The organism is Micromonospora sp. NPDC050795, from assembly GCF_044456785.1.
Taxonomy (GTDB): Bacteria; Actinomycetota; Actinomycetes; order Mycobacteriales; family Micromonosporaceae; genus Micromonospora.
In genome coordinates this window covers 1-56,774 of sequence record NZ_JBITGE010000020.1, presented here as the reverse complement: position 1 = coordinate 56,774, position 56,774 = coordinate 1, and the positions used below count along the sequence as shown (strand labels likewise).

Here is a 56,774-nt window from a genome sequence, read left to right as displayed (position 1 = left end):
GGCCTGTACCCGGGTGACCGGTACGTCGACTGGGTGGCCTACGACCCGTACAACTTCCACGTCTGCAACGGCAGCACGGTGTGGAAGAGCCCGAGCACGACGGTCGGTGGCTTCTACCGGTGGCTGGACGACAACGGCATCGGTGCGGGCAAGCCCCGGATGCTCGCCGAGTTCGGCACCAACTTCAACTCCGCCGACCTGGGCGCCAAGCAGCGGTGGTTCCAGGAGTTCCCGGCGGCGCTGAAGGAGCACCCGAAGATCAAGGCGGCCATCTACTTCAACTCGGCCGGCATGACCAGCCGCACGTCGACCTGCGACATGACGATGAACCACGACGCCGCGGCGGTGGCCGGCTTCGCGAAGGCCGGCCAGGACCCCTACCTGCGGCAACCCACCGGAGGTAACCGCTGACGTTCGAAATGCGCTGACCGGACGACGTTCGCCGGGGGTCGCACAACCGATCCTCCGGCGTTCTGTCGGCTTGCGGATTCATGCACCGCCCAATCGGCGGATTTTGTTTACCAGGCTGGACGAGGCACGCTACCTCGGGTTCTCATCCAATCTGGAGGCGCAGCGTGCCCAAACTCTCGCACTTGTGGCGTTTTGCAGGACGACGTCGTACTCGGGCGGGGATGGTCGCGTTGGCGATCATCGCCGCAGCTCTGGGCGTGCCCACGACCGCGTCGGCCGCTGTGGTACCGGTCCCGGCCACGGCGACGCTGGTGTCGGCGAACCCCGCAGACACGACCCCGCACGCCCGAGACGGTGAGACCCGTGCCTTCGCGCAGGTGGGCAACACGGTCTTCGTCGGCGGTAGCTTCACCCAGCTCCGGCAGACCGCGAGTTCCGCGTGGGTGACGCAGCGCTACCTCTTCGCGTACGACCGGACGTCCGGCACCATGTCGACCACCTTCCTGCCGGTGCTCGACGGCGCGGTCAACACGCTCCTCGCCGGCCCTGGCGGCACGCTGATCGTCGGCGGCACCTTCAAGAACGTCAACGGCGTCTCCCGGAAGAACCTGGTGGCGCTCAACCCGTCGACCGGCGCGATCGTCGACAGCTGGGTCGGGCGTTCCGACGGCGGCACCGTCCGTGACCTGGCGCTGCACGGCAACTGGCTGTACGTGGCCGGCGCGTTCAACTGGCTCAACGGCACCGCGCACTCCGGTCTGGGCCGGCTCAACGCGACCACCGGCGCGATCGACCCGAGCTTCAGCATCGACGCCACTGTGGGGCGGCACGGCACCACGTCGTACGTCTGGACCATCGACGTCGCGCCGGACGGCGGCACCCTGGTCGTCGGCGGCAACTTCACGCTTGTCAACGACCTGCCGCGCAACCAGATGGCGTTGGTGGACGTCTCCGGGACTCCCACGCTGCTCGACTGGAGCACCGACAAGTTCGTCGCGCCGTGCGCCGCGCCGACGACCTTCGTGCACTACGTGCAGGACGTGAAGTTCGGTGGCGACGGCAGCTGGTTCGTGGTCGGCACCAACGGCGGCGCCGGCTGGCCGGCCGCGTACTGCGACGCCCTGGTCCGCTTCGAGACCGCCGCGCGGGGCAGCGGCCTGCTCGCGACCTGGATCGACTTCACCGGCAACGACACCATCACCTCGGTCGAGGTCGCGGACAACGTCATCTACCTGGGCGGGCACTTCCGTTGGCTGAACAACCCGAACGCCAGCGACAACGCGGGCTCGGGCGCGATCGACCGGCTCGGCATCGCCGCCGTCACTCCGGCGACCGGCATGCCGGTGAACTGGAACCCGCGCCGTAGCGGCAGCGCCTCGATGCCGTCGGGCACCAGCAGCTGGGGTTCGTCGGTGCCGGTGCTCTGGCGCGGCTCGGACGGCCTCTACTTCGGGCACAACTCCGATGGCATGGGCGAGGAGTACCACGGCCGGCTCGGTATGTTCCCGCTCGCCGGCGGACGCACCTTCACCCCGAAGAACCCGCCGTCGGCCACCACCGGCAACCTCTACCTCGGCACCGCCTCGGGCACCGTGGCGAAGGTGCCGTTCAACGGCACCGAGCTGGGCACCGCGACCAGCGTCAGCCAGCCCACGTACACGTCGGCCGGCGCGACGTGGCGGGTGGACGACCGGATCTACTGGTCGCACACGGTGGCCGGCACGCCCACCGGCAGTCGGATCGACATCTCGCTCTTCAACGGTGGCGCGATCGGCTCGCCGTGGGAGGCGTCCGGCTACAACGACTGGTACAACCCGGCGTTGCTGACCGGTGCGTTCTTCCTCGACGGCCGGCTCTACTACACCCGTACCGGGGCGAACAACCTCTACTACCGGTACTTCGAGATCGACGGCAACTACCTGGGTGCCACCGAGTTCACGCTGCCGACCACGGGCGTGACCTGGTCCTCGGTGCGGGGCATGGCCTGGGTGGGCGGCCGGATCGTCTACGGCTCCACCGACGGCGCGCTGCGGAGCGTTCCGTTCGACCCGACGGCCGCGCCGACGGCGGTGGTCAACGGCACCACGGCGACGGTCATCAGCAGCGCAACGCCCGAGTTGTCCTGGTCTACCCCATCGACATTCTTCTCCGTACAGTAAGGGTCAACCGTTCGTAACGGAGCATCGGTAGATTGTTCACGTTGGGCCGGTGGCGGGTACCCACCGCCGCCGGCGCGCGACGGTGGGGGAGGGTCGTTGCTCGGCGCCGGTGGCATCCGAACGAGACGCGCGGTGCGTCTGGTCTTCGCGGTCAAACGCGGCTGGTATCAGCTCCGTTACCGACGGTTGACGCTCGGTCGAGACGTGGAGATCCGTGGCCGGATCCGGTTGCGGCGCGGTGTGCGGGTGACCATCGGTGACCGCACCCGGTTGAACAAGCTCGTCCGCTTCGCCGGCCCCGGCGAGGTACGCGTCGGCGCGGACTGTCTGCTCAACGCCACCTGGATCGGCACCTGGACGTCGGTGACGGTGGGGGACCGGTGCCTCCTGTCGGACTGCGAGCTGCTCGACAACGACTTCCACAACCTGCCCCCCGAGCAGCGGCACGCACCGCCCGGCCCGCTCACCCGTGCTCCGATCGTTCTCGAGGACAACGTCTGGGTCGGTGCGCACGCCCTGGTCCTGAAGGGCGTACGGGTCGGCCGGGACAGCGTCGTCGGCGCGGCGACCGTGGTCCGCACGGACGTACCGCCCGGCGTCGTGGTCGTCGGCAATCCTCAACAGACGGTGAAGAAGTTCCATGACTGATGCAGCGCCCGCCCCCTGGCCCACGGACGGCCCGTCCTCCGGCACCTCACGTGCCGTGACACTGACCGACCTGCTGCGGGTGCCAATGCACCGGTTGCGGTTGGTCGCGGCGGTCGCCATGGTCGGCCTGCTCGCCGCGCTCGGCTACGTGCTGCTGGTGCCAGCGGCGCTGTCCGCGAGCGCGGTGGTCGCGGTCCGGCCGGTCGTGACGGACGCCTTCACCCCCAGCGGCGCGGGCGCCGACCGCGCGGTCAACATGAACGTGGAGAGCGGCATCGCCACCGGCACCGAGGTGGTGCAGCGGCTCGCCGAATCGGCCGGCGGCGACCCGCGCGACATCCGTGACGCGCTCGAGGTCGAGGTCCCCACCGGTGGGCAGATCCTGCGCTTCACCTACCAGGCGCGCGAGGCACACCAGGCCGTGCAGAGCGCCAACAGGGCCGCCGAGGCGTACCTGAGCGTGCGCCGGACCATGTACGAGCAGCAGCGCGCCGAGATGCTGCGCTCCTACGACGCCAGCATCACCAAGGTCGCCGCCCAGCAGACCGCGTTGCAGAAACGGGCGAACACCGCCAAGGACACCGCCGCCGGTGACGCGCTGGTGGCCGAACTGGCCGGAATCAACAACCAGCTCACCCAGCTCAACGCCGCCCGTACCGAGATCGCCGCGGTCGACGTCAACCCCGGGTGGGTCACCCAGACCGCCGAGAAGGCGCTGGTCACCTCCGCCGGGCACCGGCCGCTCTACCTGGTCGCAGGCCTGCTCGGTGGCGCGCTGGTCGGCATCGTCCTGGCGTACCTCTGGGAGTCGACCGACCGGCGGGTCCGCTCGGTCGCCGACGGCCGGGAGGCCTCCGGCCTGCCGCTGCTCGGCACGGTGCGCCGGCCGGCGTTCCGGGGCAGCCCCCGGGCGGTCGACGCGGACATCCGGTACGTGGCGATGGCGGTCGCCGAGCGGGTCCGGCAGCCGGCCCGGGTGGCCCTGGTCACCGCCCGCGAGGACGCCACCCCGCTCACCGCCGGGCTCGCCGTGGCGCTCGCCGTCGACGGCCGGGAGGTCTTCGTCGCCGACGACAGCGGACGGATCGAGCGGCTACGGGCCACCGTCCTCGCCGACCGGGGGCGACTGCCCATCGACCCGTCCCGGCCGCTGGTGCCCAAGCCCCGGCCGGCCGGCAGCACACCGGCCGCCGGTGCCACCACGGAGAGCACGCCCGCCCGCCGGCCCTCCCCGCACCCGCCCGGCGCCCGCCCGTCCACCGACCCCGACGCCACCCTGACGCTGCCGAGGGTGGCGTCCGCCCGCCCGGAGAACAGTCGCGTCGTCACCCCCGACGAGGTTGTCGTGGGTATGGGCAGTGTTCGGTTCGGCACCTGGCGGCAGGGCGCGGACCACGGCCTGGTTCTGTTCAACGCCCCGCCGGCCGAGTCCGACGAGCGTGGCGTGGCCGTCGCCCGCCAGGGCAGCGCGGTGGTGGTCGTGGAGCGCGACCGCACCCGGCAGAGCGACCTGCGACGCCTGGTGGAGCGGCTGCGCGCCGCCGGGGTCACCCCGCTGGGCTTCGTGCTCACCCGAAACGGCCGGGCCTGAGCGTGTCGGTGACCCGCGCCCCGGCGACCGAACCACCACCCGGAGGCGCTCCGCAGGAGCCCGCGCCGGTGCCGCGATCCGCGCCGCCGCACCTGCCGCTCTGGCCGCTGTCGATGATGTTCGGCCTGGTGCCGCTCTGGTGGCTGCTCGGTGCGTTCTACCTCGGCTGGCCGCTGCTGGGCGCGCTGCTGCTCGCGTTGCTGCTGACCCGGGGGCGCGTGCCGCTGCCGCCGGCGGTCGGCATCTGGCTTCTCTTCCTCGCCATCGTGGTGGTCAGCGCCACCCAGTTGTCGTCGCCCGCCTCGCTGCTCACGTTCGCCCTGCGGCTGGCCTTCTACCTGACCGCGCTGGTGGTCGGCGTCTACGTCTACGCGGCCGCCCGGGAACGCGCCAACCTGGTGGCGGTGCTCACCCCGCTCTGCGCGTTCTGGTTCGGGCTGCTGGCGCTGGGCTGGCTCGGGGTGCTCGTGCCCCGGCTGGCCATGACGACCCCGATGGAGGTGCTGCTGCCCGGCGGGGTGGCCGGCACCCCGTTCATCCAGGACATGGTGCACCTCACCACGGCTGAATACAGCGCCCGATCGCTCAACCCGATCTATCGGCCGGCCGCGCCGTTCGCGTACACCAACAACTACGGCAGCGCGTACGCGATGACCCTGCCCTGCGTGGTGGCCTTTGCGATGCTGCACCGGCAGGGGCTGCTGCGCTGGGCGTTGCTGGCGTCGCTGCCGCTGTCGCTGGCGCCGGCCTTCCTCACCCTCAACCGGGCGATGTTCCTCAGCCTCGGCGCCGGGCTGGCGGTGCTCGGGGTACGGGCCAGCCTGCGCGGCAACGTCCGGGTGGCCGCCTCCATCGTCGGGGTCGTGGTGATCGGCGGGTTGGCCACCCTGTTCATCCCGATCACCGAGCTGATCAGCAGGCGGGTCGACTCCAGCGACACGAACGCCGACCGGCTCTCGCTCTACACCGAGGTGATCCGCCGGGTGCAGGAGTCGCCCTGGTTGGGTTACGGGGCTCCGGTGAACGTCGACACGGTGTCGGCGGCCGCGCCGATCGGCACCCAGGGGCAGTTGTGGATGGTGCTGTTCAGCCACGGCGTACCCGCGCTCATCTGTTTCCTGGCGTGGTTCGTCGCCGCGGCGGTGATCTGCGCGCGGGCGACGTCGGCGGCCGGGCAGTGGCTGGCGGTGGTGCCGGTGGTCTGCCTCGTGCAGGTGCCGTTCTACGGCATGGCGAACCAGAACCTGGCGGTCGCGTTCTTCGCTGTGGCCTTCGCGATGGCGCTGACCGAACGTGAACGGCTGACCCGGCTGGCCGGGTCGTCGCCGACGCCCGCGCGGACCACGCCGGTGCCCGCGTGACCGCCGCGACCCGACCGTCGGCCGGTGCCGACGAGGGCCAACCCACGTCCACCCCCGCCGAGGATCAGGCCGCGCCGTCGCCCGCCGAGGACACCGGCTCGGCCGAGACCCGCCGCAGCGCGCGCAGCGGCGTGGCCGGGCTGCTCGGCGCGGCCACCAGTGGCCTGTTCGGGTTCGTGCTGGCGGTCGTGATCACCCGCGGCTACGGCCCGGCCGGCGCGGGAGCGTTCTTCGCCGCGATCGGGGTCGTCACAGTGGCCACCGCGATCTGCACGCTCGGCGCGGAGACCGGTCTGATGTGGGCTCTGCCCCGACGCACCGCCGGCGTGCGCGGCGACGCCGCCCGGGTGCTCCCGGTGGCGCTGATCCCGCCGCTGTTGACCGGGCTGCTGGTCGCCGGCGTGGGCGTGCTGGCCGCCGACGCCCTCGCGCCCCGGCTGCTGCGCGGCTCCGGCGCGAGCGGCGATGCTCTGCTCACCGTCACGTTCGCCGCGGTGCCGGTGGTGGTCGCCATGACCCTGCTGCTGGCCACGCTGCGCTGCGTGCGGCCCATCCGGGCGTACGTCGGGGTGCAGTTCCTGCTGCTGCCGGTCGCCCGCCCGGTGCTGGTCGGCGCGGCCGCGTTGGCCGGTGGTGGCCTGCTCGCCGGCATGACCGGCTGGTTGGTGCCGGCGGCGTTGGCGTTGCTGGCCTGTCTCACCCTCGTCGCCGGCCCGCTCGGGCTGGGCCGGGGCGCGACGCTGCGTCCCCACCGCGCCGACTGGTCCACGTTCTGGCGCTTCGCGTTGCCCCGGGCTGCCTCGGCGGCCATCGACGCCGGCAGCATGTGGGTGGGCGTGCTGCTCACCTCGGTGCTGGCCGGGCCGGCGGACGCCGGTGTCTTCGGCGCCGTCGGCCGGTACGTGCTGGCCGGTCAACTGGCCATGCAGGGGCTGCGGGTGGCGGTGTCGCCGCAGCTGTCCCGGCTGCTCGGGCGGGGTGAGCGGGCCGCGGCGGCGGCCGTGCACCGGCAGTTGACCACCTGGGGGCTGGTGTTGTCCTGGCCGGTGTACCTGCTGCTGGCGGTCTTCGCGCTGGCCTTCCTCCAACTGTTCGGGCCGGAGTTCACCGCCGGTGTGCCGGCGATGACGGTGCTGGCGCTGGCGATGCTCGTCAACACCGGAGTGGGCAACGTGCAGAGCCTGCTCCTGATGGGCGGGCGCAGCGGGCTGCACCTGGTCGCCACCGTTGCCGGGTTGACGGTGACCGTCTCGCTGGGTCTCTGGCTGATTCCCCGCTACGGCGCGACGGGCGCGGCGGTGGCCTGGGCGGCCGGCATCGCCACCGAGAACCTCACCGCCGCCGGGTTCGCCCGGTCGGTGGTTCGGGAGCCGCTGTTCGACGCCGCGATGGTGCGTGCCGCGGCGGCCACGATCGCCGGTGTGGGCCTGGCCGCCGGGGCCGGCGTGCTGGTGGGCGGTCGCGGCCTGCCCGGCCTCGCGGTGGCGCTGGCGGTGCTGCTGACCGGCTGCGTCGGCATGTTGACGTTGCCCCGGGTGCGCGCCGGCATCCGGGGGACCATGAGGCAGATCCGTGGAGGGGACAACACGGCCGCGGCCGCCGAACCCACCTCGGCATCGACGAGAGGCAGGTGAGGTTCGTCGTGGTATCCATCCGTGACCGGGTCAAGCAGTTGGTCCCGACCCAGGTGACCACCCGGGTGAGGGAGTCGCTCGTCGACTACGGCGTTCGGACCAGCGACCGCCGGCCGCTGCCGGACTTCCTGATCATCGGGACCAAACGGGGTGGCACCACCTCCCTGTGGAACTACCTCATCCAGCACCCGTTGGTGCCCCGGCTCTTTCCCGCCTGGAACACCAAGTCAGCGCACTACTTGGAGGAGCACTGGGGCCGCGGCGAAGCCTGGTACCGCTCGCACTTCCCGACCGAGCGGCAGCGCGAGGCCCTGGCCAAGCGGCACGGCGGTCCGGTCCGGGTCGGTGAGGCCGCCCCGTTGTACATGTTCCACCCGCTCGCCGCGGAGCGGGTCTCCGCGCTGATGCCGTCGGTGAAGCTCATCGTGCTGCTGCGGGACCCGGTGGAGCGGGCGTACTCGCACTGGAAGGAACGCCGCACCCACGGCATCGAACCACTGGACTTCGCCGCCGCCCTCGCCGCCGAGCCGGAACGCACGGCGGGGGAGCGGGAGCGGTTGATCGCCGAGCCGGAGTCGTTCAGCGAGCCGTACGACTGGTACACGTACCGGGCCCGGGGGCGTTACCTGGAGCACCTGGAGCCGTGGCTGGAGCGCTTCGACTCCGGGCAGATCCTCTTCCTGCCCAGCGAGGACCTGTACCGCGACTCGCGGGCGACCTACCGACGGACCCTGGACTTCCTCGGTCTGCCGGCGTACGACCTGCCCAACTTCAAGGTCTACAACGATCGGCGCTCGGCACCGTTGGAGCCGAGCGTGCGCGCCGAGCTGACCGACTACTACCGGCCGTACAACGACGCGTTGCGGCAACGGCTCGGGCTGGACCTCGACTGGGCGGACCGGGCGGCGTGACGACAGGGGTGGGCCCGGCCACCGACCCGCGTTCGCGGGTGGACGGCCTGGGTTGGGTGAGCCGCGCGGTCTTCCCGGACGACCGGGTCGGCCTGACCGTGGCCGGTGACACGCCGGCCGGTCACCAGACGGTGGCGCGGTACGCGGTGGTGCCGTCCGTCGCCCGGGCCCGGTTCCTGGTGCCGTTGGGCGCCCCTCGGGCCGGGGCGGCGTCCCTGTTGGCGTACAACGCTCTGCGGCCACCGAAGGTGCGCGCGCTGCGGGCGGTGCTCGGCGGGCTGGCCCGGTTCGGTCGGGCGGGGCTCGCGCCGTTTCCCACCTTGACCGTCTCGGTGCCGGCCGGGGTGCCGGCGACGGAGCTGTTGCTGAGCGAGCGGCTCTCCGCCGACCTGGGTGACACGCCGCTGCTGGCCGCGTTCGGGGTCCGCCCACCCGATCCGAACGGCAAGCCCACCCTGCAACTCTTCAGTGCCGACGGGAGTCCGCGCGGCTACGCGAAGATCGGCTGGAACGACGCGACCCGCGCGCTGGTCAGCGCGGAGGCGGCGGCGCTGCGGGCGTTGCGCGAGGTGGCCGGCGTCGCCGATCATCCGACGCCGCCGCGGCTGCTCACCGAGACGTCGTGGGCGGGTCAGGTGGTCGCGGTGATCGAGCCGCTGCCCCCGGCGGTACGCGGGGTGCCGGTGGACGACCCGCCCCGGATCGCGGCGCTGCTCGCGGTCGCTCGGCGGGGCGGCCCGGCGGGTACACCTCGACCGCTGGCCGACTCGACCTTCCTGCGCCGGCTGGCCGATCAGGCCGGCCGGGCCGCCGCGACCGAGCCGGCCGGTGCGCGGGCGGTCGCCGCGGTCTCGGCGCTGGCCCGCCGGCATGGCGACACCAGCGTCGAGTTCGGTCACTGGCACGGTGACTGGGTGCCGTGGAACCTGGGCTGGCACGCCGGCCGGTTGGTCGCCTGGGACTGGGAGCACAGCGGGCCGGACGTGCCGGTCGGCTTCGACCTGGCGCACGACGCGTTCCAGCGGGCCCTCGTGCTGCGCGGGGAGCCGGCCGACGCCGCCGCCTCGGCTGTGGACGGACACCTGAGCCGGTACGGCGAGCGACTCGGCCTCGACGCCGCGCAGCGCCGGCTCGTCGCCGACACGTACCTGGTGGAGATGTGGTTGCGGACGTGGCGGCTGGCCGATGCGGGCGCGGGCTGGAACGCCGCCCTGCATCCCGCACTCTTGGACGTCATCGAGAAAAGACATAGCGGCTGATCTGGAGGAATCGCGGCGGCGACGGTGCGCCGCAGAGTGACGACATAAACGCAGGTGGTGATGACGATCGATGGACCTCGGACGTTCGGTGCACCGCACCGCCCGCTGTGGAGATCGTCGGCTCGGCCGGTCGCGCTATTCAACGACCGGGAATCGTGTGATCTGCTTCTGCCTGGCGTGAACTGAAATTCCAAGCGAACTTGTGGGGAGTCGCGTGGACACGAACAACGACGACAGTGGGGCACCGGTGCTGCTGCTGGTCGGCTCCAGCGGTGGCCATCTGGCCCAACTACTGGCCCTGCGGCCCTGGTACGAACAGTGGCGGCGCTGCTGGGTCACCTTCGACACCCCGGAGGCGGTGTCGCTGCTGGATGGCGAGGACCTGGTGCCGGCGCACCACCCGACCACCCGCAACGTGCCGAACCTGCTGCGCAACGCGCTGCTGGCCTGGCGGGTGCTGCGGGCCCGGCGGGTCGCCGCCGTGATCACCACAGGTGCCGGGGTGGCGGTGCCGTTCGTGGTGCTGGCCCGGCTGCGGCGCATCCCGACCGTCTACATCGAGGTGTACGACCGGATCGACACCCCGACGTTGACCGCTCGGCTCTGCCGGCCGTTCCTGTCCGCGATGCTCGTGCAGTGGGACGAGCAGCGCCGGCAGTACCCCGAGGCGACAGTCGTCGGGACGCTGCTGTGACCGGGGAGACGGGCACCGCCCGGCGTCCGCAACCCCGACCGGGCACCGAGGCGGCCCGCCTGCCGCGCCAGCGCGACAGCTCAGCGGTCGCCCAGCTCCGACTGCTGGTCGCGGTGGGCACCGACAAGCACCCCTTCGACCGGCTCGTCGACTGGTTGGCGCAGTGGCACGCGCAGGCTGCCGGCCCGATCGGGTTGACCATGCAGCACGGGCACACGGCCGCGCCCCAGCTCAGCGGCGCGGTGCCGTTCCTCGGCCACGACGCGTTGCAACAGGCGATGATCGACGCGGATCTGGTGGTCTGCCACGGTGGCCCGGCGACCATCCTGGAGGCCCGCCGGCACGGCCACCTGCCCATCGTGGTGCCCCGCGACCCGGCTCGCGGTGAGCACGTCGACAACCACCAGCTCCTCTTCGCCCGCCGGCTCGGCGCCGCCGGGCTGGTGGCGCTCTGCGAGACCCGGGAGGCCCTGCACGACGCGTTGGCCGCCGGGCTGGCCGACCCGTCCCGGTACGCGGTGGCCGCCGACCCGGAGGCACACGAGGCGCGACGGGCGGCGGTGGCCCGGGTCGGGCAGATCGTCGACGACCTGGTGGCCCGTTCGACCCCGCGCCCACCCCGGTGGCGGGCCTGGTCCCGGCCGCGCCCGGGTACGGAGGAGATTCGATGACCCAGCAGCCGACCGTCAGCGTCGTGGTGCCCACCCGGGACCGCCCCGAGCTGCTGCGGGCCGCGGTGCGCGCGATCCTGGCACAGGAGCACCCGGCCCTGATCGAGGTCGTCGTGGTGTTCGACCAGTCCGTGCCGGACGAGTCGCTGACCGAGCTGGGGAGCGGCCCGGCCCGCGTGGTGCGGGTGATCCGCAACGCCCGTACCCCCGGGTTGGCCGGTGCGCGCAACAGCGGCACCCTCGCCGCCGAGGGGGAGCTTGTCGCGTTCTGCGACGACGATGACGAGTGGCTGCCCGGCAAACTGGCCGCCCAGGTCGAGGCGCTGGCCGGCGACCCGGCGGCCGAGTTCGTCTGCTGCGGCATCCGGGTCACCTACGACGGGCACACCGTCGACCGGGTGCTCGACAAGGACCGGATCACCCTCGATGACCTGCTCCGCGATCGGATGACGGAGCTGCACCCGTCGACCTTCCTGATCCGCGCCACCGCCTTGCGCGACGGGTTCGGGCTGGTCGACGAGGAGATCCCGGGCAGCTACGCGGAGGACTACGAGTTCCTGCTGCGGGCCGCGCGCAGCGCGCCGCTGATCAACCTGCGGACGCCGTCGGTGCTGGTCCGCTGGCACAAGCGCTCGTACTTCGCGCAGCGGTGGGACACCATCTCCGAGGCGTTGCAGTGGTTGCTCCAGCGCTACCCGGAGTTCGCCACTCAACCGGCCGGCGAGGCCCGTGTCGCCGGGCAGATCGCGTTCGCCCAGGCCGCCTCCGGCGACCGCCGGGGCGCGCTGCGCTGGGCCCGGCGCACCCTGCGGAGCAACCCCCGCGAGCCGCGCGCCTACCTGGCCCTCGCCGTCGCAGGTCGGGTGGTCCGGGCCGACGCGGTGCTGCGCACCCTGCACAAGCGCGGTCGGGGGATCTGAGCCACCGTCGCGCGTCGCGCGTCGCGTCGCACTGGCGGGTGCAGAGCAAAGGCCGTCCGGTGGTTGCGTCGCGGGTTGTCACGGCGGCGGGTGCAGAGCACAGGATGTCCTGTTCAGCGGGCGGCGGCGTCCGCTGGGCGGGACGCCCCGGGGAGCGCGCCGCGTCGGTGGCCCGCCGTGACAGACTGACCGCTGTGTTGCGCTGGCTGACTGCAGGTGAATCGCACGGTCCCGCCCTCGTCGCGATGTTGGAGGGGGTGCCGGCCGGCATCGAGGTGACCACCACCGAGATCGCCGACGAACTGGCCCGTCGACGGCTGGGCTACGGGCGGGGTGCCCGGATGTCGTTCGAGCGGGACGAGGTCGAGCTGCTCGGCGGCCTGCGGCACGGCGTGACCCTGGGCAGCCCGGTGGCGATCCGGGTCGGCAACTCCGAGTGGCCGAAGTGGCAGACCGTGATGGCCGCCGACCCGGTCGACCCCGACGAGCTGGCCCGGCAGGCCCGCAACGCCCCGCTGACCCGCCCCCGGCCGGGCCACGCCGACCTGGCCGGCATGCAGAAGTACGGCCACACCGACGCCCGGCCGATCCTGGAGCGCGCCAGCGCACGGGAGACCGCCGCCCGGGTGGCTGTCGGCACGGTGGCCAAGGCGCTGATCCGTCAGGCGCTCGGCATCGAGATCGTCTCGCACGTCGTCGAGCTGGGCCCGGTGGCCGCGAAGCCTGGGCTGCGTCCCACGCCGTCCGACGCCGCGCGGATCGACGCCGACCCGCTGCGCTGCCTCGACCCGGAGGCCAGCGCCCTGATGGTCGCCGAGGTCGATGCCGCGAAGAAGGCGGCCGACACCCTCGGCGGCGTGGTCGAGGTGCTGGCGTACGGGGTGCCACCGGGGCTGGGCAGCCACGTGCAGTGGGACCGCAAGCTCGACGCCCGGCTGGCCACCGCGCTGATGTCCATTCAGGCGATCAAGGGTGTGGAGATCGGCGACGGCTGGCAGCAGGCCCGGTCCCGTGGCTCGGAGGCGCACGACGAGATCATCCCGTCGGCCGCCGGTGTCCGCCGGGTGACCGACCGGGCCGGCGGGCTGGAGGGTGGCATCACCACCGGCGAGCCGCTGCGGGTCCGCGCCGCGATGAAGCCGATCTCCTCGCTGAACCGGGCCCTCGCCACGGTGGATGTCACCACCGGTGAGCCGGCCACCGCGATCAACCAGCGTTCCGACGTCTGCGCGGTGCCCGCAGCGGCGGTGGTCGCCGAGGCGATGGTGGCGTTGGTGCTGGCCGAGGCGGCCACGGAGAAGTTCGGTGGAGACTCGATCGCCGAGATCCGCCGCAACCTGGCCGGGTACCTCGACGCGCTGGTCATCCGCTGATGGCACCGGTCGTCGTGCTGGTCGGTGCCCCCGGCTGCGGCAAGACCACTGTCGGCCGGGCGCTCGCCGCCACCCTCGGCGTGGAGTTCCGCGACACCGACATCGACATCGAGCAGATGGCCGGGAAGCCGATCCCGGAGATCTTCATCGACGAGGGTGAGACGCACTTCCGTACCTTGGAACGGGCCGCCGTGGCCGCGGCGCTCGCCGGCGGCACCGGGGTGCTCGCCCTCGGCGGCGGCGCGGTGCTGGCCGAGGAGACCCGGGCGGCCCTGATCGGTCACCGGGTGGTGCACCTCTCGGTCGAGTTGCCCGACGCGGTCAAGCGGGTCGGGCTCGGCGCCGGCCGGCCGCTGTTGGCGATCAACCCACGGGCCACCCTCAAGCACCTGTTGGACCAGCGCCGGCCGCTCTACGCCGAGGTCGCCACCGAGACGGTGGTCACCGACGGCCGGGCCCCGGCGCAGGTCGTCGCGGACGTAGCCGCCCTGCTCCCGCGCTGACGTCAGACCCCGCGCCCCCCGCCCCGCCCCCGCGCCCCCGTCCCTTGCGCCGATCTTGCACTTGCTGCGCTGACTTACGGGGCATTCACCGCATTTCGGCAACAGGAAGTGCAAGATCGGCGCGGGAGGGGCAGGGGGCAGGGTCAGGTTTGGGCTATCAGGTCGAGGACGTCGGACAGGGCCTTCGGCTCGCTGAGCATCGGCCAGTGCCCGGTGGGCAACTCGTGCAGCTGGCCGTCGGCCAGGCCGGTGAAGAACGGATGCCCCTGTTGGATCATCTGCCGCACCACGCTGAGCGGGAAGGTGCTGGCGACCAGCGCGGTCGGAACGGGGCGCCCGCCGGCGCGTCGGACCGGATCGGTGGCGGTCCGCAGCGGCTGCGGGGTGGCCCGAGTACGCAGCAGCGCGAGCGTCGGCTCGTCCAGGCCGGCCAGGTTCGTCGCGTCGGCGGCCGGGTCCCAGGCCGGCGGCGGCAGCAGGTGACCGGTGCCGATCGCTTCGCGTAGCCGCTGCTGCTCCTCCGGCGGCAGCGTGTCGAACTGTGCCGTGCCGTCCGGCAGCGGCCCACTCTCCACGTAGACGACCCGGGCGATCCGGTCCGGGATGCGGTCCACCGCCTGGGCGACCGGCATCCCACCGCCGGAGTGCCCGACCAGCAGTACGTCGTGCAGGTCCTCGACCTCGATCAGTCGGACGATGTCGGTGGTGTGCGTGTCCAGGCCGACCTCCGGCCCGGCGAGGTGGTCGCGTTCGGCCACCCCGGTCAGCGTCATCGGATAGACCTCGTGCCCCTGCGACCGCAGCGTGGCGGTCACGTCCCGCCACGCCCAGGCACCCAGCCAGAATCCCGGCACCAGCACGAATGTCGCCATCTGTGGCTCCTTCTCTCGGTTACCGACAGACCGTACGATCTATTCCGGACAGGATCCGCCCGGTTTGGAGGAACGGCCCGTGTCACATCCCGCGGGGCGGGTGCTGGCCCTGCTCGAACTGCTGCAGACCCGGCACCGGTCGACGGCCGCAGAACTCGCCGGCCACCTCGGGGTGGACGAGCGGACCGTGCGCCGGTACGCGACCACGCTCGTCGAGCTGGGCATTCCCGTCACCGCCGACCGGGGCCGCCACGGCGGCTACCGGCTGCACCCCGGTTACAAGCTGCCGCCGCTGATGCTCACCGACGACGAGGCGGTGGCCGTGCTGCTCGGCCTCGTCGTCGCCGAACGGGTCGGGCTCGCCACCGAGCAGCCCGCCACCGCGACCGCGCTGGCGAAGATCCGCCGGGTGCTGCCAGCCGCGCTCGCCGACCGGCTCGCCGCCGTCCAGGAGCACCTGGGCTTCACCCTGCGCCGCCCGGAGGCGGAGCGCGGGCCGGCGTCCGGCACCCTGCTCGCGCTGGCCTCGGCCGCCCGGCACCGGCAGCGGGTGGCGCTGGACTACCGCTCCTGGCGGGGCGAGCGCTCGCAGCGCGAGCTCGACCCGTACGGGCTCGTCTTCCACGCCGGCCGTTGGTACGTCACCGGCCACGACCACCGACGCGGGGAGATCCGGACCTTCCGACTGGACCGGATCGGCGCGGTGACGCCCGGCGTGGCGACGTTCACGGTGCCCGACGGCTTCGAGGCGGTGGCCTGGGTGACCCGGTCGCTGGCCGGCGTGCCGTACCGGCACGAGGTGGAGGTCGTGCTGGAGACCGACCTGGTCGCCGCCCGCCGCCGCATCCCGCCCAGCGTGGCCGAGTTAACCGCCACCACCGACGGGGTGTTGCTGCGGGCCCGAGCGGAAAGCCTGCCCGGGATGGCGGCGCTGCTCGCCGGGCTGGGTTGTCCGTTCACCGTGCGGCATCCGGACGCGCTACGCGCCGCGGTGGCCGAGCACGCCCGCCGGTTGGCGGACTGGGCCGCTCGGCCAGCAGGTGGACAGCCGCCCTCCCCGCGCCGCCCGCTGGACTAGGCTGCCGGCGATGGACGAGGTGACCCGAATTCCGGTCGGCGGCGAGCGGCCGTACGACGTCTTGGTGGGACGTGACCTGCTGGGTGCGCTGCCTGGCCTGCTGCCCGGCGCGACCCGGGTGGCGGTGTTGCACGCGCCTCCGCTCAAGGCCCTCGCGGACGCGCTCGGCGAACGGCTGCGCGCCGCCGGCGTCGAGCCACTGCCGATCGAGGTGCCCGACGCCGAGTCGGGGAAGCACATCGAGGTGGCCGCCGCCTGCTGGGACCGGCTCGGAGCGGCGGGCTTCACCCGTACCGACGCGGTCGTCGGGGTGGGCGGCGGCGCGGTGACCGACCTGGCCGGCTTCGTCGCGGCCTGCTGGTTGCGGGGTGTGCGCTGGGTGCCGGTGGCGACCTCGCTGCTGGGCATGGTGGATGCCGCGGTGGGCGGCAAGACGGGCATCAACACGGCCGCCGGCAAGAATCTGGTGGGCGCGTTCCACCCGCCGGTCGGGGTGCTGGCGGACCTGGCCACTCTGGACAGCCTGCCCGCGGTCGACCTGGCCGCCGGGTTGGCCGAGGTCGTCAAGTGCGGATTCATCGCCGACCCGACGATCCTGGATCTCATCGAGAACGACCCGGAGGCCGCCACCGACCCCCGTGGGCCGGTGAGCCGGGAGCTGATCGAGCGGGCCATCCGGGTCAAGGCCGACGTGGTCGCCGGCGACCTGCGCGAGTCGGGCCTGCGGGAGGTGCTCAACTACGGTCACACCCTGGCCCATGCCATCGAGCAGAACGAGGGTTACCGCTGGCGGCACGGCCACGCCGTCGCTGTCGGTCTGGTGTACGCGGCGACGCTGGCGCGGCTCGCCGGGCGGTTGGACGCGCCGACCGCCGACCGGCACCGGGTCACGCTGAGCGCGCTGGGCCTGCCGGTGAGCTACCCGGCCGATGCCTGGCCGAAGCTGCTACCCACGATGCGGGTGGACAAGAAGGCCCGGGGCAGTCGGCTGCGCTTCGTGGTGCTCGACGGGCTGGCCCGCCCGGCGATGTTGGAGGGCCCCGACGACGCGTTGCTGGAGGCTGCCTACCGGGAGGTGGCAACCCCGTGAAGGTCTACGTTCTGAACGGGCCGAACCTGGGCCGGCTGGGCACCCGCGAGCCCGACGTGTACGGCGCGACCAGCTACGCGGACCTGGTGGCGCTCTGCGAGAGCACGGGTCGGGAGCTGGGGCTGGCGGTGACGGTCCGGCAGACCGACGCGGAGCACGAGCTGCTCGGCTGGCTGCACGCGGCGGCCGACGAGGGCGCTGCGGTGGTGCTCAACCCGGCCGCCTGGTCGCACTACTCGTACGCGGTGCGGGACGCCTGCGCCATGCTGCGCGGGCCGCTGGTGGAGGTGCACATCTCCAACATCCACACCCGTGAGGAGTTCCGCCACCACTCGGTGGTCTCGGCGGTGGCGACCGGGGTGATCTGCGGTCTCGGTATCGACGGCTATCGTCTCGCTCTGCACCATCTGGCCACCCGCTGAGGGCCCACCGACTGAGCGCTCGGAACGGGGGGCCGTCCGATTCGACGCAGCTTGTAGACTTGCCAGGTCTGTCCGCCAATTGATGATCAAGGCAGGAAATGGCCTCCACCAACGACCTCAAAAACGGCCTGGTACTCAACCTTGACGGCGAGCTCTGGGCCGTCGTCGAGTTCCAGCACGTCAAGCCCGGTAAGGGTGGTGCCTTCGTGCGCACCACGCTGAAGAACGTGCTGTCCGGGAAGGTGGTCGACAAGACCTTCAACGCGGGCACCAAGGTCGAAACCGCGACCGTTGACAAGCGCACGATGCAGTACCTGTACGCCGACGGTGAGGACTTCGTCTTCATGGATCTGGAGACCTTCGACCAGATCACCGTGCCCGGTGGCACCGTCGGTGAGGCAGCCAACTACCTGCTGCCCGAGGCGGAGGCGACCGTCGCCCAGCACGAGGGTGTGCCGCTCTACATCGAGCTGCCCACCAGCGTCGTGCTGGAGGTCACCTACACCGAGCCCGGCCTGCAGGGCGACCGTTCGACCGGCGGCACCAAGCCGGCGACCGTGGAGACCGGCGCCACCGTGCCGGTTCCGCTGTTCATCACCACCGGCGAGAAGATCAAGGTCGACACCCGCGACGGCCGTTACCTCGGCCGCGCCTGATGGCTGAGGGTTCCAAGCAGCAGATGCCGGCGCGCCGCAAGGCGCGCAAGCGGGCGCTGGATGTCCTCTACGAGGCCGACCTCCGGGACAAGCCCCCGGTGGAGGTGCTCGCCGGCTACGTTCAGCGGATCGAGCAGCCCCGGCCGGAGCACCTCGGCTACGCGGTGGGTCTGGTCGAGGGGGTTGCCGAGCACCTCAACCGGATCGACGAGCTGATCGCCAGCTACGCCGAGGGTTGGACGCTGGAGCGGATGCCGGTCGTCGACCGTAATCTGGCCCGGATCGCCGTCTACGAGTTGCTCTACGTCGACGAGATCGACGACGCGGTGGCGATCAGCGAGGCTGTCGAGCTGGCTCGGCAGATGTCGACGGACGATTCGCCGCGCTTCCTCAACGGCGTGCTCGGCCGGATCGCCGAGTACGCCACCCGCTGAGCGTCCGCACCGGACACCGTTCATCGAAAGGGCCCGTGCCAGCCGGCACGGGCCCTTTCGGTGAAGCGGCAGATCAGGTGGAGCGGCAGATCAGGAGGCGAAGAACGCCCGGGGGTCGGCCACCAGCACGCCGTGCTCGGTGAGCCGCTCGATCAGCCCCGACGGTGAGGCGTCGTAGACGATCGCGAGCGCCCGCAGGTCGTCGGCGCGGATGGAGAGCACCCGGCCGTTGTAGTCGCCGCGCTGCTGCTGAATGGCGCGGGCGTAGCGGGCGACGTAGGCCAGGTCCTCGGAGGCCTCGTCGTAGAGCCGCTCCAGGTCCAGGACAATCTTGCTGGTGGGCTCGTGACGGACGCCACTGCCGTCAGGCAGCAACTCCGAGACGGGTACGCGGTAGAACTCGGCCAACTCGGCCAGACGGGACACCGTCACGGCCCGGTCGCCACGCTCGTAAGAGCCGACCACCACGGCCTTCCACCGCCCGTTCGACTTCTCCTCCACACCCTGCAGGGAGAGACCCTGCTGCTGGCGGATGGAGCGCAGGCGGGCGCCCAGAGACTTGGCGTATTCAGAGGGCATTCGGACACTCCCAGTGCTGCTCGGGGTTCTCCCGTCGATCGCTACGGAGCGTGACGGTACGGGGAATGCGACACGTGGTCAAGTGGTCGGGCCCCTACCGTTGCGGGGCGTCCGGGGAGTTTTCCCCTTTTCCGGTACCTGACCCGGTGGTCAGTGGCCGCCGGCCATCACCCCGGTGACCACTGGTAACGTGGCGGAAGCCCCGGTCCAGGTCCGCTGAGCGGTCCGGCCGGAGGTGCCCGACATCCTTTAACGACCCGTCCCGTGAGGCGGGGAAGGAGGTCCGCCGTGGCGTACCCATCGGCTGCCCGCTCGTCACCACCGCAACAACCCTCGGTGAAGGTGATCCTCGCCAGCGCCGACGTGCAACGCGTGGTCGACCGCATCGCCCACCAGATCCTGGAGAAGACCCAGGGCGCCGCCAACACGGTGCTGCTGGGGATTCCCACCCGGGGCACCCCCCTCGCTCGGCGGCTCGCCGACCGGATCAGCACCTTCGAGGACGTCGCCGTCGGAGTCGGTGTGCTCGACATCACCCTGTACCGCGACGACCTCCGTCGGCACGCCACCCGCGCGGTGGGTCCGACCGAGCTGCCCCCCAGCGGGATCGACGGCAAACGGGTCATCCTGGTCGACGACGTGCTCTTCTCCGGCCGTACCGTCCGGGCCGCGCTCGACGCGCTCAACGACGTGGGCCGCCCCGCCTCGGTCCAGCTTGCCGTCCTGGTCGACCGGGGCCACCGGGAGTTGCCGATCCGCGCCGACTACGTCGGCAAGAACATCCCGACCTCGCTCGCCGAGAGCGTCAAGGTGACGCTCGCCGAGATCGACGGGACGGACGAGGTCAAGCTGTACGGGGGAACTGCCTCATGATCAAGCACCTGCTCTCCGGCGGGGACCTGGACGCCGACACCGCCACCGAGATCCTGGACACCGCCGCCGAGATGGCCACCGTCGCCGGCCGGGAGATCAAGAAGCTTCCCGCGCTGCGCGGACGGACCGTGGTGAACCTCTTCTACGAGGACTCCACGCGTACCCGGATCTCCTTTGAGGCGGCGGCGAAGCGGCTCAGCGCCGACGTGATCAACTTTTCCGCGAAGGGGTCCAGCGTCACCAAGGGTGAGAGCCTGAAGGACACCGCGTTGACCCTGCAGGCCATGGGCGCGGACGCCGTCGTCGTCCGACACCCCGCCTCCGGCGCGCCACACCGCCTGGCCAACTGGGTGGACGGGTCGGTCGTCAACGCCGGCGACGGCACCCACGAGCACCCCACCCAGGCGCTGCTGGACGCGTACACCATGCGGGCCCGGTTGGGCCGGCTCGCCGGCCTGTCGGTCGCGGTGGTCGGGGACGTGCTGCACTCCCGGGTGGCCCGCTCCAACGTGCTGCTGCTCTCCACCCTCGGCGCCAAGGTCACCCTGGTCGGCCCGCCGACCCTCATCCCGGTCGACATCGCGGGCGCCCTCGCGCCCGGCACCGACGTCTCCTACGACCTCGACTCCGTCCTGCCGAACGTGGACGTGGTGATGATGCTGCGCGTGCAGCGGGAGCGGATGAACGACTCCTACTTCCCCTCCGCGCGCGAGTACGCCCGCCGCTACGGTCTGGACGGGCCCCGGATGCGCCGGCTGCCCGAGCACGCGATCGTCATGCACCCCGGCCCGATGAACCGGGGGATGGAGATCACCCCCGAGGTCGCCGACTCACCCCGCTCCACCATCGTCGAACAGGTCACCAACGGGGTCTCCGTGCGGATGGCTGTCCTTTACCTGCTGCTCGGAGGGAACAACCGGTGACCGCGTACCTGATCACCAGCGTGAGTGTCGTCGGCGCCGCGCCGACCGACCTGCTGATCCGCGACGGCGTGATCGCCGCTGTCGGCCCCGGCCTGACCGCGCCGGACGCCACAGTCGTCGACGGCAGCGGCCTGGTCGCCCTGCCCGGCCTCGTCGACCTGCACACCCACCTGCGCGAGCCCGGCCGGGAGGACGCCGAGACCGTCGAGTCCGGTTCCCGGGCGGCGGCGCTGGGCGGCTACACGGCGGTCTGCGCGATGGCCAACACCTCCCCGGTGGCGGACACCGCCGGCGTGGTCGAGCAGGTCTGGCGGCTCGGCCGCGAGGCCGGTCTGGTCGACGTGCAGCCGATCGGCGCGGTCACCGTCGGGCTGGCCGGCGAGCGACTGGCCGAGCTGGGCGCGATGGCCGACTCGGCGGCCCGGGTGCGGATCTTCTCCGACGACGGGCACTGCGTCGCCGACCCGAAGTTGATGCGCCGCGCACTGGAGTACGTCAAGGCGTTCGACGGGATCATCGCCCAGCACGCCGAGGAGCCCCGGCTCACCGAGGGCGCCCAGATGCACGAGGGTGAGGTCTCCACCCGGCTCGGCCTGATCGGCTGGCCGGCGGTCGCCGAGGAGGCGATCATCGCCCGGGACGTGCTGCTCGCCGAGCACGTGGGCAGCCGACTGCACGTCTGCCACGTCTCCACCGCCGGCAGCGTCGAGGTGCTGCGCCAGGCGAAGGCCCGCGGGGTACGCGTGACCGCCGAGGTGACCCCGCACCACCTGCTGCTCACCGACGAACGGGCGGAAAGCTACGACCCGGTCTACAAGGTGAACCCGCCGCTGCGCACCGCTGCGGACATCGCCGCGCTGCGCGCCGCCCTCGCCGACGGGGTGATCGACGTGATCGCCACCGACCACGCGCCGCATGCGGTGGAGGACAAGGAGTGCGAGTGGGCGTACGCCCGACCGGGGATGCTCGGTCTGGAGACGGCCCTCTCCATCGCGCTGGACGTGCTCGGCCCCGAGTGGGACCTGATCGCCGAGCGGATGTCGCGCACCCCCGCACGGATCGCCGGCCTCACCGGGCACGGCGTCGACCCCGCGCCGGGTGTGCCGGCCAATCTGACCCTGATCGACCCGGCCGCCCACCGCACCATCGATCCGGCGGAGCTGGCCAGTCGCAGTCGCAACACCCCGTACGCCCGCATGACGCTGCCAGGTCGCATCGTGGCGACCTTCCTGCGTGGCGAGCCGACGGTCCTGGACGGAAAGGCTGTCAAGTAATGGTCAAGCGCAGACCCGCGATTCTGGTGCTGGAGGACGGGCGTACGTTCCCCGGCGAGGCGTACGGCAGCGTCGGAGAGACCTTCGGCGAGGCGGTCTTCAACACCGGCATGACCGGTTACCAGGAGACCCTCACCGACCCGTCGTACCACCGTCAGGTGGTGGTGCAGACCGCGCCGCACATCGGCAACACCGGCGTCAACGGCGAGGACGACGAGTCCGGTCGGATCTGGGTGGCCGGCTACGTCGTGCGCGACCCGGCCCGGATCGGCTCGAACTGGCGGGCCACCGGTGGTCTCGAGGACCGTCTCGCCACCGAGGGTGTGGTGGGCATCAGTGGGGTGGACACCCGGGCGCTGACCCGGCACCTGCGCGAGCGGGGCGCCATGCGGGTGGGCATCTCCAGCATCGACAACGACCCGCAGAGCCTGCTGACCCGGGTGCGTCAGGCGCCGCAGATGGTCGGCGCGGACCTGTCCGCCGAGGTGAGCACCGCCGAGCCGTACGTCGTCGAGGCCCTGGGCGAGCACCGGTTCACGGTGGCCGCGCTGGACCTGGGCATCAAGCGCAACGTGCCGCGTCGGCTGGCCACCCGGGGGGTGACGACCCACGTGCTGCCGGCGTCGTCGAGCATCGACCAGATGCTCGCCACCGGCGCCGACGCGATATTCCTGTCGCCCGGTCCGGGCGACCCGGCGACCGCCGACGCCCCGGTGGCGCTGGCCCGGGAGGCGCTGCGGCGGGAGGTGCCGTTGTTCGGCATCTGCTTCGGTAGCCAGATCCTCGGTCGGGCGCTCGGCTTCGGCACCTACAAGCTGGGCTACGGCCACCGGGGGATCAACCAGCCGGTGCTCGACCGGGTCACCGGCAAGGTCGAGGTGACCAGCCACAACCACGGCTTCGCCGTCCAGGTGCCCGGCGTCGGCGTCGGCGCCGTCGTTCCCGACCAGGTGATCGACACCGACTTCGGCGGCGTTCAGGTGTCCCATGTCTGCCTCAATGACAACGTGGTCGAGGGGCTGCGGGCGATCGACGTGCCCGCGTTCACGGTGCAGTACCACCCGGAGGCGGCGGCCGGCCCGCACGACGCCGACTACCTCTTCGACCGTTTCGCCGACTTGATCGAAGGTCGGAACCACAGCAAGGGGCGCAGCAATGCCTAAGCGGACCGATCTCCAACACATCCTCGTGATCGGCTCCGGGCCGATCGTCATCGGGCAGGCCTGCGAGTTCGACTACTCCGGCACCCAGGCGTGCCGGGTGCTGCGCAGCGAGGGGATCCGGGTCAGCCTGGTCAACTCCAACCCGGCGACGATCATGACGGACCCGGAGTTCGCCGACGCCACGTACGTCGAGCCGATCACCCCGGAGTTCGTCGAGCTGGTCATCGCCAAGGAGCGCCCGGACGCGATCCTCGCGACCCTCGGCGGGCAGACCGCGCTGAACACGGCCGTCGCCCTGCACGAGGCCGGCGTCCTGGAGAAGTACGGCGTGGAACTGATCGGCGCGAACATCGACGCCATCAACCGGGGCGAGGACCGGCAGCTGTTCAAGGAGATCGTCGCGAAGGCCGGCGTCCGGCTGGGCGTCGACGACCCGACCGCCCTGGTGCCCCGCTCGCGGGTCTGCCACTCGATGGACGAGGTCGAGGCGACCGTCGCCGAGCTGGGCCTGCCGGTGGTGATCCGGCCGTCGTTCACCATGGGCGGCCTGGGTTCCGGCATGGCGCACACCCCGGAGGACCTGGCGCGCATCGCCGGCGACGGCCTGTCCGCCAGCCCGGTGCACGAGGTGCTCATCGAGGAGAGCGTGCTCGGCTGGAAGGAGTACGAGCTCGAACTGATGCGCGACCGGCACGACAACGTGGTGGTGGTCTGCTCGATCGAGAACATCGACCCGATGGGCGTGCACACCGGCGACAGCGTCACAGTGGCCCCGGCCATGACGCTCACCGACCGGGAGTACCAGCACCTTCGTGACCTGGGCATCGCCGTGCTGCGCGAGGTCGGGGTGGACACCGGCGGCTGCAACATCCAGTTCGCGGTCAACCCGGTCGACGGCCGGATCGTCGTCATCGAGATGAACCCCCGGGTGTCGCGGTCCTCGGCGCTGGCCTCCAAGGCGACCGGTTTCCCGATCGCGAAGATCGCCGCGAAGCTGGCCATCGGCTACACCCTCGACGAGATCCCCAACGACATCACCCTGAAGACCCCGGCGGCGTTCGAGCCGACCCTGGACTACGTGGTGGTGAAGATCCCCCGGTTCGCGTTCGAGAAGTTCCCCGGCGCGGACCCGGAGTTGACCACCACGATGAAGTCGGTGGGCGAGGCGATGAGCCTCGGACGCAACTTCACCGAGGCGCTGAACAAGGCGATGCGCTCGATGGAAACCAAGTCGGCCGGTTTCTGGAGTGTGCCGGACCCTGCCGGCGTCACCCTGGCCGACACCCTCGCGGCGCTGCGGATCCCGCACGACGGCCGGCTCTACACGGTGGAGCGGGCGCTGCGGCTCGGGGCGTCGATCGCCGAGGTGGCCGAGGCGTCCGGCGGGATCGACCCATGGTTCCTGGACCAGATCGCCGCGCTGATCGAGCTGCGCGCCGAGATCGTCGACGCGCCGGTGCTCGACGCCGACCTGCTGCGTCGTGCCAAGCGGGCCGGCCTGTCCGACCGGCAGCTCGCCGCGCTGCGCCCGGAGCTGGCCGCCGAGGACGGCGTGCGGACCCTGCGCCACCGCCTGGACGTGCGCCCGGTCTACAAGACCGTGGACACCTGCGCGGCCGAGTTCGAGGCGACCACGCCGTACCACTACTCGACGTACGACCTGGAGACCGAGGTCGTGCCGTCGGACCGGCCGAAGGTGCTGATCCTGGGCTCCGGCCCGAACCGGATCGGTCAGGGCATCGAGTTCGACTACTCCTGCGTTCACGCCGTCCAGGCTCTGCGGTCGGCCGGTTACGAGACGGTCATGGTCAACTGCAACCCGGAGACGGTCTCCACCGACTACGACACCGCCGACCGGCTCTACTTCGAGCCGTTGACCTTCGAGGACGTCCTGGAGGTCTGGCACGCCGAGGACTCCACCGGCCGGGCGGCCGGCGGGCCGGGCGTGGTCGGGGTGGTCGTCCAGCTCGGCGGGCAGACCCCGCTGGGGCTGGCGCAGCGGCTCAAGAACGCCGGTGTGCCGATTGTCGGCACCTCCCCGGAGTCGATCCACCTGGCCGAGGAGCGCGGCGCGTTCGGCGCGGTGCTGGCCCGAGCCGGCCTGCGCGCGCCGGCGCACGGCATGGCCACCTCGTACGACGAGGCCAAGACGATCGCCGACGAGATCGGCTACCCGGTGCTGGTCCGGCCGTCGTACGTGCTGGGCGGGCGGGGCATGGAGATCGTCTACGACGACCCGACGCTGCGCGACTACATCGGCCGGGCCACCGACATCTCCCCGGACCACCCGGTGCTGGTGGACAGGTTCCTCGACGACGCCATCGAGATCGACGTGGACGCGCTGTGCGACGCCGACGGCGAGGTCTACATCGGCGGCGTGATGGAGCACATCGAGGAGGCGGGCATCCACTCCGGCGACTCGTCCTGCGCGCTCCCGCCGATCACCCTCGCGGGCTCGCACCTGGCCGAGGTCCGCCGCTACACCGAGGCCATCGCGCGTGGCGTCGGGGTCCGTGGCCTGCTCAACGTGCAGTACGCCCTCAAGGACGACGTGCTGTACGTGCTGGAGGCCAACCCGCGCGCGTCGCGGACCGTCCCGTTCGTCTCCAAGGCGACGGCGGTGCCGCTGGCCAAGGCGGCGGCCCGGATCGCGCTCGGTGCGAGCATCGGCGACCTGCGCGCCGAGGGCCTGCTGCCGGCGACGGGGGACGGGGGCACGATGCCGGCCGACGCGCCGGTGGCGGTCAAGGAGGCGGTGCTGCCGTTCAAGCGTTTCCGGACCCGCGCGGGCAAGGGGATCGACTCGCTGCTCGGGCCGGAGATGAAGTCGACCGGCGAGGTGATGGGCATCGACACCAACTTCGGGCACGCCTTCGCCAAGAGCCAGTCGGCCGCGTACGGGTCCCTGCCGACCGCTGGGAAGATCTTCGTCTCGGTGGCCAACCGGGACAAGCGCGGCATGATCTTTCCGATCAAGCGGCTGGCCGATCTGGGCTTCGAGATCGTCGCCACCGCCGGCACGGCCGAGGTGCTGCGCCGGCACGGCATCGCCTGTGAGCAGATCCGTAAGCACTACCAGGCCGGTGCGGGCGACGACGCGGTGTCGCTGATCGGCGGCGGCCACGTGGCGCTGGTGATCAACACGCCGCAGGGCTCGGGCGCCAGCGCCCGCTCCGACGGGTACGAGATCCGCAGCGCGGCCGTCACGGCGGACATCCCGTGCATCACCACGGTTCCCGGCGCCGCCGCGGCGGTGATGGGCATCGAGGCGCGGATCCGCGGCGACATGCAGGTCCGCCCCCTGCAGGACCTGCACGCCACCCTGCGGGCGGCCCAGTGACACTGTTCGAGCAGGTCGTACGCCCTGGGTTGTTCCGGATCGGCGGCGGGGACGCCGAGGCGGCGCACGAGTGGACGCTGCGGCGGTTGGCGGCCCTGTCGCGGCGGCCGGCCGCGCTCGCCGCGTTGCGGGCCCGCTACGCGGTCGACGCGCCGCGCACCGTGTTCGGGGTGCGGTTCCCCAACCCGGTCGGGTTGGCCGCCGGGATGGACAAGGACGGCGCGGCGCTTCCGGCCTGGCCGGCGCTCGGCTTCGGCTTCGTGGAGGTCGGCACGGTCACCGCGCACGCCCAACCGGGCAACCCCCGGCCGCGGCTGTTCCGGCTGCCGGCCAGCGAGGCGGTGGTCAACCGGATGGGCTTCAACAACGCCGGGGCCGCCGCGCTGGCCGCCCGGTTGGCGGCGCTGCCGCGCCCGCTCGGGGTGCCGCTGGGCATCTCGCTGGGCAAGTCCAAGGTGACAGCGCTGGACGAGGCGGTCGAGGACTACCTCGCCTCGTACCGGGCGCTGCGCGGGCACGGTGACTACTTCGCGGTGAACGTGTCCTCACCGAACACCCCAGGTCTGCGGTCGTTGCAGGACCGTGCCCACCTGGACGCGCTGCTCGGCGCGTTGGTGGGGGAGAAGCCGGTGCTGGTCAAGATCGCCCCAGACCTGACCGAGGCGGCGATCGCCGAGCTGTTGGAGGTCTGCGTGGCCCGGGGCGCCGCCGGGGTGATCGCCACCAACACCACGCTGTCCCGGGACGGGCTGGCCGACGTCGACGTCGAGCGTGGCGGGCAGGCCGGCGGCCTCTCCGGTCGGCCGCTCACCGGGCGGGCCCGCGACGTGGTCGCCTTCGTCCACTCCGAGACTGGCGGTCGGCTGCCGATCGTCGGCGTCGGGGGTGTGCTGGACCCGGACGACGCGGCGCGGATGTTCGACGCGGGCGCCGACCTGGTGCAGCTCTACACCGGTTTCATCTACCGCGGACCGGCCCTGGTCCGCGCCGCCGCCCGCACGGCGGCCGCAACGGCGGCACCGGAAGCGGTCGCCGGCCGGTGACCGCCCCCGGTGCGGTGCCGGCCCGGCGCTTCGGGGTGCCGGGCCCGCTCCGCGTCGAGGAGCACACGCCCGCTGTTGCCCCTTTGCTCTGCACCCCAGGGTGCACCACCCGGAGCGCGACACCCGGCCGCCGGGTGGCGGACGTGCCACCCGGCCGCCGGGTGGCGCATCCGCGGGTGCAGAGCAAAGGCGGCGGACATGGGAGCGACGGCGGCGGAGACGGCGGCGGAGAGGTCCGACCCGACCGCGGGACGTCCGCCGTCCGGACCGTTTGAGGCGCAGAGGAGTACGCGTGACACCCGAGGAGATCCTGGCCGCTGACCGGGCGCACGTCTGGCACCCGTACGCCGCGCTGCCGCCGGCCAACCCGCCGTACGTGGTGCGCGGCACCGAGGGGGTACGGCTCACCCTGGCCGACGGGCGGGAGCTGGTGGACGGGATGTCGTCCTGGTGGGCGGCGATCCACGGGTACCGGCACCCGGTGCTCGACGCGGCGGTGACCGACCAGCTCGGCCGGATGAGCCACGTGATGTTCGGCGGGCTCACCCACGAGCCGGCGGTGCGGCTGGCCCGAACCCTGGTCGAGCTGACCCCGGACGGCCTGGAGCACGTGTTCCTGGCCGACTCCGGCTCGGTCAGCGTCGAGGTGGCGGTGAAGATGTGCCTGCAGTACCAGCGGGCCGTCGGGCGGCCCCAGCGGCGCCGGCTGGCGACCTGGCGGGGTGGCTACCACGGCGACACCTTCCATCCGATGAGCGTCTGCGACCCGGAGGGCGGGATGCACCACCTGTGGGGCGACGTGCTGCCCCGGCAGGTGTTCGCCCCGGTGCCGCCGGGCGGTTTCACCGATCCGCCCGACGACGGGTACGTGGCGGCGCTGGTGGAGACGGTCGAGCGGCATGCCGACGATTTGGCCGCCGTGATCGTCGAGCCCGTCGTCCAGGGCGCCGGCGGGATGCGCTTCCACCACCCGGGTTACCTGCGGGTACTGCGCGAGGTGACCCGCGCGCACGGAATTCTGCTGATCTTCGACGAGATCGCCACCGGGTTCGGCCGTACCGGCGAGATGTTCGCCGCCGGGCACGCCGGGGTCACGCCGGACGTGCTCTGTGTGGGCAAGGCGCTGACCGGCGGCTACCTCACGCTCGCGGCCACCCTGTGCACCCCGGAGGTCGCCCGGGGCATCTCGGCGACCGGTGTGCTGGCGCACGGGCCCACCTTCATGGGCAACCCGTTGGCCTGCGCGGTGGCGAACGCCTCCATCGGGCTGCTGCGGGCCGGAGACTGGGCCGAGCAGGTCGCCAGGGTCGGCGCCGGCCTGCGCACCGGTCTGGAGCCTCTGCGCGGCATGCCCGGCGTGGCCGACGTACGGGTCCTCGGCGCGATCGGCGTGGTCCAGCTCGATCACGAGGTCGACCTCGGTGCGGCGACGGCTGCCGCGGTCGCCCAGGGGGTGTGGCTGCGCCCGTTCCGCGACCTGATCTACACGATGCCGCCGTACGTCACCGACGATGCCGACGTGGCCCGGATCGCGACCGGGGTGGCGGCGGCGGTGGCGGCTGGCTGAGTCGGCCCGGCCACCGGGTCGACGGGTTACCCGGGCGGGTCAGCCGCCCGGACGAGAAGAGGGGAACACTCCGATGGAGAGCTTCGGTACCCGGCTGCACCGGGCGATCACCGAGCGGGGCCCACTCTGTGTGGGCATCGACCCGCATCCGGGTCTGCTGGCTCAGTGGGGCCTCCCGGACGACGTCGAGGGGCTCGACCGGTTCAGCCGAACCGTGGTGGAAGCCATCGGTGACCGGGTTGCGGTAGTCAAGCCTCAGTCGGCCTTTTTCGAGCGGTTCGGGTCCCGAGGTGTGGCGATTCTTGAGTCAACTATCCGACAGTTACGAGATGCTGGCTCGCTCGTTCTGCTCGACGTCAAGCGCGGCGACATCGGCTCGACGGTGAGCGCGTACGCCGCCGCGTACCTTGATCCATCCAGCCCCGTGTATGTCGACGCGGTCACCGCGAGCCCCTACCTCGGGGTCGGCTCGCTGGCACCGATGTTCGAACTGGCTGCCGAGCACGGCGGCGGCGTGTTCGTGCTGGCCCTCACCTCCAACCCCGAGGGCGCCGCCGTGCAGCGGGCCGTCACGGCCGACGGCCGCACCGTGGCGCAAACCGTGATCGACGAGATTTCCCAGCTCAACAGGGGTGCGTCCCCACTCGGGAGCTTCGGTCTGGTGGTCGGCGCGACCATCGGTGACACCGGTCATGACCTCTCCGGCGTGGGCGGCCCACTGCTCGCTCCGGGGCTCGGCGCGCAGGGTGCCGGTGCAGCCGATCTGCGTACCGTCTTCGGTTCGAGCCTCGCCTCGGTGCTCCCGTCGTACTCCCGGGAAGTGCTCTCGGCAGGCCCTGATGTGGCCGCGTTGCGGGCCGCCGCGGACCGCGTTCTGGTCGACTGCCGGGCCGTTCTGCCTGCCCGGTGACTGACTGACGGGTCGGTCACTCTACGGTGATCATGCGGCCCCCACGTTGCCGAAAGCTCCGTTGGCCGCTAGTTTTCCCCGCGCTGGGAACCATGGACCCCTTGGTTCACAGCGACACCACGTTTCACAGATGCGGCGGTGCGCCCCGCCCGCCGCGATAGGGACCTGAGGAGAACTGGTGCCGCTCCCGTCACTGACCCCCGAACAACGCGCTGCCGCGCTCGAGAAGGCCGCGGAGATCCGCAAGGCCCGTGCTCAGCTGAAGGAGCAGCTCAAGCAGGGCAAGACCACCCTCGGTGCTGTCCTCGAGCGGGCCGAGAGCGACGACGTCGTTGGCAAGCTCAAGGTGTCGGCCGTCCTGCAGGCCATGCCGGGCATCGGCAAGATCCGGGCTACCCAGATCATGGAGAAGCTCAAGATCGCCGACAGCCGTCGCCTGCGTGGCCTCGGCGAGCAGCAGCGCAAGGCACTGCTTGGAGAGTTCGCCGCCAACTGAACCTGGCAGCGTGTAGAAACAAGCAGTGAGCACGGATGACGAGGCGCGCCCGGCGGCTCGGCTCACTGTCCTGGCTGGACCTTCGGGTTCCGGCAGGGAGAGTGTCGTCGAGCTCGTCCGGGCGCGTTCTCCGTCCGTGTGGATCCCGGTCGCGGCAACCACCAGGCCGCGCCGGGAGTCGGAGATCGACGGGGTGGACCGCGTCTTCCTCGCCCCCGCCGAGTTCGATCGACGGATCGTCGACGGCGAGCTGCTGGAGTGGTCCCGGATCGGTTCGCACCGCCGGGGCACCCCGTACCCACCGCTGCGCGCCCGGCTCGACGCCGGGCAGCCGGTGCTGCTCCCGCTCGACCTGCGCGGCGTCCCACTGGTCCGGGCGCGCCTGCCCGATGCCCGGCTGGTGCTGCTGAGCCCACCCGGGTACGCGCCCGACGCCACGGTGGCCGCCACCGTCGCGTACGCGCTGACCCACGACCACACCGAACGGGTGGTTGCGGAGCTGGTAGGCTTACTCGGTTCTTCTTATCCGGATCCGGCCTGGTCACGCGTGCGTGGCTGACGGGTCGGCCGCCGTTGAGACTCAGCACCGCGTCCGCGCGGCTCGAAAGACGCAGAGGTTAATTCGTGGGATCCATCGCCAACCCCGAAGGCATCACCAACCCGCCGATCGACGAGCTCCTCGAGAAGACGACGTCGAAGTACGCGCTGGTCATCTTCGCCGCCAAGCGCGCGCGCCAGGTCAACGCCTACTACAGCCAGCTCGGTGAGGGTCTGCTGGAGTACGTCGGCCCGCTCGTCGAGACCACCCCGCAGGAGAAGCCCCTCTCCATCGCCATGCGCGAGATCAACTCGGGCCTGCTCACCGCCGAGCCGACCGACCAGCCGTAAGCCCCCGCTGGCCGATGTCCGCCTCGATCGTCCTCGGGGTCGGTGGCGGCATCGCCGCCTACAAGGCGTGCGAGCTGCTGCGACTCTTCACCGAATCGGGTCACCGGGTTCGGGTGGTGCCAACCGCGTCGGCGCTCCGCTTCGTTGGAGCGCCGACCTGGGCCGCGCTCTCCGGTCAACCGGTCGCCGACGACGTCTGGACCGACGTCCACGAGGTGCCCCACGTCCGGCTCGGTAAGCAGGCCGACCTGGTGGTGGTCGCGCCGACCACCACCGACCTGCTCGCCAAGGCCGCCCACGGCCTCGCCGACGACCTGCTGACCAACACCCTGCTGACCGCCCGCTGCCCGGTCCTGCTGGCCCCGGCCATGCACACCGAGATGTGGGAGCACCCCGCCACAGTGGCCAACGTGGCCACGTTGCGCTCCCGCGGGGTCCGGGTCATCGAGCCCGCCGTCGGCCGGCTCACCGGCGCCGACACCGGCAAGGGCCGCCTGCCCGACCCGGCGGAGATCTTCGCCGTCGCCGGTCGGCTGCTGGTCCGTGGCGCCTCCGCCCCCGCCGACCTGGCCGGTCGCCGGGTGGTGGTCACCGCCGGTGGCACCCGTGAGCCTCTCGACCCGGTGCGTTTCCTGGGCAACCGCTCGTCGGGCAAGCAGGGGTACGCGTTCGCCCGCGCGGCTGTCGCCCGGGGTGCCCGGGTCACCGTGATCTCGGCCAACGTCGGCCTCGCCGACCCGGCCGGGGTCGACCTGATCCGGGTGGGCACCACCGCCGAGTTGCGGGAGGCGACAGTCAAGGCCGCCGACGAGGCCGACGCGGTGGTGATGGCGGCGGCGCCGGCCGATTTCCGGCCCGCGACGTACGCGACTGGCAAAATCAAGAAGTCGGACGACGGTGTCGCACCCACCATCGAGCTCGTCACGAACCCGGACATCGCGGCGGAGCTCGGCCAGCGCAAACGGCCAGGGCAGGTGCTGGTGGTGTTCGCCGCCGAGACCGGCGATGCCGAGGCCAACGGTAGGGCGAAACTCGCCCGCAAGCGGGCCGACCTGATCGTGGTCAACGAGGTCGGTCTGGACCTGGTCTTCGGCGCCGACACCAACACGGTGACGGTCATCGGCGCGGACGGCTCGGTCAGCCGGCTGCCCGAGCAGGCCAAGGAAGCTGTGGCCGACGCCGTCTGGGATCTCGTCGTCGCGCGGCTGCCCGCCGGCTCCTGACGGGTGGAACAGAGCACAACCGAACCCGACACGGACCGCTGTGGTGATTAAACTTCCGCGGAACGACTTCATACGCTTAGGAGTGCCGTGACACGCCGTCTCTTCACGTCCGAATCGGTCACGGAAGGCCACCCGGACAAGATCGCTGACCAGATCAGCGATGGCATCCTCGACGCGCTGCTGGCCGAGGACCCCCACAGCCGCGTGGCCGTGGAAACCATGATCACCACCGGTCAGGTGCACATCGCCGGTGAGGTGACCACCAAGGCGTACGCCGACATCCCGACGATCGTCCGCCGGACCATCCTCGACATCGGCTACGACTCGTCGAAGAAGGGCTTCGACGGCGCCTCCTGCGGGGTCAGCGTCTCCATCGGTGCGCAGTCCGAGGACATCGCGCAGGGTGTGGACAATGCCTTCGAGTTGCGCACCGGAGCGTCGGAGAGCGCGCTGGACGCGCAGGGCGCTGGCGACCAGGGCATGATGTTCGGCTTCGCCTGCTCGGAGACGCCCGAGCTGATGCCGCTGCCGATCGCGCTCGCGCACCGGCTGGCCCGCCGCCTCTCGGCGGTGCGCAAGGACGGCACGATCCCGTACCTGCGCCCGGACGGCAAGACCCAGGTCACCATCGAGTACGAAGGGCTGCGTCCGGTCCGGTTGAACACCGTCGTGGTGTCCAGCCAGCACGCCGCCGACATCTCGCTGGACTCGCTGCTCACCCCGGACGTGCGCGACCACGTGATCGCCCCGGAGCTGGAGAGCCTCGGCCTGGACACCGACGGCTACCGGCTGCTGGTCAACCCGACCGGCCGCTTCGAGATCGGCGGCCCGATGGGCGACGCCGGGCTGACCGGCCGCAAGATCATCGTCGACACCTACGGCGGGTACGCCCGCCACGGTGGCGGCGCGTTCTCCGGCAAGGACCCGTCCAAGGTGGACCGCTCGGCCGCGTACGCGATGCGGTGGGTGGCCAAGAACGTGGTCGCCGCCGGTCTGGCCGAGCGGTGCGAGGCGCAGGTGGCCTACGCCATCGGCAAGGCGCACCCGGTGAGCCTGTTCATCGAGACGTTCGGCACCGAGACCGTGCCCGTGTCCTCGATCGAGAAGGCCGTCACCGAGGTGTTCGACCTGCGTCCGGCCGCGATCATCCGGGACCTCAACCTGCTCCGCCCGATCTACCAGCAGACCGCCGCGTACGGCCACTTCGGCCGGGAGCTGCCGGACCTGACCTGGGAGAGCACCGACCGGGCCGCCGACCTCAAGTCGGCCGCGGGAGCCTGACCGCCACCAAGCGCAGCGACCGGCGACCCGCGGACGGGTCGCCGGTCGCGCGCGTCTGCGTGGATGTCGGACTGGCGCACCTGGACCGGCCGTTCGACTACCTGGTGCCGGCGGAGCTGGACGAGGTGGCGGTGCCCGGTACCCGGGTGAAGGTGCGCTTCGCCGGGCAACTCGTCGACGGGTGGCTGCTGTCGCGCGCCGACGACTCCGGGCACACCGGCCGTCTCGCGTACCTGGAGAAGATGGTCTCCCCGGAGCCGGTGCTGGCCCCGGAGGTCGCCCGGCTGGCCCGGGCGGTCGCCGACCGGTACGCGGGCAGCCTCGCCGACGTGCTCCGGCTCGCCGTGCCGCCCCGGCACGCGCGGGTGGAGAAGGAGCCCCACGACGAGCCGCCCACCCCGGCGGCCCCCGTCGGGGCGCTCGACCCGCGCGGGTGGCGCGACTACCCGACCGGTCCGGCTCTGCTGCGGGCGCTCGCCGACGGCCGGGCGCCCCGCGCGGTCTGGTCGGCGCTGCCCGGTGAGGACTGGGCGGCCCGGTACGCCGACGCGGTGGCGGCCACAGTCACCGGTGGGCGCGGCGCCGTGGTCGTGGTGCCCGACGCGCGTGACCTCGACCGTCTCGACGCGGCGCTCACCGGCGTCCTCGGCCCGGGGCGGCACGTCAGCCTCTCCGCCGCGCTCGGCCCGGCCCGGCGGTACCGGGCGTTCCTCGCCGCTCGCCGTGGCCAGGTGCCGGTGGTGATCGGCACCCGGGCGGCGATGTTCGCCCCGGTGGCCCGGCTCGGCCTCGTCGCCGTCTGGGACGACGGTGACGACCTGCACTCCGAGCCCCGGGCGCCCTACCCGCACGCCCGCGACGTGCTGCTCACCCGCGCCCACCTCGCCGAGGCCGGCGCGCTGGTCGGCGGGTACGCCCGGACGGCCGAGGCGCAGTTGCTGGTGGAGACCGGTTGGGCCCCGGAGGTGGTCGCCGACCGGGCCACCGTGCGGGCGCGGATTCCGACCATCGCGCCGACCGGGGACGACCCGCAGCTGGCCCGTGACCCCGGGGCCGCCACCGCCCGGCTGCCCAGCCTGGCTTGGACGGCGGCCCGCGACGCGCTCCGCCAGGACCTGCCGGTGCTGGTGCAGGTGCCCCGCCGTGGCTACGTCCCGTCGATCTCCTGCGCCGAGTGCCGCACCCCGGCCCGCTGCGCGCACTGCGCCGGCCCGCTCGCGCTGCCCTCGGCCGGTGGCACCCCGGCCTGCCGGTGGTGCGCCCGGGTGGCGGCCGCGTACGCCTGCCCGGAGTGCGGTGGGCGGCGGCTGCGGGCCGCGGTGACCGGCGCCCGGCGGACCGCCGAGGAGCTGGGCCGGGCGTTCCCCGACGTGCCGGTGCGCACCTCGGGGCGCGAGGAGGTGCTGACCGACGTGCCAGGCGGCGCGGCCCTGGTGGTGGCGACCCCGGGCGCCGAGCCGGTCGCCGAGGGTGGCTACGGCGCCGTGCTGCTGCTCGACTCGTGGGCCCTGCTGACCCGGGCCGACCTGCGCGCCGGCGAGGAGTCGCTGCGCCGCTGGTTGGCGGCGGCGGCGCTGGCCCGCCCGGCGCCGGCCGGCCGGGTGGTGGTGGTCGCCGACGGCGCGCTCGCCCCCGTGCAGGCGCTGCTGCGCTGGGACGCCGGCTGGTTCGCCGGTCGGGAGCTGGCCGAGCGCCGCGAGCTGGGCTTCCCGCCGGCCGTGCGGATGGCGAGCGTCACCGGGGTGGCCGAGGCGGTCGCGGACCTGCTGGCGGCGGCTCGGCTGCCGGACGACGCCGAGGTGCTCGGGCCGGTGCCGGCCGAGGAGGGCCGGGAACGGATGTTGGTCCGGGTGCCCCGGGCCCGCGCCGCTGCGCTCGCCGAGGCGTTGCACTCGGCCGCCGGCGTCCGGGCCGCTCGCAAGGCCGCCGATCCGGTTCGTCTCCAGGTCGATCCGCTGAGCCTGTTCTGAGGTGTTTCGGCCGGTGCTGACGGTCGCGGACCTCACCCGCTGCCGGGGGCCCTCGCACACCGCGTCCGGCAAAGCGGTGGCGTCCGAGTGGTAGCATCGCCCGTCATGCCAAGGCGTACGACGGTCTCCAGGTTTCGAGGGGGCGTCAGCCACGCCGAGCTGGGGCCGTCGCGGGATGGCGCGACGATGGCGGGAACGCGTCGGTCGGGCGCGAGGTCGATGATGTCAATGAGCCGGTGATCAGGGGTGGACCAGTCGTGACCGTTGGACAATCGATCGTCTTCAACGGCGACCTCGGCAGCGGCAAGAGCACCGTGTCGGTCGAGATCGCCAAGCGGCTCGGCATGCGCCGGGTCAGCGTGGGGGACCTCTACCGGGAGATGGCGCAGCAGCGGCAGATGACCGCCCTGCAGCTCAACCTGCACGCCGAGCTCGACCAGGCCGTCGACGGCTACGTCGACCAGCTCCAGCGGGACATCGCCGCCTCCGGTGAGCGCCTCGTCATGGACTCCCGGCTGGCCTGGCACTTCTTCACCGACGCGCTCAAGGTGCACATGATCACCGAGCCGGGCGAGGCGGCCCGCCGGGTGCTCGCCCGCCCCTCCGGGCCGGCCGAGAGCTACGCCTCGCTGGAGGAGGCCAAGGCCAAGCTCCGGGAGCGCAGCGCGAGCGAGCGCAGTCGGTTCATCATCCGTTACGGGGTGGACAAGGCCCGGCTGCGTAACTACGACCTGATCTGCGACACCACCCGGGCGTCCGCCGCCGAGGTGATCGAGCACATCGTGGCCGCGTACGAGGGCACGCTCGGCGCCGAGGTGCTGCGCGACGGGCCGCCGCTGCTGCTGCTGGACCCGGCCCGGGTCTACCCGACCGAGGACATCGCCACCTTGCGTGGTCTGTGGGACACCGACTTCGTCGGGGGGGTGGCCGAGGCCGGCGACGAGGCCCTCGAACCGCTGAAGATCGGGTTCACCGGCGAGTACTTCTTCGTCGTCGACGGCCATCGCCGCCTCAGCGCCGCTCTGCAGAATGGGTTCTCCCTGGTCCCCGCCCAACTGGTCGCCGAGGTCGACGAGCCGGTGGTGGGCGGGATGACGGCGATCGACTACTTCGCCGCCCAGGTGCGCCCCGGCCTGATCTACGACTGGGAGGCGGCTCACAAGATCCAACTGCCGCTGCCCGAGCCGGCGCTGCTCCGCGGCGACGCGGTGCTCGCGGGGGACCCGGCCGCCGGCGTCTGAGCGAGGCCGGGCCGACGCGCGGGGTACGCGCGCCGGCCCGGCCACCGAGTCGTACGGCGGATAGCTGGTACGGCTCAGCCGAGGACGACACCCGAGGCGCCGACGCCGGCCATGCCGGAGAAGATGTCCTCGTAGTAGAACCGCCAGGCGCAGACCCGGCCGGTGGGGCGGTAGCCGGTGCAGGCCGTCGACGTGAAGGTGTCGTCGATGGCGGTGTTGGTGCCGGTGGCCCAGACCTGGAGGGTGTTCGCCGCGTTCACGATCTCCACCGGGCCGCCGCTGTCACCCTGGCCGACGGCGTTGGTGCCGGTGGTGTTCTCCGCCTGGACCTGACCGCAGACCTGGCCGAAGTCGCGCACGTTGATGCACAGGTTGCGGGCCTTCACCTGGATCGAGCAGCGGGTGCCGGAGTACGCGCCGGAGGTGCACACCCAGTTGCCGACCTGGCTGGCCGACGCGCCGATCACCTGGTTGCTGAACTCACTGACCACCCTGCCCTGCGCGTCGGTGCTGTTGTTGAAGACCCGGCCGCCCGAGGCCCCGGAGAGCAGCAGGGTGTCGGTGCCGGCGTTGCGGGTGCCGACGATGCCCATCGACTGCCCGGTCGGGTCGGTCGCGGCGTTGTTGATGTTGCCGCAGTGTGCGGCGGAGAGGATCCGCGCGGACCCGCCCTGGAAGACCCCGAAGCCGGTCGAGCAGCCGCCGCCGGTGGTGGCGTTGCGCCAGGCGGCACCGCCCCACCATGGCGCCGTGTCGTCCCATCGGGTCGCCGGCGCGGCGGCGACCTTGGTCTGCACGGTCACCGGCACACCGGCCAGCGCGGTGGCACCGAGCAGCCCGTCCTGCGTGCCGACGAGCAGGCCGGCGCCGTCGGCGCGCGGCCCCACCGTGGTGATCTTGTCGCCGCGGCGGGCAGCACCTGGGTGGCGACGGTGGCCCGGGCGTTGGCCACCAGGTTGGCCGGCGGCTCACCCTTCCAGTAGACCTGGAGGTGGCGGGTGGTGGGGTCGGCGACGATGCCGGCGAAGCCGGAGTTGGCGCTGCGCTGCGCCGCGTTCGTGATCTGGGCGGCGGCGTTGTTCATGCGCTGCTGCACCCGGAGCAGCTCCGACCAGGAGGCGAAGCCGCCGGGCACGGGCGTGCTGTCGATGAACGATCCGGTGGCGGGGGCCTTGCCTCCGGGTGCGGCGGTGGCCGGTGTGGCGGTCAGGCCGGCGGCGAGCAGCGTGAGACTGATCGCGGTGACGGCGACGCGACGCAGCATCGCCACGGGGCGCCGGGTGGTCGGGTGTGGACGGATCATCGGGTACCTCTTCCCCCAGGGGTCGTGGAGCGGGCCGTGCCCGCACCAGGACGGTGGCAGGGGCGTCGACGCCATGGGGCGGATCCTGGACGGGACTGGACACCGCTGGACACTGTTGGACGGGGCGACCGTCCGTAGTGGAACTGTCATACATTGGCAGCCATCTATCGATTGGTGCGGGGCCGGATTTACCCTGCCCGTGCGCATCCGGGGGGCCGGATGACCGGGGTGGGGGTCGCATGTCTGAGCAGTGGATACCGTCCGGCACTCATCAGACGTCACACGGGTCAACCGAGCTGGTCCGCCTCGGCACCGAGACGCAGACACTGCCCGAGCTGGCCGGGTTGCTGCGCCAGCTGCGCCGCCGCGAAGCCCGGCAACAGGGCGAGACCCTGCTGACGTACCGACAGTTGGCCGCGAAGACCGGCTGGTCACGCGGGATCATCGGGGAGTATTTCGCCGGCAACATCCTGCCGCCACCGGAGCGGTTCGACGTCCTCATCCGACTGCTCGGGGCCAGCCCCGCCGAACAGGGGGTGCTGGCCACCGCGCGGGACCGGGTCGAAGAGCGACGCCGACGCCCGAACCGGGAGCACGCGACCAGCGGACGCGCGGTCGCGCGGGCCGGGGTCGGCGGCCCGCGCGCCGGCACCACGTCCCCCCGGTTCCCGATACCCCGCCAGCTGCCCCCGGCGCTGCCCGGTTTCGTCGGGCGGGCGACTCAACTCGCCCAGCTCGAGGCCGAATGCGCTCGTGCCGTGGCACCCGGGAACGACGGCATGGCGTCGATCCCCGTCATGACGCTGTCCGGTACGGCCGGAGTCGGCAAGACGACCCTCGCTGTCACCTTCGCGCACCGGGTCGCCGACCGCTTCCCGGACGGCCAGCTCTACGTCGACCTGCGCGGGTTCGACGCCACCGGGACGGTGGTGACGGCCGTCGAGGCGGTCCGAGGCTTCCTGGAGGCCCTCGAGGTACCGCCCGAACGCATCCCCACCCACCTGCCCGCGCAGGTGGGCCTCTACCGCAGCCTGCTCGCCGGCCGCCGGATGCTGGTGCTGCTGGACAACGCCCGCGACGCCGACCAGATCCGACCCCTGCTGGTGGGCAGCCCGAACTGCCTGGTCCTGGTGACAAGCCGCAACCGGCTCGCCGGGCTGATCGCGGCCGAGGGCGCCCGGCCGATCGGCGTCGACCTGCTCAGCACCGCCGAGGCCTGGCAACTGTTGGCCCGGAGGCTCGGCACGGACCGGTTGGCGGCCGAGCCGCAGGCGGTGGACGAGATCATCGAGCGGTGTGCGCGGCTGCCGCTGGCGCTGGCCGTGCTCGCCGCGAGAGGTGCGGAGAAGCCGACGTTCCCGCTGGCCACCCTCGCCGCCGAACTGCGGGCGGCGCCTCGACCACTCGACTCGTTCGACGGAGGGGACGCCGGCACCGACGTGCAGGCCGTCTTCTCCTGGTCGTACCGGGGCCTGACCCCGGCGGCGGCCCGCCTGTTCCGGCTCTTCGGCTGCCATCCCGGACCGGACATCGGGTTCGCCGCGGCGGCCAGTCTGGCCGGGCTGCCCCGGGCCCAGGTGCCCCGACTGCTGGCCGAACTGGCCCACGCGCACCTCGTCACCGAGCACGCCCCCGGTCGGGTCGGCGCGCACGACCTGCTCCGGGCGTACGCGGCCGAGCAGGTCGAACGTCTCGAACCGGAGCAGGCGCGGCGGGCCGCGATCCGGCGTGGGCTGGACCACTACCTGCACACCGCCCACGCGGCGGCACTGCTGCTGCAACCGGGTCGGGACCCGGTCACCCTCACCGCCGCCGCGCCGGGTGTGCTGCCCGAGGAGATCGCCGACCTCGGTCAGGCGCTCGCCTGGTTCAGCGTCGAGTATCCGGTGCTGCTCGCGGCCGTCGCCCACGCGCGGCGGGCCGGGTTCGACGGTCACGCGTGGCAACTGGCCTGGACACTGGTGGACTTCCTGCAACGCCGGGGGCGGTGGCCGGACCTGGCCGTGGCCCAGCGCAACGCCCTGGCCGGGGCGCAGCGGGCCGGCGACCGACCCGGGCAGGCGAACGCCCACCGCGACCTCGCCAGGGTGCTGTCCCGGCTGGGCCGGGTAAACGAGGCGGCGAGGAACTACCGGCAGGCCCTGGCGATCTTCGCGGATCTCACCGACCACACCGGCCAGGCGCGCACCCACCGGGCGTTCGGCGCGATGCTCGACGGGCTCGGCCGGCACGCCGAGTCCCTGGAGCAGAGCGAGCGGGCCCTCGCGCTGTACCGGGCCGCCGGGCACATCGCCGGGGAGGCCAGCGCCCGCAACGCGGTCGGGTGGGCGTACGCCCAGCTCGGCCGGTACGAGCCGGCGCTCGGGCACTGCCGGGAGGCGTTGGCGCTGCTGCGGACGACAGGGGACCGGCACGGCGAGGCGAACACCTGGGACAGCCTCGGCTTCATCCACGCCCGACTGGCCGACCACGCGGCGGCGATCCGCTGTTTCCAGCGGGCCCTCGGGCTGTACCGGCGGGTCAGCGACCGCTACGACGAGGCGGACACCCTGTCCCGGCTCGGCGAGAGCCGGCAGGCGGTGGGGGACGCGGCCGGCGCCGCGCGAACCTGGCGGCGGGCCCTGGTCATCCTCGACGATCTCGGCCACCCGGACGCCGAGCGGGTGCGGGAGCTGTTGGCCGGGTCGCCCGTCGGTGACGCTGGGCACACCGGGGGTGGTTGAGCGAGGTGCGCCGCCCGGTGTCCGGCCGGGCACTCCGTAGACTGGTACGGCACCGCTCGTCCACCCGAACAAGGAGCCGTCCCGCGTGACCGTCCAGCCCATCCGTCTGTTTGGGGATCCGGTGCTGCGCACGCCGGCCGATCCGGTGGTCGACTTCGACGCCGAGCTACGTCGGCTCGTCGCCGACCTCACCGACACGATGCGTGAGCAGAACGGCGCCGGCCTGGCCGCGCCGCAGCTCGGTGTGAGCCTGCGGGTGTTCACCTTCGACGTCGACGACGTCCTCGGGCATCTGATCAACCCGGTGCTGGAGTTCCCCGACGAGGAGGAGCAGGACGGCCCGGAGGGCTGCCTGTCCATCCCCGGGCTCTACTTCGACACCAAGCGTCGGCAGAACGTCGTCGCCAAGGGCTTCAGCTCGTTCGGCGACCCGATGCAGATCGTCGGCACCGGCCTGATGGCGCGCTGCGTGCAGCACGAGACCGACCACCTCGACGGGGTGCTCTTCCTGGACCGACTGGACCCGGAGGGGCGCAAGGAAGCCATGAAGGCGATTCGCCAGGCCGAGTGGTACGACGCGGCGGCCCCGCCCACGGTCAAGCTCAGCCCGCACATCAGCGACCCGTTCGGGCTGGGGCGCTGACCCGGATGCGCGTGATCTTCGCCGGTACGCCGGCCGTCGCCGTTCCCGCCCTGGCCGCCGTCGCCGCCTCCCGACACGAGCTGGTGGCCGTTGTCACCCGGCCCGACGCGCCCGCCGGGCGTGGACGGGGCCTGTCCCGCTCACCGGTCGGCGCGTGGGCCGACGAGCACGGCGTCGAGGTGCTCACCCCGGCCCGTCCCCGCGACCCGGAGTTCCTCGACCGGCTGCGCGAGCTGGAGCCGGACTGCGTGCCGGTGGTCGCCTACGGCGCGCTGGTGCCGCCGGCGGCCCTGGAGATCCCCCGGCACGGCTGGATCAACCTGCACTTCTCCCTGCTGCCCGCCTGGCGTGGCGCCGCGCCCGTGCAGCACGCCGTGCTGCACGGTGACGAGCTGACCGGGGCCAGCGTCTTCCAGTTGGAGGCGGGCCTGGACACCGGCCCGGTCTACGGCACGCTGACCGACGAGATCCGCGCCACCGACACCTCCGGCGACCTGCTGGGAAGGCTCGCCGACTCCGGCGCCGGGCTGCTGGTGGCGGTGCTCGACGCGATCGAGGACGGCACCGCCCGCGCCGAGCCGCAGCCGGCCGACGGGGTGTCGCTGGCGCCGAAGCTGACAGTGGACGACGCGCGGGTGCGCTGGAGCGACCCGGCCTTCGCCGTGGACCGGCGGATCCGGGCCTGCACGCCCGCGCCGGGTGGCTGGACGACGTTCCGCGACGAGCGGGTGAAGCTCGGCCCGGTCGTCCCGGTGCCCGACGGCCCCGAGCTCAAGCCGGGGGAGTTGCTGGTGGAGAAGTCCCGGGTGCTGGCCGGCACGGCGACTGTGCCGGTACGTCTCGGCGAGGTCCGCGCCGCGGGCAAGCGGGCGATGAACGCGACCGACTGGGCGCGCGGCGTCCGGGTCGGCACTGGAGAGGACTTCGCGTGACGGCACCGGAGGGAACCCGACCGACGCGCTCCGGCCCGTCGACCGGCCGTGGCGGGGACCGCCGGCCGGTCCGGCCACCGATGGACCGACCGCGCCGGGCCGCCTACGAGGCGGTGGCGGCGGTGCATCGGGACGACGCGTTCGCCAACCTGGTGCTGCCCATCATCCTGCGGGAGGACGGGCTGTTCGGTCGGGACGCGGCCTTCGCCACCGAGCTGACCTACGGCACCCTGCGCCACCTGGGCACGTTGGACGCGATCCTGACCGACGCGGCCGGCCGGGACGTGGCCCGGATCGACCCGCCGGTACGCGACGCGCTGCGGCTCGGGGCGTACCAGCTCCTGCACACCCGGGTGCCGCCGCACGCCGCGGTCTCGTCGACCGTGGACCTGGTCCGTTCGGTCGCACCGGGCGCCACCGGTTTCGCCAACGCGGTGCTGCGCGAGGTGTCCACCCGTGACGCGGACGCCTGGGTGGCGAAGCTCGCGCCGCCGATGGAGACCGACCCGGTCGGGCACCTCGCGTTGGCGTACAGCCACCCGCAGTGGATCGTGCGGGCCTTCTCCGAGGCGCTCGGTGGCGATCTGGGTGAGACGGAGCGCCTCCTGATCGAGGACAATGAGCGCCCTCCGGTGCACCTGGCGGCCCGGCCCGGCCTGATCGACCCGGTCGAGCTGGCCGACCAGGTCGGCGGTGCGCCCGGTGCGTTCTCGCCGTACGCCGTCTATCTTCCCGGCGGTTCGCCGGGCGACATCCCGGCGGTGGTCGACGGCCGGGCCCACGTCCAGGACGAGGGCTCCCAGTTGGTGGCCGCCGCGCTCGCCGACGCGCCGCTGGACGGCCCGGACGGCCGGTGGCTGGACCTGTGCGCCGGCCCGGGTGGCAAGGCCGGGTTGCTCGGCGCGCTGGCCGCGCAGCGGGGTGCCCGGGTGACGGCTGTGGAGGTGGCCGAGCACCGCGCTCGGCTGGTCTCCCTGGCGACCCGGGATCTGCCGGTGGCCGTGCTGACCATGGACGGCCGTGAGGTCGGTGGCGACCCGAAACTGCCGGAGCAGCACTTCGACCGGGTGCTGGTCGACGCGCCGTGTACCGGCCTGGGGTCGCTGCGTCGTCGACCGGAGTCACGCTGGCGTCGCCAGCCGTCCGATCTGCCGCCGCTGACCCGGCTGCAACGGGAACTGCTCGGCGCGGCGCTGCGGGCGGTCCGCCCGGGTGGCCTGGTCGCCTATGTGACCTGTTCGCCGCACACCGTCGAGACGCACGTGACGGTCACCGAGGCGGCCCGCCGTAGTGGGGTTCCGGTGGACTTCGTGGACGCCCGCCCACTGCTGCCGGCGGGCATGCCCGGTCTCGGTGACGGGCCGACAGTGCAGCTCTGGCCACACCGCCACGGCACCGACGCGATGTTCCTCGCCGTCCTGCGCCGAGGCTGATCCGTTCCCCGCGTCCGGCCGGTCAGCCGACCGGCCGGACGCGTGGGCTCACGCTCTGCGGGACCGGGCCTCCGGAGGCCTAGGTGACCGGGAGGCCCTTGGTGCCAGCGTTCTTCATCGAGCGGGTCAGGTTCCGGTCGGAGATCCAGAGGAAGCACTGCACGCCCCGGTTCCCGTTGCGCCACTCTTCCTCGTACGGCTGGTAGTAGATCGTGCCGGCGCGGAAGTCGAGCTGGGAGTTGTCCGGGACCTTGGCGTACTTGGCGATCATCGTCTGGCAGGCCCGGTGGGTCCGCTTGGTGCCGCGGGTGAACTCGGCGTAGCTGGTGTCCGGCGCCTGCCACACCCCGACGAACTCGGCGTGGTGCTTGGCCGTGCAGGAAACCGGCACCATCTCGTCGATGTCGTCCTTGACCAGCTTCGGGTTGAAGCAGCGGTACGCCAGCGGGGCCGGCCCGGACAGCGCGCCCCGGAGGCTGCCGGTGCGCAGGTCGACAGCGGTGTCGTCGATGCTGGCGATCTCGGTGACGTCGCAGCGGTACCAGCGGGCACCGCCCGACCAGGCCTGCGGCGACGGCAGGACGACGGTCAGGCCGAGCCGTCCGGAACGCCAGTCGGCCCCCACCGCCTTGTTGACCGCCGTGTCGCACCCGGTCTGCGCGGCCCGCATGCCGGCCGAGCCGGGCTGCGGGGGCGTGCCGGCCTCGGCGCCCGGACCGGTGAGGGTGCCCACGTGCATGGTCTCCACCCGGTGCGCCTCGGTGCACGCCGTCGGGTTGTAGCCGGTCAGGAAGCCGACCTGCTGGGAGCTCTGGTGGCAGACATCGGCGGAGGGGACGAACTGCTGCGCCGCGACAGGCGCCGGCCAGTCGTCGGTGAGGTCACTGTCGACTCCGGCGGGTGCGCCGCACCCGGACAGCGCCAGGGCCAGCGCCCCACCCCCGGCGAACGCCGCCAACCACCGTCGCATCCCGACCTCCCGCCGCCGCTGGCCCCCGACCGGACCCAGCCGGTCGATTGCGCCACGGCGCAGCAGCATACGGCACCGATGCTCAGATCGCGGGCAGTCCCTCCGGGCCGACGTCGCGCATCGAGCGGGTGAGTTTGCGGTCGTCGCTCCACAGGAAACAGCGCACCCCACGGTCGCCCTCCTCCCACTCCCGCTGCGACGGCGGGTAGTAGATGGACCCGGCCCGGTACGGCAGCTCGCTGTTGTTGGGTACCGCCGCGTACTCGGCGATCAGCGCCATGCAGCGCCGGTGCGCCTGCTCGGCGGACTTGGCGAACTCCGCCCAGCTGATGTCCCGCTCCTCGTAGACGCCCACGAACTCGGCGCGGTGCGGCTCGGTGCAGAGCACCGGCGCCATGTAGTTGAGGTTGTCGCCGATCAGCTTGGGGTCGAAGCAGCGGTGCGTCAGGGGCGTGTCGCCGATCAACGCGCCGCGCAGGCTGCCGGTGCGGTTGACCGGGCGGGTGTTGTCGATGCTGCCGGTCTCGCTGAGGTCGCAGCGGAACCAGCGGGCGCCGCCGGCCCAGGCGGGCGCGGACGGCAGGGCGAGGGACAGCGCGAGTCGGGCCGTGTGCCAGTCGCCGCCGAGTACCTCCCGGGCCCGCTGGTCGCATTCGGCGCGAGCCGTGCGCAGCGCCTGCGAGCCGGGTTCCGGTCGGGCCTCGGTCAGCGCGTCGGGCCCGACGAAGGTGCCGACGTGGATGGTCTCGGCCAGGTGGTTGCGCGCGCAGTCCACCGTCTCGTACGTGCTGGCCTGCACGACAGTGGCGATCCGTGGCAGGCAGGTGTCGGTGGCGGGGGTGAACGGTTTGGGAACCCGCAGCGTCGGCCAGTCGTCGGTGAGATCACCGTCCGCGCCTCGCGCCGGCGCGCAGCCGGCCAGCAGCATCGTCGTGACGCTGGCCAGCGCCAGCGCTGGAAGCCACCGTCGCATCGTCCGCCCTCCCGGAAGCTGGCGGCCGGTCGCCGCGCCCCGCGGCGAGACCCCGGCGGGCGTGCAGCTTACGGCACCGTCCCGGTTGGAGTGTCGTCGCGTTTCCGTCGATCGGCCAGTGGCTGATGTCTGTTCGTCCGGATTCGGGGGTCCGGAGCGTCCAATTCTGCACCAGTGGTCACTGCTGGGTCACAGGGCGTCCCCAAAGGTGCCGCGATGCGGGTGGCGGGTGGCCACGTTCGTACACTGGCCCCGTGACCGTACCGCCGCCGATCGTCGCGCCGAGCATCCTGGCCGCCGATTTCGCCCGTCTCGCCGAAGAGGTCCGCGCCGTCGAGGACGCCGCAGACTGGTTGCACGTCGACGTGATGGACAACCATTTCGTGCCGAACCTGACCATTGGGCTGCCCGTGGTGCAGAGCCTGCGGGCTGTCACGGCGATGCCCTTCGACGTGCATCTGATGATCGAGGACCCGCGCCGGTGGGCCCCCGGGTACGCCGACGCCGGGGCGTACAACGTCACCTTCCACGCGGAGGCGTCCGACGACCCGGTGGCGCTCGCCAAGGACCTGCGCTCGGCAGGCGCGAAGGCGGGCCTGGCCATCGACCGGGACACCCCGATCGAGCCCTACCTGGACCTGCTGCCCAGCTTCGACACCCTGCTGATCATGACGATCAAGGCGGGCTTCGGTGGGCAGCGGTTCATTCCGCAGCTCCTGGAGAAGGTGCGGACGGCCCGGCGGCACGCGTCGGCCGGGCACCTGGAGCTGCGCATCGAGGTGGACGGCGGCATCGCCGCCGACACCATCGAACAGGCGGCGGCGGCCGGCGCCGACGCGTTCGTGGCCGGCACCGCCGTGTACGGGGCCGCCGACCCGGCGGAGGCGGTGCGGCACCTGCGGGCACTGGCGGAACGCGCGGCGCCCGGGGCCTGAGGTGGAGCCCGAGGTCGACCGCAAGGACATCATTCTCGTCGTGGACGACGACGAGGACATCGCCCGGTTCGTCGAGTTCAACCTGCGGCTGCACGGCTTCGAGGTGATCCACGCCAGCGACGGCCAGGAGGCCCTGGAGGTCATCGAGCGCCAACGGCCGGACCTGGCGGTGGTCGACCTCATGATGCCCCGGATCGACGGGTTGGAGCTGACCCGCCGGTTGCGCGCCGACCCGATGACGTCCGCCCTTCCGGTGATCATGCTGACCGCCAAGGGGATGACCGTCGACAAGGTGCACGGGCTCAGCGCCGGCGCCGACGACTACCTGGTCAAGCCGTTCGACACCGCCGAGCTGGTGGCCCGGGTCTCGTCCACGCTGCGCCGTAACAAGGAGTTCCGGGAGGTTTCCCCGCTGACCGGGCTGCCCGGCAACAGCCGGATCCGTCGGGAGATCAGCGATCGGGTCCGCAACGGCGTGGACTACGCCGTCGGCTACGTCGACATCGACCGGTTCAAGAGCGTGAACGACAGGTACGGCTTCGTGCGCGGCGACGACTTCATCTCCGCGCTGGCCCGCAGCCTGCACCGGGCGGTGGTAGGCGTCGGCCTGCCACCGGCCTTCCTCGGTCACGTCGGCGGCGACGACTTCGTCATCGTCTGCGCCCCGGACCAGGTACGCCCACTGACGTCCCGGGCGGTCGTCGACTTCGAGAACGCCGCCGACACGCTCTACGACCAGACCGACCGGGAGCGCGGCTTCGTCGAGTTGAAGGATCGACGCGGCAACATCCGGCGGGCGGCCCTGGTCACGCTCTCCATCGGGGTGTCCCTCTCCGACGCCGGCAAGCGGTTCACCGACCCGCTCGAAGCGATCGCGGTGGCCTCGGAGATGAAGACGGTGGCCAAGAGTCAACCGGGCTCGTACGTGGCGGTGGACCGGCGTCGCGGCGTCACCTGAGCGTGATACCGCTGTGAAGTAGCTCGCCTAGGAGGCGACGGACGCGGATCGGCGTGTAAGACTTCCCGTGTACCCACCACGCGCTGGCGGGACTCGGTGAAATTCCGAACCGGCGGTGATCCACGGTCCGACCGTGGTCAGCCCGCGACCCGGACGGCTCTGCCGTCCGGTGGACCTGGTGAGAATCCGGGGCCGACGGTTGGGGGCGGTTCGTCCGCGCCCAGAAAGTCCGGATGGGAGACAGCGCGCGGGACGGACGGGTCCGAGCCGGCCGCTGGCTTCAGCGTGCCGCGCCGACCCCCCGGGGGCGGCTGTGCCGTTCCCGGAATCCGCCACCGCCTGCCCGTGGCCCCATGGCCACCGCCTCCCTGACCGTCAGCGCGCGGACGGCGAGTGAGAGGGCAGGGGCAGCGCGATGGCCAGCGTCTCCGTTGATGAGGCGATGCGGCGTGCGATCGAGTTGGCAGCGCGCGGGCTCGGCACCACCAGCCCCAACCCGGTGGTCGGGTGCGTGCTCCTCGACTCCGACGGCGAGGTCGTGGGCGAGGGCTTCCACGCGTACGCCGGGGGGCCACACGCCGAGATCGTCGCCCTGGCGCAGGCCGGGCGGCGGGCCAAGGGCGGCACCGCGATCGTCACTCTGGAACCCTGCGACCACACCGGCCGCACCGGCCCCTGTAGTTCCGCGCTCGTCCAGGCCGGGGTGGGCCGGGTGGTCATCGCCGTGCCCGACCCGAACCCGGTCGCTTCCGGGGGCGCCGCCACGTTGCGCGCCGCCGGGGTCCGGGTCGATCTGGGGGTACGCGGCGAGGAGGCCGAGGCCGGCAACGTCGCGTGGTTGACCTCGATGCGTCGAGGCTGGCCGTACGTGATCTGGAAGTACGCCGCCACGCTCGACGGTCGCTCCGCCGCGGCGGACGGCACCAGCATGTGGATCACCTCGGAGGCGGCCCGGATCGACGTGCACGCGCTGCGCGGCACGGTCGACGCGGTCATCGCCGGGGTGGGCACCGTGCTCGCCGACGACCCCCGGTTGACCGCCCGCAACCTGCGCGACGGCAGCCTGGCCATCCGGCAGCCGCTGCGGGTGGTGGTGGACAGCTCGGGGCGTACCCCGGCTGACGCCAAGGTCCGCGACGGCGCCGCACGCACCTGGATCGCGACCGCCGACGAGGTCGGCGCCGACCCCGACGGCCGGGTCGACCTGTCGGCGCTGCTCGCGGCGCTGCACCAGCGCGGGGTCCGCGCGGTGCTCCTGGAGGGTGGCCCCCGGCTGGCTGGCGCGTTCCTGGAGGCCGGCCTGATCGACAAGATCGTCGGGTACGTCGCGCCGCGGTTGCTCGGCGCCGGCCCGACGGCTCTGGTCGACGCGGGAGTGACCACCATCGCCGAGGCCATCGATCTGGAGTTCGTCGACGTTACGCAGATCGGTCCGGATCTCCGGATCACTGCTTTGCCCCGGAAAAGGGAGGGCTGAGATGTTCACCGGCATTATTGAGGAAATGGGCGAGATCGTCCGGGTGGCGCCGACGGCAGGCGATTCGGCGCTGCTGGGCGTACGCGGCCCGCTGGTCACGTCCGACGCCCGCCACGGCGACTCGATCGCCGTCAACGGTGTCTGCCTGACCGTCGTGGACGTGGCCGACGGTGTCTTCACCGCCGACGTGATGGGGGAGACGCTGCGCCGCTCCGCGCTGGGCGCGCTGCGCCCCGGCGACCCGGTCAACCTGGAGCGGGCCGCCGCGCTCGGTAGCCGGCTCGGCGGGCACCTGGTGCAGGGCCACGTCGACGGCGTCGGTGAACTGATCTCCCGGGAGCCGGCCGAGCAGTGGGAGACGGTCCGGTTCCGGCTGCCCGCCGCCCTGTCCCGGTACGTGGTGGAGAAGGGCTCGATCACCATCGACGGTGTCTCGTTGACAGTCGCCGCCGTCGGCGCGGACGAGTTCGCCGTCGGGCTGATCCCGACCACACTCAAGCTGACCACGCTCGGCGCGAAAGGCGTCGGCGACCCGGTCAACCTGGAGGTCGACGTGTTGGCCAAGTACGTCGAGCGGCTGCTCGGCGACCGGCTCACCCACGCCGACGCCCGCGGGCTGGCCTCGGACCAGGGAGGGGTGGCCTGATGGGCCCGCTCAGCTGGCTGCTGGACGCCCAGGTGCACGTCGCCGGGTCGCCGGTGCTGGCCAGGGAAATCGTCGGCAACGCGTTCGGGCTGGTCTCGGCGTTGCTCGGGTTGCGCCGGCTGGTCTGGGCGTGGCCGGTCGGCATGGTCGGCAACGCGCTACTGCTCACCGTCTTCCTCGGCGGGGTGTTCGCCACCCCGCAGGAGCACGACCTGTACGGGCAGGCCGGCCGGCAGGTGTTCTTCTTCGCGGTCAGCGTCTACGGCTGGTGGCGCTGGCAGCGCAACCGCCGCGCCGACTCCGGGCAGGCCGCTGTCGTCCCGCGCTGGGCCACCTGGCGGGAGCGGCTGATGCTGCTGCTGGCCGCCGTGGTCGGCACCGCCGCGGCGTACCCGCTGCTCAAGGCCCTTGGTTCGTGGGGCCCGCTGCCCGACGCCTGGATCCTCACCGGCAGCCTGCTGGCCACGTACGGCATGGCCCGCGGCTGGGTGGAGTTCTGGCTGCTCTGGATCGCTGTGGACGCGGTCGGGGTGCCGCTGCTGCTGCGCGGCGGGTTCTACCCCTCGGCCGTCATGTACCTGATCTACGGCGCCCTCTGCGTCTGGGGCTTCGCCGCCTGGTGGCGCACCTCCCGCGCCACCCGACCGGCCGCCGCCCGCACGTCCGTCTACACGGAGGCCATCGCATGACCAGCTTTGGGGATATCGAGCAGGCAATCGCGGACATCGCGGCCGGCCGGCCGGTCGTCGTGGTCGATGACGCGGACCGGGAGAACGAGGGCGACCTGATCTTCGCGGCCGAGTTGGCCACGCCGGAGCTGATGGCGTTCATGGTGCGCTACACCTCCGGCTACGTCTGCGTGGCGCTGACCGAGAGCGAAGCCGACCGGCTCGACCTGCCGCCGATGCACCACACCAACCAGGACCGGCGCGGCACCGCGTACACGGTGACGGTGGACGCCCGCGAGGGGGTCAGCACCGGGATCTCGGCGGCCGACCGGGCGCACACCAGTCGGCTGCTCGCCGGCGGGGCGACCGACCCCACCGATCTGGCCCGCCCCGGGCACGTGGTGCCGCTGCGCGCTCGCGAGGGCGGGGTCCTGCGCCGGCCGGGGCACACCGAGGCGGGGATCGACCTGACCCGGTTGGCCGGGCTGCGTCCGGCCGGCGTGCTCTGCGAGCTGGTCAACGACGACGGCACCATGATGCGCCTGCCGGACCTGGAGAAGTTCTCCGCCGAGCACGGCCTCACGCTCGTCACCATCGCCGACCTGATCGCCTACCGCCGGCGTACCGAGAAGCAGGTCGAGCTGGTCGCTGACGCCCGGATGCCGACGAAGCACGGGGTGTTCCGGGCGCTCGGTTACCGCGCCGAGCACGACCCGGCCGAACATGTCGCGATGGTGCTGGGTGACCTCGGTGACGGCCAGGACGTGCTGGTCCGGGTGCACTCCGAGTGCCTGACCGGAGACGTGTTCGGCTCGCTGCGCTGCGACTGTGGGCCGCAGCTGGAGGCCGCGCTGGCTCGGGTCGGGCAGGAGGGTCGGGGCGTGGTGCTCTACGTCCGTGGGCACGAGGGGCGCGGCATCGGGTTGCTGCACAAGCTGCAGGCGTACCAGTTGCAGGACCTGGGCCGCGACACCGTCGACGCCAACCTCGACCTGGGTCTGCCGGCCGACGCCCGTGACTACGGCACCGGCGCGCAGATCCTCTACGACCTGGGCGTGCGGTCGATGCGGCTGCTGACCAACAACCCGGCCAAGCGGGCCGGCCTGGAGGGGTACGGGTTGACCATCACCGGCCGCGAGGGTCTGCCGGCCGGCGCGCACCCGGAGAACATGCGCTACCTGCGCACCAAGCGGGACCGGATGGGTCACCTGCTGGACGAGTTGGACGAGGTCTCCGAGGCGCCGTTGGGGCGTCCGGTCGCCAACGACGAGATCGGAGCATGACGATGGCGGGTTTCGGTGAGCCGGGAGTCGAGGCGGTCGATGCCGCGGGGCTGACCGTCGGGGTCGTTGCCGCCCGCTGGCACGGCGAGCTGACCGACCACATGCTGGAGCGTGCGGTGGCCGCCGCCGAGGCGTGCGGCGCGCGTTCCGTTGTCGCCCGGGTCGCCGGCTCGGTCGAGCTGCCGGTGGTCGCGCAGGCCCTCGCCCGCCGCTGCGACGTGGTGGTCGCCCTGGGCGTGGTGGTCCGTGGGGCCACCGCCCACTTCGACTACGTCTGCCGGTCGGTCACCGACGGGCTGACCCGGGTGGCGCTGGACGAGGGCAAGCCGGTGGCGCACGGCGTGTTGACGGTGGAGACCATCGAGCAGGCCCGTGACCGCGCCGGTCTGCCCGGCTCGGCGGAGGACAAGGGCTGGGCCGCCACGGTGGCGGCGCTCGACGCGGCGCTGGCCGTGCGGACGGTGGCTGCGGGCAATGCCCAACGGGTGGGCTTCGGCGGCTGACGCCTCTGCCGCCTCTGAAGGCCCGCCTTTTCAGAGGCGGCCGGCCTCGATGATCCGGCGCAGGAACTGTCGGGTACGAGGCTGCGTCGGCTCGCCGAGCACCTGCTCGGGCGGGCCGCTCTCGACCACCCGGCCGGCGTCGAGGAAGCACACCTCGTCGGCGACGTCCCGGGCGAAGCCCATCTCGTGGGTGGCCAGCACCATGGTCATGCCGTCGGCCTTCAGGTCGCGGATCATCGCCAGCACCTCGCCGACCAGCTCCGGGTCGAGCGCGGAGGTGACCTCGTCGAGCAGCATCAGTCGAGGTGAGTTGGCCAGCGCCCGGACGATCGCCACCCGCTGCTGCTGCCCGCCGGAGAGCCGGTCCGGGTAGGCGTCCGCCTTCGCGGCGAGCCCCACCCGGTCGAGCAGCTCCCGGGCCTGCGCCTCGGCCTCCGCCCGGCCCCGCCCGTGTACGCGACGTGGCGCGAGGGTGATGTTGTCCAACACGCTCAGGTGCGGAAAGAGGTTGTACGCCTGGAACACCATGCCGATCCGCCGCCGGACCCGGTCCGGGTCCACCCGGGGATCGGAGATGTCCTCCCCGTCCAACTCGATGGTGCCGTCGTCGAGTTCGTCGAGCAGGTTGACGCAGCGCAGCAGGGTCGACTTGCCGGACCCGGACGCGCCGATCAGGGCCACCACCTGATGCTCGGCGACGGTCAGGTCGAGTTGGTCGAGCACGGCGTGCCCGCCGAACTCCTTGCGCAGGCCCCGACAGCGCAGCAACGCCATGGATCAGCCTCCCGACTGTCGGCGGGCAGCGCGCAGCGTCACCCAGTCGGTGACGGCGATCAGTGGGATCGCGAGCAGCACGAAGAGCACCCCCGCCACGATGTACGGCGTGTAGTTGAAGGTCTGGGCGGTGGCGATCTGCGCGGCGCGGACCGCGTCGATCGGTCCGGCCAGCGAGACCAGCCCGACGTCCTTCTGCAACGCCACCACGTCGTTGAGCAGGGGTGGCGCCACCCGGCGGACGGCCTGCGGCAGGACCACGTGCCGCATCGTCTGCCGGTGGGTCAGGCCCAACGAGCGGGCCGCGGCGAGTTGGCTGGAGTGCACCGACTCGATGCCGGCCCGGAACACCTCGGCGAGGTAGCCGCCGTAGGTGAGGACCAACGCGATCCCACCCAGCACCAGCACCGGCGGCATGCCCTGCAACCGCAGCCCCGGCACACCGAGGGTGAGCAGGTACAGCACGATGATCAGCGGTAGGCCGCGGAAGGTGTAGGTGTAGCCGGCGGCCAGCGCGCGGACCGGGAAGAAGACCGGCCCGCGCAGCGTCCGCAGCACGGCGAGCACCAGCCCGAGCAGCAGCGCGCCGACCGCACAGCAGACCAGCAGCCGTACGTTGAGCCAGAGCCCGCTCAGCACCGTCGGCAGCGCGTCGCGGGCGATCTCCGGATCCAGGAACGAGCGCCGGACCCGGTCCCAGCCCGGCGCCCCGGTCACCGCGAGCACCAGCAGCGTCCCGAGCGCCGCCGTCGAGGACGCCGCGACGAGCACGCTGAGGACGGTCTGCCGACGCCGGTACGCCGACCGCCGCAGCTGCGCCTCCGAGGGCACCCGATCCAGAAGCGTCACCGCAGCTCTGCCGCTCCCGCCACCTGGGCGAGCCACTTCTGTTCCAGCTCCTTCAACGTCCCCGCGGTGGTGAGCTGACCGACCGCCCCGCTCACGCAGGAGGTCAGTGGGGAGTTCTTGTCCAGCAGCAACCCGAACGCCTCGGGCGTACCGACCTGCGGCACTTGCCCGACGATCACGGCGTCGGTGATCTCCGCGCCGGTGATGTAGAAGGCGGTCGGAAGATCGACCACGAGACCGTCCAGCTGCCCGTTCTGAAGGGCCTTCTTGGCATCGTCGTTGCTGTTGTAGACCTGCGGCTTGGCGGTCGGCTTGATCACGTCGGTGATCGCCTGGTAGCTGGTGGTGCCGACCTGCGCGCCGAGCCGAGCGTCCCGCAGTTCGGCCAGCGACTTCCGGCCGGCGATCTTCGAGGACTTCAGGGCGATGACGGTCTGCCGCACCAGGTAGTACGGCGCGGAGAAGTCGACAGCCTGCTTGCGTTCGTCGGTGATGGAGAACTGGTTGATGTCGAAGTCGAAGTCCTTCGGCCCCGGCGCGATGGCGGTGTCGAACTTGACCCGGGTCCAGGTGACGTCGGCGCGGGCGTAGCCGAGCTTCTCGGCCACCGCGTACGCGACAGCGGATTCAAAGCCCTCACCGCTGTCCGGCTTGTCCTTGGCGAACCACGGCTCGTACGCGGGCTGGTCGGTGGCGATGGTCAGCTTGCCCGGCGTACGCGTGGGCAGGCTGTCCTTGGCGCAGGACGGCGGCGCGGTGACAGTGGGGGTCGGGTTTTCGTCCTGTGGCGCGCACCCGGCGGTGGCTACGACGACGGCACCGGCGAAGGTGAGCGCGAGGAGACGTGAGCGGCTGGCCATGGCGGACAGCGTAGAGCTCCATGGGCATCGATCGACAATTGTCCCACCATGTTGGTAGGGAATTGTCCGCTTCCTGGATTTCGGCAGACCCGGACGCGGGGTGCCGCCGGGGTGGCTGGAAGAATCGTTCCCCGTGAAGACGTTCGAGGAGTTGTTCGCCGAGCTGCAGGCCAAGGCCGCCGCCGGCACCCCGGGCTCGGGCACCGTCGCCGCGCTGGACAAGGGCGTGCACTTCATCGGCAAGAAGGTCGTCGAGGAGGCGGCCGAGTCGTGGATGGCCGCCGAGCACGAGGGGCCGGAGCGCACCGCCGAGGAGATCTCCCAGCTGCTCTACCAGGTCCAGGTGCTGATGCTTGCCAGCGGTCTCGAACTCAAGGACGTCTACCGACATCTGTGAGTGCCCCACCCCTGTTGATCACCAACCGGATCGAAGGAGCACTCCGTCATGCTGCGTGTCGCCATTCCCAACAAGGGCACCCTGGCCGAACCGGCCGCCCAGATGCTGCGCGAGGCGGGCTACCGCCAGCGCACCGACCCCAAGGACCTGGTCTGCCGGGACGAGGCCAACGACGTCGAATTCTTCTACCTGCGTCCGAAGGACATCGCCACCTACGTCGGCTCCGGTGACCTCGACCTCGGGATCACCGGCCGGGACCTGCTGATCGACTCGGCCGCGCCGGCCGAGGAGGTCGTCGACCTCGCCTTCGGCCGGGCCACCTTCCGCTTCGCCGCCCGCCCCGACGACATCGCCTCCGTGCAGGAGCTGGGCGGCCACCGCATCGCCACCGCGTACCCGGGGCTGGTCGAACGGCACCTCGGCGAGGTGGGCGTCAAGGCCGACGTGATCCGCCTCGACGGCGCGGTGGAGAACGCCGTACGCCTCGGCGTCGCCGACGTGATCGCGGACGTGGTGGAGACCGGCGCGACCCTGCGCCAGGCGGGCCTGGTGGTCTTCGGCGAGCCGCTGCTGCGCTCGTCGGCGGTGCTGGTACGGCGTGCCGGCGCACCCGCGCAACCACAGGCCGAGCAGTTGCTGCGCCGCCTGCACGGTGTGCTGGTGGCCCGCCGCTACGTGATGCTCGCCTACGACGTGCCGGCCGGTCTGCTGGACCGGGCCAGTGGGCTCACCCCGGGCATCGAGTCGCCCACCGTGTCGCCGCTGCACCGCGAGGGCTGGGTGGCGGTGCAGGCCATGGTGCTCCGCGACGACGTGCACCGCATCATGGACGAGCTGTACGAACTGGGCGCCCGCGCCATCCTCGTCACCAACATCCACGCCTGCCGCCTCTAACCCCCCCGTTACCTTTTTGATCGTCCCCAGCCGGGGACCCTCGGTCGCCCGGCCCGGTATGACTTCCTTCCCCTGTTGTTCGGATGATCCGGGGG

General features: G+C 72.3%; 55 protein-coding genes and 1 riboswitch (1 of these 56 running past the window's edge). Of the genes, 46 read left to right on the top strand and 9 right to left on the bottom strand.

From position 1 onward, the window contains the following. The 13 genes from ACIBEF_RS19015 to ACIBEF_RS18955 all read left to right on the top strand — a co-directional run. Positions 1 to 411 carry the final stretch of a glycosyl hydrolase gene (locus ACIBEF_RS19015; protein WP_396794544.1) on the top strand. It extends 1,296 nt beyond the left edge of the window, so the window shows 411 of its 1,707 coding nt (coding positions 1,297-1,707); its start codon lies beyond the left edge, outside the window; its stop codon occupies positions 409 to 411. 221 nt (positions 412 to 632) lie between these two features. Next, entirely contained in the window at positions 633 to 2,570 is a 1,938-nt protein-coding gene (locus ACIBEF_RS19010; protein WP_396794543.1) for a hypothetical protein, read from the top strand. 132 nt (positions 2,571 to 2,702) lie between these two features. Next, positions 2,703 to 3,218: a DapH/DapD/GlmU-related protein gene (locus ACIBEF_RS19005; RefSeq protein WP_355009213.1), complete on the top strand. Its 516-nt coding sequence runs from the start codon at positions 2,703 to 2,705 to the stop codon at positions 3,216 to 3,218. After that, positions 3,211 to 4,809 carry a lipopolysaccharide biosynthesis protein gene (locus tag ACIBEF_RS19000; RefSeq protein ID WP_396794541.1) on the top strand — a complete coding sequence of 533 codons (1,599 nt, stop codon included), beginning with the start codon at positions 3,211 to 3,213 and terminating at the stop codon, positions 4,807 to 4,809. Before ACIBEF_RS19005 ends, ACIBEF_RS19000 begins: the two co-directional genes overlap by 8 nt. Positions 4,810 to 4,877: 68 nt before the next feature. After that, a complete protein-coding gene (locus tag ACIBEF_RS18995) occupies positions 4,878 to 6,170 on the top strand; it encodes an O-antigen ligase family protein (protein WP_396794539.1) in 1,293 nt (430 codons plus the stop codon). Next, positions 6,167 to 7,804, top strand: coding sequence for a lipopolysaccharide biosynthesis protein (locus ACIBEF_RS18990; RefSeq protein WP_396794538.1), 1,638 nt, complete (start codon positions 6,167 to 6,169; stop codon positions 7,802 to 7,804). The genes ACIBEF_RS18995 and ACIBEF_RS18990 overlap by 4 nt, the downstream gene beginning before the upstream one ends. Positions 7,805 to 7,812: 8 nt before the next feature. Beyond that, the gene (locus ACIBEF_RS18985) at positions 7,813 to 8,715 is read left to right on the top strand and encodes a sulfotransferase domain-containing protein (protein ID WP_396794591.1); all 903 of its coding nucleotides are present in this window, start codon (positions 7,813 to 7,815) and stop codon (positions 8,713 to 8,715) included. Then, entirely contained in the window at positions 8,712 to 9,974 is a 1,263-nt protein-coding gene (locus ACIBEF_RS18980) for a hypothetical protein (RefSeq protein WP_396794536.1), read from the top strand. The genes ACIBEF_RS18985 and ACIBEF_RS18980 overlap by 4 nt, the downstream gene beginning before the upstream one ends. Before the next feature lie 214 nt (positions 9,975 to 10,188). Continuing rightward, positions 10,189 to 10,668 carry a UDP-N-acetylglucosamine--LPS N-acetylglucosamine transferase gene (locus ACIBEF_RS18975; protein ID WP_396794534.1) on the top strand — a complete coding sequence of 160 codons (480 nt, stop codon included), beginning with the start codon at positions 10,189 to 10,191 and terminating at the stop codon, positions 10,666 to 10,668. After that, on the top strand, positions 10,665 to 11,339 hold the full coding sequence (locus ACIBEF_RS18970; protein ID WP_396794533.1) for a glycosyltransferase: 675 nt from the start codon (positions 10,665 to 10,667) through the stop codon (positions 11,337 to 11,339). Before ACIBEF_RS18975 ends, ACIBEF_RS18970 begins: the two co-directional genes overlap by 4 nt. Further along, on the top strand, positions 11,336 to 12,259 hold the full coding sequence (locus ACIBEF_RS18965; protein ID WP_396794532.1) for a glycosyltransferase family 2 protein: 924 nt from the start codon (positions 11,336 to 11,338) through the stop codon (positions 12,257 to 12,259). Before ACIBEF_RS18970 ends, ACIBEF_RS18965 begins: the two co-directional genes overlap by 4 nt. 194 nt (positions 12,260 to 12,453) lie before the next feature. After that, complete coding sequence (gene aroC, locus ACIBEF_RS18960; RefSeq protein WP_396794589.1) at positions 12,454 to 13,632, top strand: chorismate synthase; 1,179 nt, start codon at positions 12,454 to 12,456, stop codon at positions 13,630 to 13,632. Then, complete coding sequence (locus ACIBEF_RS18955) at positions 13,632 to 14,135, top strand: shikimate kinase (protein ID WP_396794531.1); 504 nt, start codon at positions 13,632 to 13,634, stop codon at positions 14,133 to 14,135. Before aroC ends, ACIBEF_RS18955 begins: the two co-directional genes overlap by 1 nt. Positions 14,136 to 14,278: 143 nt before the next feature. Here the strand turns inward: ACIBEF_RS18955 and ACIBEF_RS18950 are convergent, their stop codons facing one another. Continuing rightward, positions 14,279 to 15,007 carry an alpha/beta fold hydrolase gene (locus ACIBEF_RS18950; protein ID WP_396794529.1) on the bottom strand — a complete coding sequence of 243 codons (729 nt, stop codon included), beginning with the start codon at positions 15,005 to 15,007 and terminating at the stop codon, positions 14,279 to 14,281. A 79-nt stretch (positions 15,008 to 15,086) separates the two neighbouring features. Here ACIBEF_RS18950 and ACIBEF_RS18945 point away from each other — a divergent pair, with 79 nt between their 5' ends. The 5 genes from ACIBEF_RS18945 (at position 15,087) to nusB (ending at position 18,687) form a co-directional block, all read left to right on the top strand. After that, positions 15,087 to 16,085, top strand: coding sequence for a YafY family protein (locus tag ACIBEF_RS18945; protein ID WP_357196201.1), 999 nt, complete (start codon positions 15,087 to 15,089; stop codon positions 16,083 to 16,085). A 10-nt stretch (positions 16,086 to 16,095) separates the two neighbouring features. Then, complete coding sequence (gene aroB, locus ACIBEF_RS18940) at positions 16,096 to 17,175, top strand: 3-dehydroquinate synthase (RefSeq protein ID WP_396794528.1); 1,080 nt, start codon at positions 16,096 to 16,098, stop codon at positions 17,173 to 17,175. Next, positions 17,172 to 17,597: a type II 3-dehydroquinate dehydratase gene (gene aroQ, locus ACIBEF_RS18935; RefSeq protein ID WP_396794527.1), complete on the top strand. Its 426-nt coding sequence runs from the start codon at positions 17,172 to 17,174 to the stop codon at positions 17,595 to 17,597. Before aroB ends, aroQ begins: the two co-directional genes overlap by 4 nt. A gap of 98 nt (positions 17,598 to 17,695) precedes the next feature. Further along, the gene (efp, locus tag ACIBEF_RS18930) at positions 17,696 to 18,253 is read left to right on the top strand and encodes an elongation factor P (RefSeq protein ID WP_007458344.1); all 558 of its coding nucleotides are present in this window, start codon (positions 17,696 to 17,698) and stop codon (positions 18,251 to 18,253) included. A gap of 23 nt (positions 18,254 to 18,276) precedes the next feature. Further along, entirely contained in the window at positions 18,277 to 18,687 is a 411-nt protein-coding gene (gene nusB, locus ACIBEF_RS18925; protein ID WP_184188983.1) for a transcription antitermination factor NusB, read from the top strand. 90 nt (positions 18,688 to 18,777) lie between these two features. Here the strand turns inward: nusB and ACIBEF_RS18920 are convergent, their stop codons facing one another. After that, positions 18,778 to 19,266: a transcriptional regulator gene (locus ACIBEF_RS18920; RefSeq protein ID WP_007458348.1), complete on the bottom strand. Its 489-nt coding sequence runs from the start codon at positions 19,264 to 19,266 to the stop codon at positions 18,778 to 18,780. 288 nt (positions 19,267 to 19,554) lie between these two features. Here ACIBEF_RS18920 and pyrR point away from each other — a divergent pair, with 288 nt between their 5' ends. The 15 genes from pyrR (at position 19,555) to ACIBEF_RS18845 (ending at position 37,458) form a co-directional block, all read left to right on the top strand. Then, positions 19,555 to 20,139, top strand: a complete 585-nt coding sequence (gene pyrR, locus ACIBEF_RS18915; protein ID WP_396794526.1) for a bifunctional pyr operon transcriptional regulator/uracil phosphoribosyltransferase PyrR — start codon at positions 19,555 to 19,557, stop codon at positions 20,137 to 20,139. Further along, the gene (locus ACIBEF_RS18910; protein WP_030335650.1) at positions 20,136 to 21,062 is read left to right on the top strand and encodes an aspartate carbamoyltransferase catalytic subunit; all 927 of its coding nucleotides are present in this window, start codon (positions 20,136 to 20,138) and stop codon (positions 21,060 to 21,062) included. The genes pyrR and ACIBEF_RS18910 overlap by 4 nt, the downstream gene beginning before the upstream one ends. After that, positions 21,059 to 22,336 carry a dihydroorotase gene (locus tag ACIBEF_RS18905; protein WP_396794525.1) on the top strand — a complete coding sequence of 426 codons (1,278 nt, stop codon included), beginning with the start codon at positions 21,059 to 21,061 and terminating at the stop codon, positions 22,334 to 22,336. The genes ACIBEF_RS18910 and ACIBEF_RS18905 overlap by 4 nt, the downstream gene beginning before the upstream one ends. Further along, complete coding sequence (gene carA, locus ACIBEF_RS18900) at positions 22,336 to 23,499, top strand: glutamine-hydrolyzing carbamoyl-phosphate synthase small subunit (protein ID WP_396794524.1); 1,164 nt, start codon at positions 22,336 to 22,338, stop codon at positions 23,497 to 23,499. The genes ACIBEF_RS18905 and carA overlap by 1 nt, the downstream gene beginning before the upstream one ends. Then, a complete protein-coding gene (carB, locus tag ACIBEF_RS18895; RefSeq protein ID WP_396794523.1) occupies positions 23,492 to 26,839 on the top strand; it encodes a carbamoyl-phosphate synthase large subunit in 3,348 nt (1,115 codons plus the stop codon). Before carA ends, carB begins: the two co-directional genes overlap by 8 nt. Continuing rightward, entirely contained in the window at positions 26,836 to 27,882 is a 1,047-nt protein-coding gene (locus ACIBEF_RS18890; RefSeq protein ID WP_396794522.1) for a quinone-dependent dihydroorotate dehydrogenase, read from the top strand. The genes carB and ACIBEF_RS18890 overlap by 4 nt, the downstream gene beginning before the upstream one ends. 292 nt (positions 27,883 to 28,174) lie before the next feature. Next, positions 28,175 to 29,449, top strand: a complete 1,275-nt coding sequence (locus ACIBEF_RS18885; RefSeq protein ID WP_396794521.1) for an adenosylmethionine--8-amino-7-oxononanoate transaminase — start codon at positions 28,175 to 28,177, stop codon at positions 29,447 to 29,449. 73 nt (positions 29,450 to 29,522) lie between these two features. Further along, positions 29,523 to 30,359: an orotidine-5'-phosphate decarboxylase gene (gene pyrF / locus ACIBEF_RS18880; RefSeq protein ID WP_396794520.1), complete on the top strand. Its 837-nt coding sequence runs from the start codon at positions 29,523 to 29,525 to the stop codon at positions 30,357 to 30,359. Positions 30,360 to 30,537: 178 nt separating this feature from the next. Next, on the top strand, positions 30,538 to 30,855 hold the full coding sequence (mihF, locus tag ACIBEF_RS18875) for an integration host factor, actinobacterial type (protein WP_030335662.1): 318 nt from the start codon (positions 30,538 to 30,540) through the stop codon (positions 30,853 to 30,855). A 25-nt stretch (positions 30,856 to 30,880) separates the two neighbouring features. Beyond that, positions 30,881 to 31,414: a guanylate kinase gene (locus ACIBEF_RS18870; protein WP_396794519.1), complete on the top strand. Its 534-nt coding sequence runs from the start codon at positions 30,881 to 30,883 to the stop codon at positions 31,412 to 31,414. Positions 31,415 to 31,479: 65 nt separating this feature from the next. Next, positions 31,480 to 31,743: a DNA-directed RNA polymerase subunit omega gene (gene rpoZ, locus ACIBEF_RS18865; protein WP_030335666.1), complete on the top strand. Its 264-nt coding sequence runs from the start codon at positions 31,480 to 31,482 to the stop codon at positions 31,741 to 31,743. A gap of 14 nt (positions 31,744 to 31,757) precedes the next feature. Beyond that, entirely contained in the window at positions 31,758 to 32,966 is a 1,209-nt protein-coding gene (coaBC, locus tag ACIBEF_RS18860) for a bifunctional phosphopantothenoylcysteine decarboxylase/phosphopantothenate--cysteine ligase CoaBC (protein ID WP_396794518.1), read from the top strand. Between the two features lie 87 nt (positions 32,967 to 33,053). After that, complete coding sequence (gene metK / locus ACIBEF_RS18855) at positions 33,054 to 34,247, top strand: methionine adenosyltransferase (RefSeq protein ID WP_354945685.1); 1,194 nt, start codon at positions 33,054 to 33,056, stop codon at positions 34,245 to 34,247. Between the two features lie 59 nt (positions 34,248 to 34,306). Then, the gene (locus tag ACIBEF_RS18850) at positions 34,307 to 36,217 is read left to right on the top strand and encodes a primosomal protein N' (protein WP_396794517.1); all 1,911 of its coding nucleotides are present in this window, start codon (positions 34,307 to 34,309) and stop codon (positions 36,215 to 36,217) included. Between the two features lie 257 nt (positions 36,218 to 36,474). Further along, positions 36,475 to 37,458: an AAA family ATPase gene (locus ACIBEF_RS18845; protein ID WP_396794516.1), complete on the top strand. Its 984-nt coding sequence runs from the start codon at positions 36,475 to 36,477 to the stop codon at positions 37,456 to 37,458. Between the two features lie 74 nt (positions 37,459 to 37,532). Here the strand turns inward: ACIBEF_RS18845 and ACIBEF_RS18840 are convergent, their stop codons facing one another. Continuing rightward, the gene (locus tag ACIBEF_RS18840) at positions 37,533 to 38,345 is read right to left on the bottom strand and encodes a hypothetical protein (RefSeq protein WP_396794515.1); all 813 of its coding nucleotides are present in this window, start codon (positions 38,343 to 38,345) and stop codon (positions 37,533 to 37,535) included. Beyond that, positions 38,258 to 38,761, bottom strand: a complete 504-nt coding sequence (locus tag ACIBEF_RS18835; RefSeq protein ID WP_396794514.1) for a hypothetical protein — start codon at positions 38,759 to 38,761, stop codon at positions 38,258 to 38,260. Before ACIBEF_RS18835 ends, ACIBEF_RS18840 begins: the two co-directional genes overlap by 88 nt. Before the next feature lie 239 nt (positions 38,762 to 39,000). Between ACIBEF_RS18835 and ACIBEF_RS18830 the strand changes: the two genes are divergently transcribed. From ACIBEF_RS18830 to ACIBEF_RS18815, 4 genes are all read left to right on the top strand, one after another. Beyond that, positions 39,001 to 41,484: an ATP-binding protein gene (locus ACIBEF_RS18830; protein ID WP_396794513.1), complete on the top strand. Its 2,484-nt coding sequence runs from the start codon at positions 39,001 to 39,003 to the stop codon at positions 41,482 to 41,484. A gap of 85 nt (positions 41,485 to 41,569) precedes the next feature. Then, a complete protein-coding gene (gene def, locus ACIBEF_RS18825) occupies positions 41,570 to 42,127 on the top strand; it encodes a peptide deformylase (protein ID WP_091401921.1) in 558 nt (185 codons plus the stop codon). Between the two features lie 5 nt (positions 42,128 to 42,132). Continuing rightward, positions 42,133 to 43,059 (top strand): methionyl-tRNA formyltransferase, encoded by a 927-nt coding sequence (gene fmt, locus ACIBEF_RS18820; RefSeq protein ID WP_396794512.1) that lies wholly within the window; start codon positions 42,133 to 42,135, stop codon positions 43,057 to 43,059. Further along, the gene (locus tag ACIBEF_RS18815; RefSeq protein WP_396794588.1) at positions 43,014 to 44,492 is read left to right on the top strand and encodes an RsmB/NOP family class I SAM-dependent RNA methyltransferase; all 1,479 of its coding nucleotides are present in this window, start codon (positions 43,014 to 43,016) and stop codon (positions 44,490 to 44,492) included. The genes fmt and ACIBEF_RS18815 overlap by 46 nt, the downstream gene beginning before the upstream one ends. A gap of 79 nt (positions 44,493 to 44,571) precedes the next feature. On the opposite strand, the gene ACIBEF_RS18810 is transcribed toward ACIBEF_RS18815, so the two are convergent. Continuing rightward, a complete protein-coding gene (locus ACIBEF_RS18810; RefSeq protein ID WP_396794511.1) occupies positions 44,572 to 45,462 on the bottom strand; it encodes a septum formation family protein in 891 nt (296 codons plus the stop codon). A gap of 82 nt (positions 45,463 to 45,544) precedes the next feature. After that, a complete protein-coding gene (locus tag ACIBEF_RS18805) occupies positions 45,545 to 46,435 on the bottom strand; it encodes a septum formation family protein (RefSeq protein ID WP_396794509.1) in 891 nt (296 codons plus the stop codon). Positions 46,436 to 46,689: 254 nt separating this feature from the next. Between ACIBEF_RS18805 and rpe the strand changes: the two genes are divergently transcribed. The 7 genes from rpe (at position 46,690) to ribH (ending at position 52,905) form a co-directional block, all read left to right on the top strand. Further along, positions 46,690 to 47,370 (top strand): ribulose-phosphate 3-epimerase, encoded by a 681-nt coding sequence (gene rpe, locus ACIBEF_RS18800; protein ID WP_238671589.1) that lies wholly within the window; start codon positions 46,690 to 46,692, stop codon positions 47,368 to 47,370. A gap of 1 nt (position 47,371) precedes the next feature. Continuing rightward, positions 47,372 to 48,328, top strand: coding sequence for a response regulator (locus ACIBEF_RS18795; protein ID WP_396794508.1), 957 nt, complete (start codon positions 47,372 to 47,374; stop codon positions 48,326 to 48,328). Positions 48,329 to 48,406: 78 nt separating this feature from the next. After that, positions 48,407 to 48,577, top strand: a riboswitch (FMN riboswitch). A 166-nt stretch (positions 48,578 to 48,743) separates the two neighbouring features. Further along, a complete protein-coding gene (ribD, locus tag ACIBEF_RS18790; RefSeq protein WP_357233913.1) occupies positions 48,744 to 49,805 on the top strand; it encodes a bifunctional diaminohydroxyphosphoribosylaminopyrimidine deaminase/5-amino-6-(5-phosphoribosylamino)uracil reductase RibD in 1,062 nt (353 codons plus the stop codon). 1 nt (position 49,806) lies between these two features. Beyond that, a complete protein-coding gene (locus ACIBEF_RS18785) occupies positions 49,807 to 50,451 on the top strand; it encodes a riboflavin synthase (RefSeq protein ID WP_396794506.1) in 645 nt (214 codons plus the stop codon). Then, positions 50,451 to 51,140, top strand: a complete 690-nt coding sequence (gene pnuC, locus ACIBEF_RS18780) for a nicotinamide riboside transporter PnuC (protein WP_396794505.1) — start codon at positions 50,451 to 50,453, stop codon at positions 51,138 to 51,140. The genes ACIBEF_RS18785 and pnuC overlap by 1 nt, the downstream gene beginning before the upstream one ends. Beyond that, positions 51,137 to 52,402, top strand: coding sequence for a bifunctional 3,4-dihydroxy-2-butanone-4-phosphate synthase/GTP cyclohydrolase II (locus tag ACIBEF_RS18775; protein ID WP_396794504.1), 1,266 nt, complete (start codon positions 51,137 to 51,139; stop codon positions 52,400 to 52,402). Before pnuC ends, ACIBEF_RS18775 begins: the two co-directional genes overlap by 4 nt. Before the next feature lie 2 nt (positions 52,403 to 52,404). Next, complete coding sequence (ribH, locus tag ACIBEF_RS18770; RefSeq protein WP_030335701.1) at positions 52,405 to 52,905, top strand: 6,7-dimethyl-8-ribityllumazine synthase; 501 nt, start codon at positions 52,405 to 52,407, stop codon at positions 52,903 to 52,905. Between the two features lie 30 nt (positions 52,906 to 52,935). Here the strand turns inward: ribH and ACIBEF_RS18765 are convergent, their stop codons facing one another. Genes ACIBEF_RS18765 through ACIBEF_RS18755 form a run of 3 tightly spaced genes read right to left on the bottom strand, consistent with a single transcriptional unit; the run spans position 52,936 to position 55,388 of the window. Continuing rightward, positions 52,936 to 53,679: an amino acid ABC transporter ATP-binding protein gene (locus tag ACIBEF_RS18765; protein WP_357233466.1), complete on the bottom strand. Its 744-nt coding sequence runs from the start codon at positions 53,677 to 53,679 to the stop codon at positions 52,936 to 52,938. A 3-nt stretch (positions 53,680 to 53,682) separates the two neighbouring features. Continuing rightward, entirely contained in the window at positions 53,683 to 54,528 is an 846-nt protein-coding gene (locus ACIBEF_RS18760) for an amino acid ABC transporter permease (protein WP_393221831.1), read from the bottom strand. Continuing rightward, a complete protein-coding gene (locus tag ACIBEF_RS18755) occupies positions 54,525 to 55,388 on the bottom strand; it encodes an ABC transporter substrate-binding protein (protein ID WP_396794503.1) in 864 nt (287 codons plus the stop codon). Before ACIBEF_RS18755 ends, ACIBEF_RS18760 begins: the two co-directional genes overlap by 4 nt. Positions 55,389 to 55,521: 133 nt before the next feature. Between ACIBEF_RS18755 and ACIBEF_RS18750 the strand changes: the two genes are divergently transcribed. Together ACIBEF_RS18750 and hisG are read left to right on the top strand one after the other, a co-directional pair. After that, positions 55,522 to 55,785 (top strand): phosphoribosyl-ATP diphosphatase, encoded by a 264-nt coding sequence (locus ACIBEF_RS18750; protein ID WP_030335709.1) that lies wholly within the window; start codon positions 55,522 to 55,524, stop codon positions 55,783 to 55,785. 48 nt (positions 55,786 to 55,833) lie between these two features. After that, positions 55,834 to 56,679 carry an ATP phosphoribosyltransferase gene (hisG, locus tag ACIBEF_RS18745; protein WP_030488425.1) on the top strand — a complete coding sequence of 282 codons (846 nt, stop codon included), beginning with the start codon at positions 55,834 to 55,836 and terminating at the stop codon, positions 56,677 to 56,679. Positions 56,680 to 56,774: the final 95 nt, after the last annotated feature.

Excerpts from the sequence above, each read along its gene's own strand:
- ACIBEF_RS18785 (WP_396794506.1), top strand. The coding sequence starts at position 49,807 with ATGTTCACCGGCATTATTGAGGAAATGGGCGAGATCGTCCGGGTGGCG.
- fmt (WP_396794512.1), top strand. The coding sequence starts at position 42,133 with ATGCGCGTGATCTTCGCCGGTACGCCGGCCGTCGCCGTTCCCGCCCTG.
- ACIBEF_RS19010 (WP_396794543.1), top strand. The coding sequence starts at position 633 with ATGGTCGCGTTGGCGATCATCGCCGCAGCTCTGGGCGTGCCCACGACC.
- pyrF (WP_396794520.1), top strand. The coding sequence starts at position 29,523 with ATGGAGAGCTTCGGTACCCGGCTGCACCGGGCGATCACCGAGCGGGGC.
- ribH (WP_030335701.1), top strand. The coding sequence starts at position 52,405 with ATGGCGGGTTTCGGTGAGCCGGGAGTCGAGGCGGTCGATGCCGCGGGG.
- hisG (WP_030488425.1), top strand. The coding sequence starts at position 55,834 with ATGCTGCGTGTCGCCATTCCCAACAAGGGCACCCTGGCCGAACCGGCC.
- ACIBEF_RS18965 (WP_396794532.1), top strand. The coding sequence starts at position 11,336 with ATGACCCAGCAGCCGACCGTCAGCGTCGTGGTGCCCACCCGGGACCGC.
- ACIBEF_RS18910 (WP_030335650.1), top strand. The coding sequence starts at position 20,136 with ATGATCAAGCACCTGCTCTCCGGCGGGGACCTGGACGCCGACACCGCC.
- carA (WP_396794524.1), top strand. The coding sequence starts at position 22,336 with ATGGTCAAGCGCAGACCCGCGATTCTGGTGCTGGAGGACGGGCGTACG.
- efp (WP_007458344.1), top strand. The coding sequence starts at position 17,696 with ATGGCCTCCACCAACGACCTCAAAAACGGCCTGGTACTCAACCTTGAC.
- ACIBEF_RS18810 (WP_396794511.1), bottom strand. The coding sequence starts at position 45,462 with ATGCGACGGTGGTTGGCGGCGTTCGCCGGGGGTGGGGCGCTGGCCCTG.
- ACIBEF_RS18830 (WP_396794513.1), top strand. The coding sequence starts at position 39,001 with ATGTCTGAGCAGTGGATACCGTCCGGCACTCATCAGACGTCACACGGG.
- ACIBEF_RS18835 (WP_396794514.1), bottom strand. The coding sequence starts at position 38,761 with ATGATCCGTCCACACCCGACCACCCGGCGCCCCGTGGCGATGCTGCGT.
- ACIBEF_RS18955 (WP_396794531.1), top strand. The coding sequence starts at position 13,632 with ATGGCACCGGTCGTCGTGCTGGTCGGTGCCCCCGGCTGCGGCAAGACC.
- coaBC (WP_396794518.1), top strand. The coding sequence starts at position 31,758 with ATGTCCGCCTCGATCGTCCTCGGGGTCGGTGGCGGCATCGCCGCCTAC.
- aroB (WP_396794528.1), top strand. The coding sequence starts at position 16,096 with ATGGACGAGGTGACCCGAATTCCGGTCGGCGGCGAGCGGCCGTACGAC.
- pnuC (WP_396794505.1), top strand. The coding sequence starts at position 50,451 with ATGGGCCCGCTCAGCTGGCTGCTGGACGCCCAGGTGCACGTCGCCGGG.
- ACIBEF_RS19000 (WP_396794541.1), top strand. The coding sequence starts at position 3,211 with ATGACTGATGCAGCGCCCGCCCCCTGGCCCACGGACGGCCCGTCCTCC.
- nusB (WP_184188983.1), top strand. The coding sequence starts at position 18,277 with ATGCCGGCGCGCCGCAAGGCGCGCAAGCGGGCGCTGGATGTCCTCTAC.
- ACIBEF_RS18755 (WP_396794503.1), bottom strand. The coding sequence starts at position 55,388 with ATGGCCAGCCGCTCACGTCTCCTCGCGCTCACCTTCGCCGGTGCCGTC.
- ACIBEF_RS18920 (WP_007458348.1), bottom strand. The coding sequence starts at position 19,266 with ATGCCCTCTGAATACGCCAAGTCTCTGGGCGCCCGCCTGCGCTCCATC.
- ribD (WP_357233913.1), top strand. The coding sequence starts at position 48,744 with ATGGCCAGCGTCTCCGTTGATGAGGCGATGCGGCGTGCGATCGAGTTG.
- ACIBEF_RS18805 (WP_396794509.1), bottom strand. The coding sequence starts at position 46,435 with ATGCGACGGTGGCTTCCAGCGCTGGCGCTGGCCAGCGTCACGACGATG.
- ACIBEF_RS18950 (WP_396794529.1), bottom strand. The coding sequence starts at position 15,007 with ATGGCGACATTCGTGCTGGTGCCGGGATTCTGGCTGGGTGCCTGGGCG.
- ACIBEF_RS18775 (WP_396794504.1), top strand. The coding sequence starts at position 51,137 with ATGACCAGCTTTGGGGATATCGAGCAGGCAATCGCGGACATCGCGGCC.
- carB (WP_396794523.1), top strand. The coding sequence starts at position 23,492 with ATGCCTAAGCGGACCGATCTCCAACACATCCTCGTGATCGGCTCCGGG.
- ACIBEF_RS18765 (WP_357233466.1), bottom strand. The coding sequence starts at position 53,679 with ATGGCGTTGCTGCGCTGTCGGGGCCTGCGCAAGGAGTTCGGCGGGCAC.